Genomic DNA, 43,032 nt, shown 5'->3' with positions numbered 1-43,032 from the left:
GCTACCGATGTATTGTTGAACGCGAAATGTACAGCAAAGATCAACACGCCCTAGTAAGCCGTTTTTAAAAGTGTTCCACATTATGGAAGCGGTATTGCTGGTGGCGATCACGCTCGCGACCTTGTTTGCGATGGTCGAAGAGTTCATGCATGTCTTCGCTGAGCGCCGTGTACAACTGACCGACATTCTATTGATGTTCATCTATTTAGAAGTGTTGGCGATGGTTCAACAGTTTGTGATGAACGGTAAGATCCCAGTGCGATACCCAATCTATATCGCGATGATGGCGATTGCTCGTTACATCACTTTGGGTATGAAAGAGCTCGATGCAGTATTGATCGTTTGGTTATCTTTAGCGGCATTTATCTTAGCTGCTGCAACACTCTTGATTCGTGTTGGGCATCATTATTGGCCGTATGTAGACCTTCGAACCAAGCAGCCAGATGAGTAACACTTTGAACGTTAAGGTTTTATAAATGAAGCCCAGCGATATCGTTGGGTTTTTAATTGGGTTAGTTGAACAAAAAAACATCAATTTATCCAAATAACGCTTTACAAGCAGGCTAAGATCACCAAGAATGGCGTCGCTCTGTTTTCAGGGTTATTAAATGAAACATCCAGTTGTAAAGTAAAACCCTTAGTATTGCTTCATTGTTATTCTCAGTGTTTCCCTTAGCTTCATAGATACATTAAATAATTCAAGCTTTCAGCGCATCGCACTTTTGGCGATTAATTTTTTATTTTTATATAAGGGACACATCATGTCTAACAAAACAAACGGCGTAGTAAAATGGTTTAACGAAGAGAAAGGTTTCGGTTTCCTAACTCAAGACAACGGCGGCGCTGACGTATTCGTTCACTTCCGTGCTATCGCATCTGAAGGTTTCAAGACTCTTAAAGAAGGCCAACAAGTGTCTTTCGAAGTAGAGCAAGGCCAAAAAGGTCTTCAAGCTGCAAACGTTGTAGCTCTATAAGATTTTAAGTCGGCGCAGGTTGCATTAGCAACTTGCGTCACTTTCTCCCTTAAATCTTTCCCCTCTAGTTCCACCTGTAATACCCCCTCAAAATATTCTAAAATCCTTTGCTACATCCGCTTCTCTGTTCTATCCCTTGCTCCAAACAAATCTCCTGCGTAACAACCTGCTCACTTACTCATCCTGATTGGCATTATTGTATCCATAAAAAAAGCCCCTAAAACTAGGAGCTTATCTTGATCTAATCAACACTGATTCAGCTAATGGCTTATTCACAGCGTGTTACTGACAAACTGTTATTCAATATTCTGGATCTGCTCACGCATCTGTTCGATAAGAACCTTAAGCTCTACGCCTGATGCTGTGATGTCTGTGCTGATAGACTTAGACGCTAGCGTGTTTGACTCACGGTTGAACTCTTGCATCATGAAGTCAAGCTTACGGCCACAAGCACCACCCTTCTTCAATACGACATTTGCTTCTTTCACGTGAGAGTCTAAACGGTCTAGCTCTTCTGCTACGTCTGACTTCTGCGCAAGTAGGATAAGTTCTTGCTCAACACGAGAACCTTCAAGTTCAATTTTAGCATCTTCAAATTTGGTAAGAAGGCGCTCACGTTGCCATTCTAGGATCTCAGGCATGCGTGTGCGAACTTTAACCACTTCTTCAGTGATCGCATCTAAGCGCTGTACGATTAGCGCCTTCATGTTCTCGCCTTCACGAGCACGAGCATCAATGAACTCTGCGATGGCATCGTTGAATGCTTCCAGTAGATCTTTGTTGATGGCATCCATGTCTTGCTCTGGCGTTTCCATCACGCCAGGCCAGTTCATAACTTGGAATGGGTTCAGACGGCTGTCTTCACCTGTCATGGTCATTACTTGGTTAGCGGCGTTGATTACTTGCTGAGCCAAACCTTCGTTAATGCTTAGCTCGCCTTTCGCTGCTGGGTTTGCTTCAAAACGTAGGTTACATTCAACCTTGCCGCGCGCTAGACGCTTGCGGAAACGCTCACGCAAGATTGGTTCTAAACCACGGAACTGTTCAGGCATACGGAAGTAAGTTTCTAGGTAGCGCTGGTTTACACTACGGATTTCCCATACTGCTGTACCCCAATCGCCTTTTACTTCTTTGCGTGCATACGCGGTCATACTATAAATCATCGAATTTTCCTGTCTTTTATCATTCTGAAAATAACGCGCACGCATAGTATCACGATATGGTGTGCTCCCGAAGCTTGTCGCCTTTCATGATGGATAGCTTTGCATGATAAACTGCTATATAATCTTGCCCCAATCAAAACTGTCTCACCCCTTTCTTAGGTGATGCACTCTTTCGATAGTAAATCACTTCAGACTGTTAATAAGGTAGATACCAATGCGTCCAAATGACCGCGCTGTAGATCAAATTCGTCCAATTAAAATTACTCGTAACTACACAGCTTATGCTGAAGGTTCTGTATTAGTTGAGTTCGGCAACACTAAAGTTCTATGTAATGCGACGGTAGAAGAAAACGTACCGCGTTGGTTAAAAGGCCAAGGAAAGGGTTGGGTAACCGCTGAATACGGCATGCTGCCACGTGCAACGCACACTCGTAACCGTCGTGAAGCGGCGAGCGGTAAGCAAGGTGGTCGTACGATGGAAATCCAACGTCTGATCGCGCGTAGCCTACGTGCTGTTGTTGACCTGAAAGTAATGGGTGAAATCATGATCACTGTCGATTGTGATGTTATCCAAGCAGACGGCGGTACACGTACTGCTTCTATCTCAGGTGCAAGCGTTGCAATGGCTGATGCTATCAACAGCTTACTAGCAAGCGGTAAACTGAAAAAGAACCCAATGAAAGGCCACGTAGCGGCAGTTTCAGTGGGCATCGTTGGTGCACAAGCACTGTGTGACCTTGAGTACGTTGAAGACTCAGCAGCAGATACCGATATGAACGTTGTAATGACGGAAGACGGTAAGATGATTGAGATTCAAGGCACCGCAGAAGGCGAACCGTTCAGCCACGAAGAGCTGATGCAGCTTTTAGCCTTGGCGAATAAGGGTATTGCCGATATCGTCGAAGCGCAGAAAGCTGCGTTGGCCGACTAATTATTTTTAATAGCTCCCAAATGGGGGCTATTTTTTTATTTTCGTCATATATAACTCTACACCTGTGTTAGCTGCAATTTTTCACCCTAATCACATAGGTTCCCTATGCTCATAGGGCTGAAAAACTTTGCTGCCTTGTTGTAGAGCTATCTATTTAGAAAATACATCATCGTTAACTTTCGAAGTAATCGGAAGTTAGGAATTGGAAAGTAAATTAATTTAGAGGATGAGCATGAAAGCATATCAACGTGAATTTATTGAATTTGCACTAGAGAAAGAAGTACTTAAGTTTGGTGAGTTTACTTTAAAGTCTGGCCGTAAGAGCCCTTACTTCTTCAATGCTGGATTGTTTAATACAGGTCGTGACCTAGCACGCTTAGGTCGCTTCTACGCAGCAGCATTGGCTGATTCTGGCATTGAGTTTGATGTGTTATTTGGCCCTGCATACAAGGGTATCCCAATTGCAACGACGACAGCGGTTGCACTGGCAGATCACCACGATGTGGACACGCCTTACTGTTTCAACCGTAAAGAAGCGAAAAACCACGGTGAAGGTGGCAACCTAGTGGGTAGCGAACTTGAAGGTCGCATCATGTTAGTTGATGACGTGATCACTGCTGGTACTGCGATTCGTGAGTCGATGGAAATCATCCAAGCAAACGGCGCTGATTTAGCGGGTGTTCTGGTTGCGATTGACCGCCAAGAGAAGGGCAAAGGCGAGTTGTCTGCGATTCAAGAAGTAGAGCGTGACTTCGGTTGTGCAATTATCTCAATCGTTAGCCTGACTGACCTTGTGACTTTCCTTGAAGAGAAAGGCACAGATGCAGCACATCTAGACGCAGTAAAGGCGTACCGCGCTCAATACGGAATCTAATCCCTGAAGCGTCGAACCTTACGGTTTAGCGCTCTAAGTTTAGAATCGAAAAATCAAAAAGGCCCGAGAGAGATAACTCTTTCGGGCCTTTTACTTTTCTATTAAAGCGAACTATTTTCTTATCTAAAGATAGGCGCTCTATTTGTAACGAATGCCGCGTTCAGCTTCTGGGTCTTCCATAGTTTTGAAACGCTTGTGTAGCCACATCCACTGCTCTGGTGCGCGTAAGATAATCTTCTCAAGATAGCTATTCATGTAAGCGGCTGCCGCTTTCTCATCTTTTTGCGGGTAGTTATCTTCGATGGACTCATCGGCCATGATTTCATATTTGCCGTTGTCGTTTCTAAAGCCAGATCCTGGAACAATCGCGCATCGGCTAGTGTAAGCCAGAATACTAGTACCAGTCGTCGTACACGCATCAGGCACGGCGAAGAAAGGCACAAATACAGATTTATTACGACCGTAATCATGATCAGGAAGGTAGAAAAGGATCTCACCCTGACGCAAGATTCGGATCATGCGCTTCACATCTTTACGGTGAATTAGGCGATTGCCGTTTTGGGTGCGACCGCGGTATTGAATGAACTCATAAGCAGGGTTGTTGTGTGGACGATACACACCTAAGCCAGGGATACCGAGCACAGCCATCGCTCGTGCGGTGATCTCTAGGTTCAAGGCATGCACACAGCAGAGAAGAACCCCTTTGCCATTGGCTTTGTGCGTACGCAGCATTTGGGTGTCTTTATCTACTAAGATTCGCTTAAAGCGCCACGTTGGCCAGAACCAAGTAATGCCGGTTTCGATCAGCGCCATGCCCGTATTCTTAAAGTTCTCGCTGACCATAGCCGCGACTTCATCTGCTGGCTTATCTGGGAAGGCGAGTTCTAAATTGCGAGTGGCGACTGCGACGCGTTTTTTACCATAACGAGCGCCCAAAGTGCCCAATGAGCGTCCTAACAGTAATAATAGGCGGTAAGGTAGAACGTTAACAATAAGCGCCAATAACCCAAAACCAAACCATACACCCCAATATTTAGGGTGAAGTAGAGCTAGAGTAAAAGGCGGCTTAGTAATCACGTGTTGTGCTGTGCCGTTTGCTGAAGAAGTTTTCGTCGTCATAACCATCACTTAAGATTTGATTGCCACTTAATTTGATTGCCACTTAATTTGATTGCTACTTAATCTGAGCGCTTAGCAGTGCCCAATAAGCATCAAAGTTTTCTGTTGGTTGATATTTGAAGTCTGAGCGAACAAATCGATTCAAGCTGCCTTCAACTTGACCGAGCAGCTGAGCAGCTAAGATTTTCTCATCAACCGGGAATGATTTCCCTTCACGAAGTTTTCTTTCACGCAGGATTTGGCGAAGTTGCGTCTCAATGCGTTCGAAAAGTTGGTTGATGCGATCACGCAGTCGTTCATTTTCAAACATTAGAGCATGACCAGACAAAATTCGAGTTAGGCCAGGGTTACGTTCTGAGAAAACTAAGATAAGTTGTAGCACTAGGCGTATGCGCTCTAGCGTGTCTTTCTCTTCATCCAGAATACGGTTGATTCGAGACATCAACGCTTCTTCAATGAACTCGATTAGGCCTTCAAACATGCGAGCTTTGCTTGGGAAGTGGCGGTATAACGCAGCCTCAGAAACACCCACTTGCTTGGCCAACTTTACCGTTGTGATACGAGAAGCACCTTCGGTCGATTCCAACATTTGTGCGAGAGCTTGTAGGATTTCTTCACGACGGTTTGATTTTCGAGCACCAGCCATCTATTTACTTCCTTTCCTAAAGATGAGGATTGAGTGAAGAAGGATTATAAACACCAATCAATTCTGTTTCCTAGTTTTGTGAGCCCTAGGTCAACAGAATCGAGAGGTGTCAGCAGATTGTCAGAGCAAATTTGTGCGTTTATGCACCAATAAGCTGTTGGATCTGATCGAGGATCTGGAAACCAAGTGTGTCTTTGCTATCCAGTGGCAGAGATTTATCACCGTCTTTCCAATAAAGGTGCAATTCATTACTGCTGCTATTGAAGCCTTGGCCTTCGACAGAAACGTCATTGGCGCAAATCATGTCGAGGTTCTTTCTTTCTAACTTACCGCGCGCGTATTTTTCAACATCTTGAGTTTCAGCTGCGAAGCCGACAGTAAATGGGCGACCTTCGGTCATTGAAGCGACAGAAGCGACGATGTCTGGGTTCTTAACCATTTGAATGGTCATATCGTCTTTACCATCGACCTTCTTAAGCTTTTGGTCTGCAATGGTCTCTGGGCGGTAATCGGCAACCGCGGCACAGCTGATGAAAATATCATGTTGTGCGACGTGATCAGTAACGGCATCAAACATCTGTTGAGCGCTGTCGACATCGATACGATTAACCTTATTTGGTGTCGCGAGTGATACAGGACCGCTGATTAGAGTTACTGTTGCGCCTTGTTTCGCTGCCGCTTCAGCCAGAGCATAGCCCATCTTGCCCGAGCTGTGGTTGGTAATGTAACGCACAGGGTCAATGGCTTCACGAGTTGGACCCGCCGTGATTAACACAGAGCGACCAGCAAGAGGTTTAGGTTGGAAGAAGTCTTCACAGCGGTGCACGAGCTGCATAGGCTCTAGCATGCGACCCATTCCCACATCACCACACGCTTGTTCGCCAGCCGCCGGTCCCCAAATCTCACAACCACGACGTTTTAGTGTTGCGATGTTCTCTTGAGTGGCAGGGTGGCTGTACATCTGTTGGTTCATTGCCGGAGATACCGCAACTGGCGCATCGGTTGCTAGAACCAAAGTGGTCAGTAGGTCGTTACCCATGCCAGCTGTCATGCGCGCAATCAGATCAGCGGTTGCTGGCGCTAGTAATACCAAATCAGCCCATTTTGCGAGCTCAATGTGCCCCATGGAAGCCTCAGCAGCAGGATCAAGCAAACTATCAGACACTGGCCTTCCAGAGACGGCTTGCATGGTGAGAGGAGTAATGAACTCCTTGGCTGCATTTGTCATCACGACTTGTACTTGTGCTCCACGTTCAATTAAGCGTCGAGTCAGTTCGGCACATTTATACGCAGCGATACCACCACTAATGCCAAGTAGGATTTTTTTTCCAGCTAGGCCTTGTTGGTCAGCGTTACTCAGTTGATTAACCAATGTTTGCATGATTCTGTTCCTTAATTTCTCTGCGACTTACGATATCAGAACAAAGGATAAGTGCCTAGAAGCAGAACTCGAACAGAGTTGACGCTCATCAAGTTGGTGTTATCAAACTTATCAATTACACGATTTTGTTAGTGTCTCGTTTCCTTTGACCTCTATCGAAGGATCTCTTATTACGATCTCATTAAGGTGATGGGTTGTGTTCATGACCAATGATTGTCTTTATATGCCAATAGATAAAATACCTGCCGAATCGATGCCGAGAGAAAAGTTGTTAAATAGAGGGCCTGATTCCTTGAGTGATGCGGAACTGCTCGCGATATTCCTGCGAACAGGGACACAAGGAATGAACGTCTTGGAACTCGCAGACAAGTTGATCAAAGACTTTGGCTCGCTCCGCCATCTCTTTTCAGCAACGCAGGAAGAGTTTTGTGCTCATAAAGGGATGGGGCAGGCCAAGTATGTTCAATTGCAAGCTGTGTTAGAGATGACGCAGCGTTATCTAGCAGAGACTTTATCTCGTGGAGATGCGCTTACTAGCCCAAGTCATACTAAGCTTTATCTCTCGAGCATGTTGCGCGATCGCCAGCGAGAAGCCTTCTATATATTGTTCCTCGATAACCAAAATAGGGTAATAAAGGGTGAGGTGATGTTTGAAGGAACCATCGATGCCGCATCGGTTTACCCGAGGGAAGTGGTTAAACGGTCACTTCATCACAATGCGGCGGCATTAATTTTGGCTCACAACCATCCTTCGGGTGTTGCAGAACCAAGCCAAGCCGATAGGCGGATTACACGTCGATTAACCGATGCACTGGCGCTGGTGGACATACGAATACTCGACCATTTTGTGGTTGGAGATGGCGAAGTTGTCTCTTTTGCAGAACGTGGATGGATTTGAATCACATTTTAGGTTGTTAGTTGCGTTAAATCTGCTATTATTCCGCCCACATTTTTAGACCTAAAATCAGCTCTGATTACTCAAGCAAGCTGCGCTGCACAAAAAAAGATCACGAAATCCGTAAAAAGGATCTGTTCGGGTCTTGAGCAATGCGTGTCAAGTTAGTATAATGCGCGACCTTTGATAGCCTTGTATGGATTTTCCATAACGGTTTTTACCTTCTATTTTAATTGATAGAGAGGTTCGGCCACCAAGGTTGATATCGAGCTGAAACGATTGGAGAAGACATTCATGTCCCGAGTATGCCAAGTAACTGGTAAGCGTCCAGTAACGGGTAACAACCGTTCACACGCACGCAATGCTACTAAGCGCCGTTTTCTGCCGAACCTACAAACTCATCGTTTCTGGGTAGAGAGCGAAAAACGTTTTGTTAAACTACGTCTAACTGCTAAAGGCATGCGTATCATTGATAAGAAAGGCATCGATGCTGTTCTTGTTGATATCCGTGCACGTGGCGAAAACGTTTAAGAGGAATTAAGCAATGGCTAAAGGCATTCGTGAGAAAATTCGTCTAGTATCTTCTGCAGGTACTGGTCACTTCTACACAACTGATAAGAACAAGCGTAACATGCCAGGCAAATTTGAGATCAAAAAGTTTGATCCAGTAGTTCGCCAACACGTTATGTACAAAGAAGCTAAAATCAAGTAATTGATGCTTTTTTGCTCTTCTTCAGTAGAAGAAAGAATTGAAAAACCCAGTTTAATCGCTGGGTTTTTTTATATCTAAAATTTGAGTAACTCAATTGCTCTTGTTTGATGTAGCGCTTGATATAGCGCTTGATATAGCGCTTGATATAGCGCTTGATATAGCGTCTGATAGATAGAAAACTGCGCAACATAGCAAGTATTGCCACTTTCACGATATACTGAATGTTCAATAGGTTAGATGAGCAGAATCAGATGAGATATCGTGGACGCCGGTGGAACAACATACTCATGTTCAGTGTGATCGCTTTTATTGGCGTGTTAAACCTTCCAACATTGATCAAAGCGTACCTTATCGAGCCTGAACCGCAGGTTGATAGCCCTTATCCTTATCTCCTGAATCCAAAAGCAGAGCTTCAAGCGTTGCACTTTGCTAAGTGGTCTGTCATTCAACAAGACAATCAATGGGTTTACCAGTTCCAAGGTACGGACTTCCCTCAAGCCACCAATGCACAAGAGCTGTCACAACGTTGGAAAGAGCTTGTGGGCACGGAAGTCGACTCACAGACCTACACAGATCTTACGCCTCGGTTAAAGACACCGCACACCATCGAAGTATGGTATCAAGACCAAGAAGAGCCCCAGCGTATTACCTATTATCAATTGCCTGAGTTCTGGTTGTTAAAAAACTGGAATGATCAGTGGTTGGCGATGTCTATTGAAGAGAGCTACCTGTTTCCAAGTTTTAGCTCGAAACCTTCATTTAAATCAGACAAGCTATCTATATCAGACAAACCACCTAAATCGGACGACTAGATTATGCCTGAATTACCCGAAGTCGAAGTAAGCCGCATGGGGATCTCGCCTCATTTAGTTGGCGAGACCATTAAAACCCTTACCTTTCGCACGCCTAAGCTGCGTTGGGATATCCCACAAGAGCTCAAAGCATTAGAAGGGCAGGTGATTCGCTCTATCTCGCGTCGTGCTAAATACTTATTAATTGAAACGGATACTGGCACTGCCATTGTTCACCTTGGTATGTCGGGCTCACTGCGCGTATTAGACGCTGACTTCCCTGCTGCCAAACACGATCACGTGGATCTTAAGCTCACCAACGGCAAAGTACTGCGCTATAACGATCCGCGCCGCTTCGGTGCATGGTTATGGTCGGCGCCTGATGAGATTCATCCTGTGTTGCTTGGTTCTGGCCCTGAGCCGCTAACTGACGATTTCAACGCCGATTACATAGCCGAGAAGGCAGAGAAACGTAAAGTCGCCGTCAAGCAGTTCATCATGGACAACAAAGTGGTGGTCGGGGTAGGGAACATCTACGCCAATGAAGCACTGTTTTCTTCACGTATTAGCCCTTTGCGCCCAGCAAGTAAAGTGACAAAAGAAGAGTGGGTCTTGTTGACCCAAGAGATCAAACAAGTACTCGCTACCGCCATCAAAGAAGGCGGTACTACGCTTAAAGATTTCGCCCAAGTAGATGGCAAGCCGGGATATTTCGCTCAAGAGCTAAAAGTGTATGGCAAAGCAGGCGAAAAGTGCCCTACTTGTGAAGCTCTTATTCAAGAGTTAAAAATAGGGCAGAGGAACACGTTTTATTGCGAAGAGTGCCAAGTATAAAAAAACTGAACTTATGTTCACTTTTTTACGCTAGTAGATAGGCAGGCTAGTAGCTACAATTACACTAATGATATGAATTGAGAATAGTAGAATGAAATATTTAGTAACTGGCGTTGCCGGGTTTATTGGCTCTGCAGTGTCAGAACGACTATGTGCAGCTGGGCATGAGGTTATCGGTATTGATAACTTGAATGACTACTACGAAGTTTCTTTGAAACATGATCGCCTAAAGCGCATTGAGCATGAAAACCTGACCTTCATCGAGCTGGATCTTGCTGATAGAGAAGGCATGGCAACGCTGTTTGCTGAGCAAAAGTTTGACCGTGTCATTCACTTAGCGGCGCAAGCTGGCGTTCGTTACTCAATTGATAACCCGATGGCGTATGCCGATAGCAACCTTGTCGGTCACCTAGCTATTCTTGAAGGCTGTCGACATAACAAGGTAGAGCACCTAGTTTACGCTTCATCAAGCTCAGTTTATGGCTTGAACCAGAAAATGCCATTCCACACGGCAGACAGTGTTGATCACCCTATCTCGTTGTATGCTGCGACCAAGAAGTCGAATGAGCTAATGGCGCATACCTATTCTCATTTATACGATGTACCGACAACAGGTCTACGTTTCTTTACGGTTTACGGCCCTTGGAGTCGCCCAGACATGGCGATGTTCAAGTTTGCTAACTTAATTGTAGCGGGCAAAGAGATCGACATTTACAACAATGGCGACATGATGCGCGACTTCACTTATATCGATGATATTGTTGAAGGCATTATTCGTGTGCAAGATCGAGTTCCAGAAAAGCAGCCTGATTGGACAGTAGAGCAAGGCTCACCAGCAACCAGTTCAGCACCATACCGTGTGTTTAATATTGGTCATGGTAGCCCGGTTAAGTTAATGGACTACATCGAAGCATTAGAAGGCGCTCTTGGTGTTGAAGCGAAAAAGAACTTCATGCCAATGCAACCTGGTGATGTGTACGCAACTTATGCTGATACGGAAGACTTGTTTGAAGCGGTTGGCTACAAGCCTCAAGTAAAAATCCAAGAAGGCGCCAAAGCTTTCGCAGATTGGTATAAAGCTTATTACTCGCTGTAGTAATTGATAGCTTTGAATTAAAAATAGCGCTCAATGAGCGCTATTTTTGTTTTTCGGAGTAGATAAAGAGAATTATTTGGCTGTTTTTATTGTGATTTCGTTTGCTACTTTTTGAGGTACAAACTGGCTAATATCCCCTCCGTGTATAGCGACTTCACGAACAATGGTTGAAGAGAGGAAAGCATACTCTTCTGAAGGGGTCAGAAATACGCTTTCAAGGCCAGGTAGGAGCTTACGATACATGCTAGTGAGACCAAACTCGTACTCAAAGTCCATGGTTGTTCTTAGACCACGTACTAATACGTTTGCTTGCTGCTGTTTAGCAAAGTCGACTAGTAACCCTGAGAATCCCTCTACAGATACGTTAGGTAAGTGAGACACCGCATCACGTAACAACTCTACACGTTCATCTAACTCAAACATGGTTTTTTTACTTGGGCTCGCTGCTACTCCAACAGTGATATGGTCAAACATGCTAGCGGCACGAACAATGATATCAAGGTGGCCATTGGTCACCGGATCAAAAGTTCCTGGATAAATAACGTGTGTGCTCATTTTAGCTGTCCTTGCTTAATGTAGTGTTCGAATTCGGTGCTTTACTAGAGTTTAAGGCCTTATCGAGTTGCTGCTTTACCATATCGAGTGTGATGTCTTTCATCAGGTCATCGCCTTTAGCACGGGTTCCCCATGGAAGGTCTGCGACTGGTTTACCTTGTTGTGCTTCTACGTGCTGTTGATAAACACTCACTACGATATCGAGATCGTTGTAAGGTCCTGTTCTACGAGGGTCGCTGTGTGCGTACAAGCCGATTACAGGCGTTGACTGCGTAGTTGCCAAGTGGGCTGGGCCAGTATCAGGTGCCAATACCACCGTTGCATGTTTCAGTACGGCAGTCAGTTGCTTCAAGTTCGTTTTGCCAATCAAGTTGGTTACTGGTGACTGGCATAATTTTTCGATGTCGCTACCAAGGTTAACTTCTCTTGGTGCCGGAGAACCACATAACACCACTTGCATGCCTTGTTCGACAGCATAATCAGCAATAGCTGCATATCGCTCAGTTAACCAATTGCGTGAATCTTTGCTTGCAGCTGGGGAGATAACCAAGGTCGGCTTGTCTGCCATGGTGCTAATTGCGAGTTGTTCATCTTCAGGTGTTAAAGGGATATCCCATTGAGGCTTATCGAAGGGGGCACCAATGTAGCGAGCAAATTCGGCAAAGTTATCCAACACATGAAACTTATCTGAAATAGGTAGATGGTGGTTGGTAAAGAGTGACTGCATTTCACGAGTACGGTTTTTGCCAAATCCCACTTTGCACTTCGCCTTTATCCCCCAAGATAGCACGCTGGCTCTGAGTGCGGCTTGCATATGCAGAAGTGCATCAAATTTACGATCAGATAGCTGACGCCATAATTCACGCATTCCTTTGAAGCCTTGTTTCTTATCGAAAACAATCACCTCAATACCGGGTAGATCGCCGATCAGCATGGCTTCTATTTTGCCCGTTATCCAAGTGATTTTCGTTTCAGGCCACTGCTTCTGGATGGCTTGAACCACAGAAATAGCATGACAAACATCGCCAATCGCGGAGAGGCGAAGTATGCAAAGAGATTGAGGTGCAGTTGAGAACAGTGACATAAAGTGCCCGAAAAAAGTGAATAACATCAGAATTATGCAGATACTCGCATTAGTTGTAAAATAGCAATGACGAAAAGCGACCCAAAGGCCTCATAGATGGAAACGATTAGCACCAAGAACCAAACAATTTGGTACGACCCTGAACTTTTGGCTCAGGTACCAGAGGGCGATATTGCTCAGATTTTTGAGGCTGAATATTGGCAGCAACAAGACGCCATTTCAGGCAGTGCTCAAGGACGCGGTACCACATGGTTCATTCAGCTTGATGGAATACAGGCCGCATTGCGCCATTATCGCCGTGGCGGATTGTTTGGGAAGCTAGTCGAAGACCAATATCGTTTCTCTGATTGGGAGAGTACTCGCTGCGCTATGGAGCTTAATGTCCTAAAGATATTGGCAAACGCAGGTGTGAATGTACCGAAGCCTATTGCTGCTAGAGCCATTAAAAGCGGACTACTTTATCGAGCGGACTTAATGTCTGAACGAATTCCCAATGCCAAAGATCTGGTTGATGTCTTGGTCAATGGCCCGATAGATGCGGATGTTTATCGTCGAATTGGGCAAGAGGTACGCAAGATGCACGATGCTGGGGTTAATCATACCGATCTCAACATTCATAATATCTTGCTTGATGACTCGCAAAACGTGTGGATTATTGACTTTGATAAGTGTGGTCATCAAGCGGGTGATGACTGGAAAGAAGGCAACTTGAGTCGCTTAAAGCGCTCGTTCTTAAAAGAAGTGAACAAGCGCCAGATTCAATGGCAAGAGCAGGATTGGGAACTGTTATTGCAAGGCTACCAAGTGCTGTTAGTTAAGAGTGGTGACTAGCTAAGAAGGCCATTAATTAAGAATGAATGCCAAGGTTTTATCCAACGCTCCTCGGTTCTGCTCAACTACTTGATAAGCTGCTAAGCCTCTTTTTTTACGCAAGTTAGGTTGAGTGAATAGCTCTCTTAGCTGGCCTGCAATTTCATTACTGTTTTGACAAATAGTGACGGCTTGAGCTTCCAGCAGTTTGTCTGTGATCTCGCTGAAGTTAAAGTAGCTAGGACCATTGAGTAGAGGTAACTGCAAGGCCGCCGGTTCTAGAAGATTGTGGCCACCTACCTTATCGCCCACAAGGCTCCCTCCCATAAAGCACACATCAGATCCGCCGAGTAATACCAACATTTCTCCCATCGTATCCGCAATATACACTTCAACATCAGAGGTAATTGGTTGCTGACTCGTTCGAGTGATGGTGTTGAATTGGTGTTGTTTAGCCAGTCCCGTCACTTGATTAAATCTCTCTGGATGACGAGGCACAATCATCAGTAAGGTCTTAGGGTTGTCTTTAAGGAGCTGTTTATGAGCGTCTAAGATAAGTTCATCTTCGCCTTGATGAGTGCTGGCTGCTATCCACACACAGCGTTCAAAGCCAATTTGTTCACGTAACGCTTTGCCTTTTGATACTTGTTCAGCTGAAACGTCAATATCAAACTTGATCGACCCAGTCACATGCACAGATGCTTTATCTAACCCTAATCGTATAAAACGCTCAGCATCACTTGGGTATTGGCAAAGTACTTGAGAGAGGCTTTTGGCTAAGAGGTTAAAAACGGCTTGGAATTTAGCATAACGCTGGCACGAGCGTTCGGATAGGCGAGCATTGAGCACTGAAATCGGTATCCCTGCTTTAGCTACGCAATGTAGTGTGTTTGGCCATAATTCGGTTTCCATGATTAGCATCTGTTTAGGTTGAACTGCTTTCAAAAAACCCCGAACACACCAAGAAAAATCAATCGGCATGTAGCGGTGCTCGACCAAATCACCAAGCTTGTCTATCTGTTCAGCACCCGTGCTGGTTGTGGTGGTAACAATGATGGCTTGATTTGGATCTCGCAGCTTCAATTGTTTAATGACCGGTATTGCAGCAATAGATTCACCAACCGACACAGCATGAATCCAGATAGGATTCTTACCTTGAGTTTGCGGCGTGATGCCGAAATGTTCTTTCCAACGCTGACCAAAACTGGGTTTTCCTGGTTTGCTCTTATAAAGCCCATACAGCAGTAGCGGAGAGGCTAATGACAATATGAGAGTATAGATAAGTCGTATAAGCATAAGAACAGTGACACCAGAAGGTAAAATCAGTATCGAGAAGAGTATTTTCTTCAATCTCGAAAGTAAAGAGCGTTATAATTAAATGCTTAGTTGCAATTTCAAACGGACATGGTGAATTTTATCTCATCGCTTATGCAAACCGATCAAAGCTATCGTTTCTTGCTCTACGTCGAGCAAAACTATTCATTTGCTATTCTTCGCCCATTCTATGATTACGCGAAGCAACTCGGCCATGAGGTTAAGTGGTTGCTTGTTGGTGAAGATGCTTCTGAACATCTTTTACTGGATCAAGAGCAGAGCGTCTCTTTAGTTGAAGCTGTCTCCTTTAACCCTTCAGCTGTTTTAGTGCCCGGTGATCGCATTCCTGCGTTTATTCCAGGGTTGAAGGTGCAAGTGTTTCATGGTTTGAATGAGAGTAAACGAGGGAACTTATACCCTGAGCGTGGTCTATTTGATTTGTATTGCACTGAAGGCCATGAAAGAACAAGCTCGCTTGAACCGCTAGCTAAGCAGCGCGGCTATTTTCAAGTGAAAGAGACCGGATGGCTGAAGCTCGATAGCTTGTTGAATTATCAAGCTAGTGAGAAGCGTCATGAGAGACCTCAAATTCTGTTTGCTTCCACTTTTTCGCCAAGCTTATCGTGTGCGGAATTGGTTTATGAAGAGCTTAAGCGCCTAAGTCAACAAAGCCAGTGGCAATGGTTAGTGACTCTTCATCCTAAAATGAATCAAGAGACGAGAACGAAATATCAGGCATTGGAAGGGGATAATCTTCTCTTTTTCGATAATGACCGAGTGATTGAAATGCAGCATCGTGCTGATGTTATGGTGTGTGACAACTCATCGATATTTCAGGAATTCTTGTTGCTCAATAAGCCTGTTGTCACGGTAAATAATCGAGACCCTCAAGCAAGCTTTATTAATATTGCTCAGGCTGAACAATTAGAGTCGGCAATTCAACAAGCGATGCTACCTGATGAAGACAGAGATAAAGCCATCGCTCATTACGGCCCGTCAATAACGCCATATTTAGATGGGCAATCGTCGGCTAGAGTTCTTAACGCTATTACTGATGTACTAGAAAGCGGCTGGCAAGATAACAAGCCAAAAAATTGGATTCGTAACTTTAAAATCCGTAAATCATTAAACTATTGGAAATTCTAGGGCTGAATAATGAAAATCTTAGTTTGTGCATCGTATCTACATGCTTGGAATAGTATTCGCCCTGAAGCGGAAATATTTGTAGAACTTGCAAATCAAGGTCACTCCGTGACTGTGATGACCCAAGGTGAGTCTGAGTATGTCGACAGGCTTCGGAAAAGTGGCATCAAGGTTATCGATTGCTACCCCAAAAGAAAGATTTGCTTTGACACGATTAAGAGAATTAGAAGCGAACTAAAGAGTGGGGCATATGACATATGTTACGCCTTTAACTCAAAGACTATACCTAATGCCGCATTTGCATGCATTGGTCTCAAGGTGAAGCTGATTGCTTACCGAGGAACAACGGGTGGCTTGTATAGACATGATCCAAGTGCTTATCTGACGCAACTGCACCCTCGCGTAGATGGCGTAGTCTGTGTGTCGGAGGCAGTTCGACAGGATGTCATCAAGCGAGTTTGGAAAAACAGAGATAATGTCGTAACTATTTATAAGGGACATCAATTAGAGTGGTATCAAGTCGAACCAACGTCTAGAGAGTCGCTTGAGTTGAGTCAGACAGATGTTGTTGCCTTTTGCGCAGCGCACGTGCGCCCTAGCAAGGGAATATCTATCCTCCTTGAGGCGACTAAATATATTACAGTACCCAATTTTCATCTGGTTCTCGCGGGTAGTGGCTATGAGCCCCACTTCGACGAGATGAAAAATAGCCCGATCTCAGATAGAATTCACTATATTGGTCATCGAAAAGACATTCCATCGTTAATGGCCATGGCTGATATTCAGGTACAGCCATCCGTTAGTGGTGAGGGGCTACCTCGTACAATTATTGAAGCGATGGCTAATGGAACAGCATCCGTTGTTACCACTACAGGCGGAGCTCCAGAGCTTGTCGATGATGGAAAAACAGGTTTTATTGTTCCCACTGCTGATGCTCAGGCGCTAGGTGAAGCGATTAATAAAATCGCTCAGGATAAACAACAATGCTCAGATATGGGGCTTGCTGCTAAAGAGAGACTAGCACGCTACTTTAGCTCTAAAGTGACAGTGGCTGAACACTTAAAGTATTTTGAACGTTTACTAGGCCATTCAAACTAGCTCAATGAAAAAGGTATATTGATTCAATGAGAACATTATCAGCGTTAATTATTTGTAAAAACGAAGAAGACCGCATTCGACCTTGTTTCGAATCGCTAAAAGGTTTTGCTGATGAAATAATTGTTTATGATTCTGGTAGTACGGACAAAACAGTTGAAATAGCACGAGAATACACAGATAAAATCTGGGTTACAGAAGATTGGCCGGGAGATGGTTATCAAAAAGCTAGGGCTTTTGAGCAGGCTACGTGTGATTGGGCTTTAATAATCGATGCTGATGAGTACTTAGATGAAGAGATGAAATCAGAGATAACGCATCAATTAAGTGATCCAAAACTAGAAGAAGTTGCTTTTAAACTCCCTTGGGGCAATCTGATTCTAGGTAAACAAATGCGCTTTGGTCGTTCATCTAGAGCCCCTAAACGTCTTTTTAAGTGTGATGGAGCTTCGATCACTAAAGTGGTTGTGCATGCCAATGTAGAAACTGAAGGAAAAGTTTCTACTTTAAAGAAAGGCTTTTTGATGCATAACTCATTACGCGGCTTTGATCACCTTATGGAGAAAAGTCGTGTTTATGGTTGGGAAACCACGAAGAAGTACTACAGTAAAGGTAAACCGAGTTTGGGGATTCCGTTTGCAATCCTTCGTTCAGTTTGGACATTTTTTCTAATTTACATTATCCGGTTGGGATTTTTAGACGGTAGTCGTGGTCTATTGATGGCGATGAACTTTGCTCAATCCTCATTTAATAAATACGCAGGCCTGTGGTACTTAGAGCAAGAAGCTAAGCTGAAAAAAAATAAGCATTTAGATAAGAATTAGTAGAGATTTTAGTATGTTAAACAATAAGACAGTATTAATTACAGGTGGCACAGGTTCATTTGGTAAACAGTTTATTAAAACGATTTTAGAGCGCTATCAAGACGTAAAGAAAATCATCATATTTTCTCGTGATGAACTAAAACAGTTTGAAATTAAGCAAAACTATCCTCAAAAAGATTACCCACAATTACGTTTCTTCATCGGCGATGTACGTGATCGTAACCGTATGATTCAAGCCTGTGAAGGTGTTGATGTCATTATCCACGCCGCTGCTATCAAACAAGTAGACACTGCTGAGTACAACCCGACTGAATGTATTCGCACCAATATTGATGGCGCAGAGAATGTGATTAGTGCAGCTCTTGCGTGTGGTGTGAAAGATGTCGTTGCTCTCTCGACCGATAAGGCATGTGCACCAATTAACTTATATGGTGCTACGAAACTTGCATCGGATAAGCTATTTGCCGCTGCGAACAATATTAAAGGCTCAAAGGACATTCGTTTCAGTGTCGTACGTTACGGCAATGTTATGGGCTCTCGTGGTTCGGTTATTCCATTCTTTATGCAGAAAAAAGAAGAAGGTGTACTGCCAATTACACATGAAGAGATGACGCGTTTTAATATTTCTCTTCAAGATGGCGTGAATATGGTCATGTATGCACTTGAAAACCATTTGGGTGGTGAGATCTTTATTCCTAAGATCCCTTCGTACAAAATTCTAGACATCGCTGAAGCTATTGCGCCGGACATGGCAACGAAGGTTGTTGGCATTCGCCCAGGAGAAAAACTTCATGAAGAAATGATCACTGATACTGATTCTCTCAATACAATTGATTTGGGTCGTTATTACGCGATCCTTCCTTCTGTCTCTTTTACATACACAGAAGATGAGTACATGAATCATCATAAAGCTGAAAAAGTACCGTTTGGCTTTAAATACAACTCAGGCACCAATACTGAGTGGGAAACGATTGAAGGTCTACGCGACTTAATCAAAGAACATGTTGACCCTAAATTTACAGTGTGAGTAAAACAGTGATTCCATACGGCAAGCAAGATATCAGTCAACAAGACATTGATAGTGTAGTTGATGTTCTTAAATCTGATTTCCTAACTCAGGGACCACAAGTTCCTGCGTTTGAAAAAACGTTAACAGAACATACTGGTGCTCAGTATGCGTTAGCAGTGAATAGTGCAACCTCCGCTCTACATATTGCTTGTCTCGCTTTGGGTTTAGGCAAAGGAGATTGGCTTTGGACATCTCCTATTACTTTTGTAGCATCTGCAAACTGTGGTCTTTATTGCGGAGCTAAAGTTGACTTTGTTGATATTGATTCAGCAACTTATAACATGTGCCCTAAAAAGCTAGAGCAAAAGCTAATTACTGCTAAAGCTACTGGAACTCTACCTAAAGTCGTTGTTCCTGTTCACTTATGTGGTCAGCCTTGTGATATGGAATCCATTGCTAAGCTAGCCAAAGAATACGGCTTTAAAGTCATTGAAGATGCTTCTCATGCTATTGGTGGTCAATATCATGAACAACCAATCGGTAATTGTAAGTATTCTGATATTACAGTGTTCAGTTTTCACCCTGTAAAAATTGTCACAACGGCTGAAGGTGGTGCTGCATTAACGAACCAGAAAGAGCTAGCGGATAAAATGGCTCTCTTGCGCAGTCATGGTATTACACGAGATCCTGAAATGATGACGGAAACTTCTCACGGTGGCTGGTATTACCAACAGGTTGATTTAGGTTTTAACTACCGCATGACAGAACTTCAAGCGGCATTGGGTGTCACGCAAATGCAACGTCTTGATGAATTTGTTGCGGCGCGCCATGTGTTGTCTAAGCGTTATAATCAAATGTTATCTGAATTACCTTTAGTTCTTCCTTATCAACTGGAAAACACGTACTCAGGTCTCCATTTATTCGTAATTCGTTTGAAGTTAGATGAGATACCATTAACTCATAAACAAGTTTTTGACGCGCTGCGTGAAAATGGTATCGGCGTTAATTTGCATTACATTCCTGTTCATACGCAGCCATATTATCAGGCGATGGGGTATTCTGAAGGGAACTTCCCTGAGTCAGAACGCTACTATCAAGAAGCAATCTCACTGCCAATGTTCCACGGTATGACGGAAGAACAGCAAAATACCGTTGTTCGTGTAGTAACCGAAATTTTGACAGGTAAATAATGAACGTTGCTATTATTCCTGCACGTGGTGGCAGCAAGCGTATTCCTCGTAAAAATATTAAGCACTTTCATGGTAAGCCTATGATCGCTTACTCAATCGAAGCTGCACTTGCTTCGTATTGTTTTGATAAGGTTATTGTCTCTACTGATGATGCTGAGATAGCCGAGGTAGCGATAAAGTATGGCGCTGAAGTGCCATTTTTACGGCCTTCAAATATCTCCGATGATTATGCTACCACCATGGATGTGATGCACCATGCAATAACTTGGTGCGCTAATAATGGCTGGGATATTGGTGATGTTTGTTGTTTGTACGCCACTGCTCCGTTTGTTTTACCTGAAGATCTTCAGAAAGGCTACGAGCTACTTAGAGGAAATAGTGTGCAATTTACATTTAGTGCCACATCGTTTCCTTTTCCGATTCAGCGTGCGATTAAGCTTGATGAGCAAGGCTCTGTTTCGATGTTTTCGCCTGAAAACGAACAGGTAAGATCACAAGACTTGGAAGAAGCGTATCACGATGCTGGCCAGTTTTATTGGGGTCGTAAAGATGCTTTCCTGAATAAACTATCGGTGTTTTCCAGCCACTCTAAGGCCGTGATCTTGCCGAGAAAACGCGTTCAAGATATTGATACCCAAGAAGACTGGGAACTGGCTGAATCTCTTTTTTCAGCATTGAGGTTAGGATAAATAATGAAGGTTACCTTCCGAGTGGATGCGTCACTATTTATCGGTAGTGGCCACGTCATGCGCTGTTTGGTGCTTGCTGATATATTAAAAAACAAAGGTTTTTCTGTATGCTTTGCTTGTCTGCCTCAGCCAGGGGACATGATTACATATATCCGTGATAGAGGCTTTGACGTATTAGAGCTGACTCCCTCTTGTCTACAAATGACTCCCTCCCATAGTGCTGATTATAAAGCTTGGCTTCAACGTAGCGTTGAAGAAGATGCAAATGACTTTCTATCTAAAGTGGATTGTTCCGAGTGGGTGATTGTGGATCACTATGCGCTGGACCATGAATGGGAAAGTATCATTATAGGTAAGCTGTCATGCGCTATTTTATCGATTGATGACCTTAACCGTGAACACTGTAGTGATATTATTCTCGACCAAAACCTATGGCCGAACATTTCAAAAAGATATTCGGATTGTTCTGCTACCAAGCTCCTTGGTCCTGAATATGCTCTTTTAAGAGAGAGCTTTTCAACATTGCGGGATTCGCCTCGAGATTCAATATCCAATCAACTCTTAGTCTTTTTTGGTGGAACAGATCCTACAAATGAGTGCGAGAAATTTATTCTTGCAGCAAATGAGTTTAAGAGGCTCCCGTTTAATACTATTTTGATCACGGGGAGAATCAACCCTCGTTTTGATGCTTTGATAAAGCTTAATCAAAAGAGCAATGTTTCTATATACAAAAATTTAGAGAGTTTTGATTTATCTTTAAGTAATAGCAAATATGCAATTGGCGCCTCAGGAGTAAGTAACTGGGAGCGTTTTTGTCTCAGGGTTCCAGCCTCGATAGTTTCTGTAGCGGAGAATCAAGTAATACTTTCAAATTACTTGTCAGATTTAGGGTTTGTTGAATACTTGGGTGAAGGTATAACGACGAGTACAGATACTTATGCACTTGAGCTAGCGCGTTTATGTGAAAGGTGGGATGACATCAAACCTTTTAGTGATTTTGAAGTTGATGGCTTCGGTGCGAATAAGGTCGTTCAAACAATGGAGAGCTTTTGTCGTGAAACAAAGAGTGATTAAATTTAGGCAACTTGAAGAAAGTGATTTAGAAGAAATTCTCGCTTGGAGAAACTCTCCAGATGTTAGAAAAAATATGTACACCTCTCATGAAATCACTATGGACGAGCACAAGTCATGGTTTTCTAGCATGTGTAAGGATAGTTCAAAAGAATATTTTCTAGCAGAGTTAAATGGAGAGCCAGCAGGTGTTGTTGGATTTACTGATATAAATAGAATTCCTGGAATTGCTTCGTGGGCATTCTATGCCTCGCCTAATGCGGTAAGGGGTACAGGATCTTTGATGGAATATCGAGCGCTAGAGCATGCATTTACTGAATTAGATTTGCACAAATTACGCTGTGAGGTTTTAGGTTTTAATCAACCGGTGGTGAAGTTACATTCCAAATTTGGCTTTAAAGTTGAAGGTACTCATCGAGATGCTTTCTTCAATGGGACTGAATATCACGATGTAGTACATTTGGGTATCTTTTCACATGAGTGGAAAGGTATTAGAAACCTTATGAAAGATAAATTGAGAGTATACGAAGAGAATGAATAAAAACATATACATCGATAATCGAGAAATTGGTCCTAATTGTCCTCCATATATTATTGCTGAACTTTCTGCTAACCATAATGGTGATATAAACCGTGCCTTTCAGATTATGGAAGAAGCAAAAAAAGCAGGTGCTGATGCGATTAAACTTCAAACCTATACCCATGAAACTATCACTATGGATAGTGACTCGGAAGAGTTTCAAATTCATGGCGGCTTATGGGATGGCCAAACTCTGTATGAGTTGTATAAAGAAGCGCATATGCCTTGGGAATGGCATAAACCTTTGTTTGAAAAAGCAAAAGAGTTAGGTATTACAATCTTTAGCTCACCTTTTGACTTTACAGCTGTAGACCTATTAGAAGAACTTGATGCACCTGCTTACAAAATAGCATCTTTCGAAGTGGTTGATTTACCTTTGATCAAGCGTGTTGCTCAAACCGGTAAGCCGATGATCATTTCAACGGGCATGGCCAACGAGGAAGAGATTGCAGAAGCAGTAAAAACAGCGAGGGATAATGGATGTACTGAGCTAGTTGTACTGCATTGTGTAAGTGGGTATCCAGCGCCGGCTGAACAGTACAATTTAAAAACTATTGCAGATATAGCACAACGATTCGAAGTCTTGTCAGGCCTTTCTGATCACACGATTGACAATGCTACTGCGGTTGCCTCAGTGACTCTAGGTGCATGTTTGATAGAAAAGCATGTCACGATGGATCGAAACGGTGGTGGCGCAGATGATAGCTTTTCTCTTGAGCCTCATGAATTAGCTGCATTGTGTAAAGACACGAAAACGGCTTGGCAAGCGATGGGGCAAGTCAACTACGAAAGAACAGAAGCTGAAAAAGGTAATGTTAAGTTCCGCCGTTCTTTGTATGTCGTGAAAGATATTGTTAAAGGTGAATTATTGACGCCTGAAAATGTTCGTAGTATCCGACCTGGGTTTGGTTTAGCGCCAAGATACTACGAAGATGTTATAGGGAAAAAAGCTTTATCCAATATAGAAGCAGGAACCCCTTTAGCTTTTGGGTTATTTGAATAAAATATTATGTCATTTGAGATAGCTGGATAGAGATTCTCTCTCGAAGGCTATCTTTGTTTATTTCTAATTCACTTATGATATCTACAAAGTTAGAAACTTCACTATCAGGAATTAATTTATATATATTGCAATACTCTTCCATACCAATACCCGCTGAAGAGTTAATAGATATTATGTTAACAGTGTCTGTGCTAGATAGTAAATAAAGCTCTAAAGGCTGTTTATTCGATAAGAAAGTCACACCCTTTTCTTTGAAAGATAAATAATCTGATTCATTTTCTTTCGGATGTAATTTTAAAACTGGTTCAAACCCTTCACTTCTACTTTTCGATATTATTAAATCATAAATTTCATGAAAGAAACCGTTATCAATAAGCTTCCCCTTCAATATATTGAATGTTGGTTGCGTAGCGATGATGAGTGTCTTTTTATCTAAACTATAAGATTTGTCAAATCTAAAGCAGCTCTGAATATTTGAAGTGTACGTTTTGTTTTTTGATAGTACTAATTTTTTTCCCTTATGTAATACGGATCTAGGTAGTTTTTCTGGATGTATCGCATAGATATCACCACATTGCTCCTTCTCACCAAATACATAATACTTAGGGGCTTTATTTGATAGGTAACGTAATAATTGCTTTGGTTTAGAGTTTACTTTATGTTCAACATAATTCCCCATACCATCTTCAATCATAGAGTATGAACTTGACAGTAATCTGAATAATCTAGACATTTTATTGTTTTCATTATAAAGATAAAGTTTTTTTATTGTGTGGGAAAAATCTAGACTGCTATCGTATTCTTTTATTAACGATTTTAACGAATTCTTTATTTTGTTATTTATTGATAATTCGCGAAGTGAACAGAATAGAATATACCTCCCTAAAAAACCGTTTTTTTTAATATGCTTGACTAATAGTTTCCTACTAACCAATACGAGTTCTATGTTTTTAGGTAATACACTAGTATCTATAGATTTTGGGTTAATATCTTGATAATCATAAAAGAAAATTATTTTCGATATGGTGTCGCTATCTTTGTCTTGTGAATTGTATAGACTAAATAAAAGATGTCGAACAGTTGAGCAAATATACAAGTCCATTATTTATCATTTCCGTATTTTATTTTTTTTATTAGTGTAATAGATGTAAATAGATAAAGGAAGTATGTCCCTGGGTGAGATAAAGGGATATAACTTAATCCTGCTGAAAATATAAAGATCGGCATGAGGATGAGAAGTGGAGAGTAATTTGATTTAAAGTATTTGATGCCATACATAAATGGAACAAGTAATACGAATAAGTATAGTAATGCGCCAATAAAACCATATTTTACCGTCCTATCTATGATGCTATTATGGAAGTTCTTATTGTCGAAATCCGCTAGTGATTTTCTAACTTTCCCTTCCTTGTACATATTTTGTATTATTTCTAAGTGTTGTTTTTGTCCTAGTCCAGACCAGGATGGAGTGTCTTTTACTATGCTATAACCAACCATCCAGAGTTGAATCCTTATTCCCCATGATGTATCTAAGTTTCCTGACTTCAATAAATTGACTTCTTCTGCCGTTCGATTTACACGACTTTCTACAACTGGGTAACTCAAAATAATAACAGTAGATAATAATAATAAGCTTGATAGAGTTAATTTCCAACTTCTCTTCTTGAGGAATATGAGGAATATGATTGTCATGTAGGTAGCAATTAAAGCTAACCATGTTCCTCTAGTATCAACTAGTATTACATTGATAGTTAGTATAATAAAACAAAATGCAGATGAAAATGAAAGTAATCTACGCTTACTGATATAGCATAAGTATAGAGTTATAATTGATAAGAGACCTATAAAATTTGAGTAAGGGATAGGGTTTAAAGGAAGTTTCATTTTTCCTAGTTCCTCAAACTCGATGATATTTAAAGTTTGATAGGATATATATATTGAACTTAGTGTTGTTATGTAGATTAAATAACGATAACGAATGGATTTTGGGAAAGATATAGTTGAATATAGCAAGGTGCTAATAAGAACCCTTATCTCTGATGAACTGTAACCATTATCATAATATTTGAATGTAGCAAAAATCGTACATATTAGTATCAATAGGGTAATGTTGTTGTGTTCTATTTTTATATTATCAATCTTTGCTATGCTGCATAATATCTTTGTTACTAAAGATATTATGATCAAAGCGACCAAGATTTTATCGCCATTTTGGATGATAAAAAGGCCACTGACAGCCCAATAAATTGGCAGTAAGTGTATAAGTTGTATTATTTTTCGAAACATATTACTTGTAAGGATTCATACTAGTTTCAGGACGGGTCTTAAGCAGTCTTAAGATCCACATATATTGCTCTGGGTTTTTGCTCACGTAATTTTCAATACATTGGTTCATCATACGTGCGTCCTCTTCTTCGCTTCCTGTTGGGAAGGGTAGAGCAGGGTAGAAGTCCAAGGCGTATTGGCCTGTACTGCTATCGTATTGAGCAAACAAGGGCACAATTTTAGCTTTACTTAGTTTTGATAGGCGACCAAGGCCTGAGATAGTTGCTTTTTGAGTCGCGAAAAAGTCAACGAAGACACTGTGCTCACGGCCAAGATCTTCATCAGGGAGGTAGTAACCCAGGTACCCATCACGTACCGACTTGATGAAAGGTTTGATACCACCGCTGCGATCATAAACACGACCGCCGTATTGCACGCGCTGTCGGTGCATTAGCCAGTCACTGAGTTTGTTTTTTTGTGCTTTCGCCATCGCAGATACAGGTAAATTGCGTGAAGCTAATAATACCGCTGGGATATCGATAGCCCATGTGTGTGGCACCAGCAAGATCACATTCTCGCCACTGTCTATAATATCGGTTAGGTTGCTTAGGCCGTTTATCGCAGTGTTATTCTCTAGCCAAGTTTTACTCTTGAGTGTCAGTGAAGCAAATCCCATCAAAAATGAGATGGAAGTAACGTATGACTGATAGAGAGTTTCTTCGCGCTCTTCGATTGATTGCTCAGGGAAACACATCTCAAGGTTCACTCGAGCCCGGCGGTTAGCCTTATTCTTAATTTTTACAGCTTGCTTAGCCATAAACTTAGCTAATGCTAAACGAATGCTATTAGGTAAGAAGCAGACTAAAGACGATAACAAAACAGCAATCCAAGTTCCCCAGTATTTAGGTGCTAGAAAACCCCATTCAAACTCAGGATTGTAAGCTTTTGGATCAAAATCATTGCGTTGTGTGGTCATTCATTCACTACATTATTTAAATCAGAGAGTTAACTTAATATCGGTCACTCTGGGAATGATTATATTCGTTAGACATTCCCAATAATACACGCTAAAAGTAGGGTGTATTATTGGTCCTAATCTGAAATATAACGTTAAGCGTTTACGATCTTCATGTACTCAGCAACGCCATCGGCTACTGCTTTAAACTCGATATCGCAACCTGTACCGCGAAGCTTCGTTAGGTCTGCTTGAGTGAATTCTTGGTAAGCACCTTTTAAATGCTCAGGGAAAGGAATCGTTTCGATTTCGCCTTTACCATGGTGCTTGATAACTGCCTTGGCGACTTCTTCAAACGACTCAGCATTGCCAGTACCTAGATTAAAGAGGCCAGATACCCCATTTTCTAAGAACCACAAGTTTACAGCCGCAACATCACCTACATACACAAAATCACGCTTAAAGGTTTCGCTACCTGCGAACAATTTCGGGTTTTCACCGGAATTCATTTGGTTGTTTAGGTGGAAAGCGACAGAGGCCATGCTGCCTTTGTGTTGCTCGCGTGGACCATAAACATTGAAGTAACGAAACCCTACGATTTGCGAAAGCTTTTCGTTGTGTGCTGCTGCATCCGCGGTTAAGCGGCGAACGTAGTTATCAAATTGTTGTTTTGAATAGCCGTAGACATTCAATGCACCTTCGTACTCTCGTTCTTCAATGAAAGTGTCGGTTTCACCGTAAGTTGCAGCTGAAGAGGCATACAAGAAAGGAATTTCACGTTCAACACAGTAATGAAGTAGCTCTTTTGAGTATTCATAGTTGTTGAGCATCATGTATTTGCCATCCCACTCAGTGGTAGCAGAGCATGCTCCTTCATGGAAAACAGCTTCAATATGACCAAAATCATCACCGGCCATGACTTGAGTTAGGAAGTCATCACGATCCATGTAATCCGTGATGTCTAGGTCTACAAGGTTCTTAAATTTCTTACCATCTTTTAAGTTGTCGACGACTAGAATATCGTTGTGGCCCGCTTCATTAAGCGCCTTAATAATATTGCTGCCAATCATGCCAGCACCACCAGTTACGATAATCATAATTTCTAACTCTTTTGAATACAAAACTGTCACGAGTATAGCAAGGAATGGATAAAGCGGGCTAGTGGAATAATTCCCCAACCAGAGTATGATACGGCAAGCTAAGTTATAAATTATGTTGAGTTAATTACTCAAAACTATAGGTATTATCATGAAGATTGCAGTAGCCGGTACTGGGTATGTGGGTCTATCAAACGCAATGCTGTTAGCACAACATCATGAAGTAGTCGCGGTAGATATCATCGATGAAAAAGTGACAATGCTGAATAATAAGCAGTCACCGATTGTAGATAATGAGATTGAGCACTTTCTATCAAATAAGGCGCTGAATTTCAGGGCGACAACAGATAAAGCGGCTTACAAAGATGCTGAGTTTGTCATCATTGCTACACCAACCGATTATGATCCAAAAAATAATTACTTTGATACCAGCTCTGTAGAATCGGTCATTAAAGACGTCATGGATATCAATCCAAATGCTGTTATGGTGATCAAATCAACGGTCCCTGTTGGTTATACTGAGCGTGTTAAGCAAGAGCTGAACTGTGAAAACGTTATGTTCTCACCGGAGTTTTTGCGCGAAGGCAAAGCCCTGTACGATAACCTACACCCATCACGTATTATCGTTGGTGAATGTTCTGAACGCGCTAAAGTGTTTGCGAATCTTCTTGTGGAAGGTGCGGAAAAAGAAAACATCGACGTACTGTTTACTCACTCAACGGAAGCAGAAGCAGTAAAGTTATTCTCAAATACTTATCTAGCGATGCGAGTTTCTTATTTCAATGAGCTTGATTCTTACGCGGAAGCGCATGGCTTGGATTCTCGTCAGATCATCGAAGGTGTTGGCTTAGACCCTCGAATTGGCAATCATTACAACAACCCTTCATTTGGTTACGGTGGTTACTGCTTACCAAAAGACACCAAGCAACTATTAGCAAACTATCAAGATGTACCAAACAACATTGTGGGTGCGATTGTTGATGCAAACCGTACCCGCAAAGATTTTATTGCGGATTCAATTATTAAGCGCTCGCCTAAAATTGTCGGTATTTATCGTTTGATCATGAAGGCGGGCTCTGACAATTTCCGTGCTTCTTCCATCCAAGGGATCATGAAGCGTTTAAAAGCCAAAGGCATCGAAGTCGTCGTGTTTGAACCGGTATTGAAAGAAGAGCACTTCTTTAACTCGAAAGTCTATTCTGATCTTGCTGAGTTCAAAGCGGTGTCCGATGTGATTGTTTCTAATCGAATGGTAGAAGAGATCGCAGACGTTGCAGATAAGGTGTACACACGAGATCTGTTTGGCAGTGATTGATTCGGCTCTATTTTAGCTAATGCTAATTAGACCAGATGTTAACAGCTCGATCTATCCGTTTAGTGGCGATATACTGAACCCCTAAACGGATAGGGATACTAATAACTAATGAAAACACGTGACAAGATTGTTTACGCTGCTCTAGAGCTTTTTAATGAGCACGGTGAGCGTAGTATTACGACCAATCATATTGCTGAGCATATCGAGATTAGCCCTGGTAACCTCTACTACCATTTCCGCAACAAGCAAGAAATTGTCCGTGACATCTTTACTCTCTATTCGACAGAGTTACTTGAAAGGTTCACACCGATTCAAGGCCAACAAGAAAGCCTGACGTTACTAAAGACTTACTTAGATTCTATCTTCACTTTGATGTGGAAGTACCGATTTTTCTACGCAAACCTCCCTGAAGTTTTGTCTCGTGATGAGCAGCTTCACCTCGATTACATGGCTGTGCAAGAAAGGTTGCAAACTAACCTTGTCGATATTATGAGAGCTTTTGTTGAGTTGAACTTGTTGAAAGCGACAGACTCAGAGATGAAGTCGATGGTGACTTCTCTTCACTTGATTGCATCGGGTTGGTTGGCTTACCAATCAGCAATGTCTCCAAAAGCGCAAATAACGGAACAGGTGGTTCATCAAGGTATGCTGCAGATGATAGCTACCGTTAAACCGATTGCGACAGCGCAAGGTTTTGAACAGCTGACATTATTAGAAGATGGTGTAAGGGCGTTGAACTCAAATTAGAAAGATACGAGTAATGAAGATCGGGAAAGAGCAGATTCGAGTAGCGAGATACGAGTAAACGAAAAACAGGGTAGAGCGACGACGAGGCTAGCGTTTTTCATGTCACGTTTTACTCTAACCTTGTATCGGCTTTTAAGCTCTTCGCATCTCGGTTGTTTGAATCCCGTATCTGCTCTTTATCGAACCAACCAACTCTTTGGATTCTGAGCTTGGCTGTTTCTACGAATTTCAAAGTACAATGATGGGCGTGTTTGGCCGCCAGTGTCACCTGCAAGCGCGATGGCTTCACCCGCTTTAACCTTGTCACCTTCTTTCTTCAGTAGTGCTTGGTTAAAGCCATAGAGCGTCATATCACCTTTACCATGATCGAGAAGAACCACTAAACCATAGCCTCGCAGATACTCGGCAAATACCACCGTACCTGAGTAAACGGATTTAACCTGCTGACCGTACTTGGCGTTGATCACCATGCCTTTCCAGTTAATTTGCCCCGTTTGACGTGAACCGTAGTTATGTAGAACTTTATCTTTGATCGGCCAAGGTAGCTTACCTTTGCGTTTGGCTAAGCCATCCATAGGGACGGCGTTACGTCTTTCTCGAGCCGCTTTTTCTGCTTTCGCTATTTCAGCTTTTAGGCGAGTTTCATTGCGCTGAAGCTCTGCTAAGTAATTTTTGTCGCCAGAAATATTCTTCTTAATACTACCGACGGTTTTCTTACGTTGTGTTTGAGTCTGAGACAACTTGTCACGCTTGGTGGTTTGTTGTTTTAACAGTGTTGCGATTTGTTCTTGTTCAAGTTGGCGTTGCTTGTGGCTTTCTTCTAACTCAAGTTGTGTTTGTTCAATTGTTTTGATTGTTGCGGAGCGAGCTTTGGCAAGGTGTTGGTAGTAATGACTGATGCGATCTTCTTCCACACCTGTGTTGAGGATGTGAGAAGAAGCTTTAGCTCGACTTGTCATGTAGTATGTCTGAATCAGTTGCTCTAATTTATCGGTATGGACTTTTTTCTGAGCCGTAAGCGCTTTAATCTTGGTGTCTAAGTTAGCAATATTTGCATTAGCCGTATTGAGCTGCTTTTTACTGTCTAGAATCGCTTTTTCAAGTGAAGCGATGGATAGCTCTTGTTTCTTGAGGCTTGCTTGTAGGCTATCGAGTTTTTTCTGTTGTGAGGACAGGTTTTTTTGTTGGCGAGATATTTCACTCGATACGCCTTTCAGTTCCCCCTGAGAGGCGGCAAATGACGATGTAGATAAAAGAGCAGCGCAAAGGCTAGCAGATACTAGAAGAGTCCGGCTAATGGCTCGAATTTGTTTCATCATTATCGTCATTTAGTTGTATTCATCTGCTCTTAATTTTTCGAATTCCGCTGAATCGAATCCCGTATCTGCTCTTAAATCCCATCACCATGGATGAAGTTTTGCGAGCGACCGTTGAACCCTTGGTCCATATCTAAAGATGGTTTATCGGTTTTTGGTTTGCCTACAATTTTTGCAGGAACCCCAGCGACTGTTGTATGAGGTGGTACGGCTTGCAAAACCACAGAGCAAGAACCAATCTTCGCGCCTTCACCCACTTCAATATTGCCAAGGATTTTAGCGCCAGCACCAATCATTACGCCTTCTCGGATCTTAGGGTGACGATCGCCACCTTCTTTCCCCGTACCACCTAAAGTAACGTCTTGAAGAATCGATACATCATTTTCAACGACAGCGGTTTCACCAATCACAATACCTGTCGCGTGGTCGAGCATGATAGCTTTACCGATACGAGCTGCCGGGTGAATATCCACTTGGCAAGCAACTGAAATTTGGTTCTGTAGGTAAGTGGCAAGCGCAATACGACCTTGCTTCCACAACCAGTTAGCCACTCGGTAACCTTGAAGAGCGTGGTAGCCTTTTAGATAAAGCAGAGGCATCGAGTACATCTCAACCGCAGGGTCTCGATTTACCGTCGCGCAAATATCACAAGCGGCCGCATCAATAATCGATTGGTCCTGCTTGAATGCTTGTTCAACCACTTCACGCACTGCCATTGCTGGCATTGATGCTGTTTTTAGCTTATTTGCTAGGATGTAGCTAAGCGCAGCGCCTAAGCTTTCGTGGTTGATAATGGTGGCATGGTAAAAACTCGCAAGCATAGGTTCTTGCTCCGACTGCTGTCGAGCTTCCTTCACAATGCATTGCCAAACTTTTTGTTGTTCACAGTGTTTCATTTTACCATCCATCTTATCTATTTTATCCCACGACTGAATACGCGATGTTATCGCTCTGACTTCTTGTCTCGTGCAAGTAGATCTTGTGCTGCTAAGTGTGCATCTTTTCCTTGATACAACACTTGATAAATTTGTTCAACGATTGGCATCTCAACGCCCATGCGTTCTGATAATAACCAAACTTCTTTGGTGTTGCGATAACCTTCAACGACTTGGCCAATTTCTTCTTGTGCGGTATCTACATCTTTGCCTGCGCCAAGTGCCAAACCAAAGCGACGGTTGCGTGATTGGTTATCAGTACAGGTTAGTACTAGGTCGCCTAATCCAGCCATGCCCATGAAGGTTTCTGGCTGGGCACCAAGTGCTGCGCCCAAGCGGCTCATTTCAGCCAAGCCGCGAGTGATGAGTGCGGTACGTGCATTGGCACCAAACCCAATACCATCCGACATGCCTGCGCCAATTGCGATAACATTTTTCACTGCGCCGCCAAGTTGCATACCAATGAAATCTGAGTTTGCATACACGCGGAATGTTTTGCCGCAGTGGATTTTTTCTTGAAGCTCTTCTAAGAAAACTTCATCTGGTGAAGCTACAGAGATAGCCGTTGGCATACCCATCGCTAACTCTTTGGCGAAGGTAGGTCCGGATAGAACCGCTAACGAGTACCCATCACCAAGCACATCGTGTGCGACATCTTTGAGTAGGCGGCCAGTTTCTGGCTCTAACCCTTTCGTTGCCCAGCAGATACGAGAGTTCGTAGTTAAGTGAGGTTTAAGGCTATTTAAAACGATACCAAACACGTGGCTAGGAACGACAACGAGAAGGTCGCGACTTGCTGTTACCGCTTTCTCAAGGTCTGACTCGATGATTAGGCTTTCTGGGAAGTCGATATTGGGCAGAAATTCATTGTTAGCACGCTCAGATTCAAGGCGACTCATGTGAACAGGGTCATGTCCCCAAAGAACAACATTGGCACCGTTACGCGCTAGAGATATCGCTAAAGATGTCCCATAAGAACCTGCGCCAATGACAGTCATGGCAATTTCTTTGCCGTAAGCGCTGTCTTTACCGTAAGCGTCTGTCGTGTTAGTCGGACGAGTTGTGTCTGTCATGCTTCCACCTAAAAATAATGAGGGAAATCGAAGAGTTCTGGAAAAGCTTTCCACTAAAGTAAGAAGAGCTTTCAATCTTAGTACAGTGTAAAGAAAAAATGCACACCGCAGAAGTTGCGATGTGCATTTAAAAGCTAACTAGCGTTTGAATCGTTAGAGTTAAGTTCTACTTTGAGACTTAAGCCTGTTCGCCTTCAGCTTGCTGAGCTTGGTTTTGTAGGTAATTCATGAACAAAGCATCAAAGTTTACTGGTGCAAGGTTCAATTGTGGGAACGTACCTTTAACTACTAGGCTAGAAATTGTTTCACGAGCGTACGGGAATAGGATGTTCGGGCAGAATGCACCTAGGCAATGAGCCAGTTGACCAGCTTCCATTTCGCTTGCAGAGAAGATGCCGCCTTGTTGAACTTCACAAAGGAATGCCGTGTCTTCTGCGTTCTTAACCGTAACCGTTAGACGTAGGATCACTTCGTAAACGCCTTCGCCAAGCTCACGGCTTTGAGTGTCTAGGTCCAGTTTTACATCTGGGTTCCACTCTTTTTGAAACATATCTGGAGAGTTTGGCGCTTCGAAAGATACGTCTTTTAGGAAGATACGTTGGATTGCGAAGTTTTGTTGTGCGTCTTGTTGTGCTGCTTCAGCCATTTTCTTGTCCTTAAAAATTTATAATTAGGTTTTGTTCGTCATATCTACCAGACAAAACCTTAAAGTCATATTCGTGTAATCAGGTCAGCCGTTTCTTGCCTTTAACCTATTTTTTACCTTTAACCAAAGGTAGGTTAGCTTCGCTCCAAGCCACTAAGCCACTTTTCAGCACGCTTACGTTTTCGAAGCCTGCTTTAACCAGTAGGTTAGCGCTTTCTTGAGCGGTTTGACCTGTCTTGCATACTACGATGATTGGGTCTGCTTTGCGGCTTTCAAGGCTACCAAAGCTATTTGCTTTGATGTCTGACGGCAAAATGTGAACTGCGTCCGTAATATGGCCCTTTTTGAACTCATCCTTAGTACGAATATCAACCACAACACCATTTTCACGGTTAATCATGTGTGTGGTTTGCGCTGCCGTGATCTCTTTGTAGGCTGCGTTTGATGTCTTGATAACGTTCGCAATGATGGCAACAACCAAGCCGATCCATACGATGGCTAAAATCATATTCTCTTGAACAAATGGAACTAACTCTTGCATATCTTGAACTCTTATTCGTTATTGGGCGAAAAATTATAGGGTAGGAGTATAGCGAGGTTTAGGGTTCGGTGTATAGGGCGATTGACAAGACTTACAAGCTGAAATTAATTCACATTGGTTGCTTATTGAGATCAATGTCAGAGGGGGAAGAAGAAGCAAAAAATTTTGCTTCCTAAAGTTACATTAGGGATAATGTTTGGAATTATAAGCCTTCATTTTTATGCGTAGTGTGATTTCGCCCCAACATCAAAGGGCGGTAGCATGCTTGTTTTTCTGAGATGGCTATCAGTTTAAAGTGTTTGGAGTTAATTAAATGTTTGATGCTGCTAAAGAAAAATGTTTTTTTGAAATGGATAATACCATTCAAAATTTTGCTTGGGGTAGTAAGTCTTCGTTCAATCAGTTATTTGATATCGATAATTTTAATAATGAGCCGCAAGCAGAAATGTGGATGGGCGCTCACCCAAATGGATGCTCGAAAGTTAAAAGTGGCGATTCTACAGTATTATTGTCTCGCTTGATTGAATCTCATAAAGAGGAATTCTTATCTGCGCAGATAAGCGAGAGATTTGGAGAGTTGCCATATTTATTTAAAATTCTTGCGGCTGAAAATGCCCTGTCTGTTCAAGTTCATCCAAGCAAAGAGGAAGCTGAGCTTGGTTTCCAGAAAGAAGAGCAAGCTGAGGTTCCTCTTTCTGCTCCTTACCGAAATTATAGAGATTCAAATCATAAGCCTGAACTTGTATATGCGCTAACTCCTTATTTGGCTATGAATGGTTTTCGAGCAGTTCCTGAGATCATTTCACTATTTTCAAATGTTGGAATCCCACAGTTAAGTGAGATGCTTGAACTCCTAAATGCTAATCCTTCTTCTGAGGGGCTTCGTGAATTTTTTGTAGGTATCCTCTCGTTGGAAGGAGAAAACAAAGTTGAAGCAGTCGACTCGTTAATCTCTAAAGTTAAAGATAATGTAACCCAAGAACTGTCTTCACTAATTTTAACCCTGTCAGAGCAGTATCCCGGTGATATTGGGTTGTTTACCCCATTAATGCTTAATGTAATTACTTTAGAGCCTGGAGAGGCAATGTATTTAGATGCCAGAACGCCTCATGCTTATCTAAAGGGAACTGCATTAGAAGTTATGGCCAATTCTGATAATGTACTTAGAGCAGGTTTAACACCTAAACATATTGATGTTCAAGAGCTTGCTAGTTGTACTCTTTTTGAAGAGAAGCCATTTGATACGCTAAAGTTAGCACCTTCAGTTAATAACGGTGTTTTAACTTACCCAATTCCAGTTCCTGATTTCAGGTTCTCGGTTTATAAAAAACCAAATAATGAGCGTATTAAACCTGAAAGTGCCGAAATTTTGCTGCCGTTGGACGCTGAATTGACGTTAACTCATGACTCTGGTGAGGTTGTGACGTTGAAAAAAGGAAAGTCAGTTTTCATACCAGCTTATGTCGATGAGTATCGTATATCTTCGAAAGGAAATGTAGCTAAAGCTCACTGTTAACCCTGCGTATAACAACCAAATGTTAAGTGGTTTGGCGCTGGTTTGAAACTATTTATTCTTGTCCCCTTGCTTTACTACAAAATAGGGGGGACCAAAGTATTGATTATAAATTAAAGAAGAAAAATTATGTTTATACCTGTCATTATGGCTGGGGGTTCTGGCTCTCGTTTATGGCCCCTGTCGCGTTCAGCGTTCCCAAAGCAATTTTTAGCGCTAGATAATCACAATTCATTAACGATGTTGCAGTCCACCTTAGATCGAATTAGTGGTATGTCGGCTTCTGAAGCAATCATTATTTCTAATGAAGACCATCGTTTTGTGGTTGCTGAGCAGCTTCGTACTTTTGGTCAGGAAGCTCGTATTATATTGGAACCTGCAGGGCGAAATACTGCTCCGGCTATTGCATTGGCTGCAATGCAAGCGATAGCGCATGGCGATGATCCTGTGATGCTAGTTTTAGCCGCTGACCATATAGTGCAAGATACGGAAGCGTTCCAAGACTCAATTCGTAAAGCTCAAGTTGTCGCTGATGCTGGTAAGTTAGCAACCTTCGGTATAGTACCAACTGCACCAGAAACGGGTTATGGCTATATTAAGCGAGGCTCTCAAGAAGGCGATTCGGCTTACGTTGTAGAGCAATTTGTTGAAAAGCCTCAATTGGAAGTCGCGGAGCAATATGTAGCAAGTGGAGAGTACTACTGGAATAGCGGATGCTTTATGTTCAAAGCGAGTGTCTTTCTAGAAGAGCTTAAGAAATACTCACCAGAAATTCATGAGTGTTGTTCAAAAGCAACGAATGGCACAACAGAAGATATGGACTTCATTCGCGTCGATAAGAGCGAGTTCTTAAAGTGCCCAGATGATTCTGTTGATTATGCTGTAATGGAACGCACCGATAAGACTGTAGTTGTTCCTATGGATGCAGGCTGGAGTGACGTTGGCTCATGGTCAGCGTTATGGGAAGTTTCAGAGAAGGATAGCTCTGGAAACGTGATTCATGGAGATGCGATAACAGAGGACACTGAAGGGTGTTATATTTACGCTCCGAATAAGCTGGTAGCTTCGGTTGGAGTAAAAGACATCGTTGTCGTTGAAACTAAAGATGCAGTCTTGGTCGCACACAAAGATAATGTTCAACAAGTGAAGAAAATTGTTGAGCATTTAAAGGCTGAAAATCGGGCTGAATTCAGAGAGCATAGAGAGGTTTATCGTCCTTGGGGTAAATCTGATGCAATTGATGGCGGTGAGCGCTACAAGGTAAATCGTATTACCGTACAGCCAGGTAAAAAACAATCACTCCAAATGCACTATCATCGAGCTGAGCACTGGGTCGTAGTTTCAGGTACCGCCAAAGTAAGTAGCAATGGCAAAGAGCAAATTATCTCTGAAAATCAATCACTCTACATTCCAGTTGGTGTAAGCCATATGGTTGAAAATCCCGGTAAAATACCACTCGAGCTTATAGAAATACAATCAGGTTCATACCTAAACGAAGACGACGTAGTACGTTTAGAGGAAAGTAAATAATGACAAAGTTAACATGCTTCAAAGCTTATGATATTCGCGGTCAACTAGGTTCAGAACTCGATAATGACATCGCGTACCGAATCGGCCGAGCTTACGGTCAGTTTTTAAAAAGTGAAAGTGTAGATGAAAAAACCATTGTTGTTGGAGGAGATGTTCGTCTTACGAGTGAAGAACTGAAACTCTCTTTAGCTAACGGTTTGATGGAGGCGGGTGTTCACGTTCTAGATATTGGCTTATCAGGTACGGAAGAAATCTATTTTGCTACCTTTCATCTAGGTGTTGATGGTGGTGTAGAGGTTACAGCTAGTCACAACCCTATGGATTACAATGGTATGAAGCTTGTTCGTGAAGGAGCAAGACCAATTAGTGGTGATACCGGGTTACGAGATATTCAAACGTTAGCGGAAAACAATGACTTCATTGACGTTCCTGTTAAAGGAACCTACAAGCAAATTAATGTTTTGAAAGAGTACACCGATCATTTGATGGGATATATTACGCCAGCTAATATCAAACCGATGAAACTGGTGATCAACTCTGGTAATGGCGCTGCAGGGCACGTGATTGATGCTCTTGAAGAGCGTTTTCAAGCACTGAATATTCCACTGGAACTTATCAAAGTTCACCATGAGGAAAACGGTAACTTCCCTAACGGTATCCCAAATCCATTATTGCCAGAATGCCGTGCAGATACAGCAAATGCCGTAAAAGAACATAAGGCTGATATGGGGATCGCCTTTGATGGTGATTTTGACCGTTGTTTCTTATTTGATGAAAATGGCGATTTTATCGAAGGCTACTATATTGTAGGTTTACTCGCAGAAGCGTTCTTACAAAAAGAAAAAGGCGCGAAAATTATTCATGATCCTCGCTTATCTTGGAACACTATTGACGTTGTCTCCAAAGCGGACGGTGTTCCTGTAATGTCGAAAACCGGTCATGCCTTTATCAAAGAGCGAATGCGTAAAGAGGATGCCATTTACGGTGGAGAGATGAGTGCGCATCACTACTTCCGTGATTTCGCATATTGTGATTCCGGTATGATTCCTTGGCTGCTAGTAACCGAGCTGTTGTCAGTTAAAAGCATGAAGCTTTCAGAAACGGTTTCAGAGCGTATCAGCGCATACCCTTCATCTGGTGAAATTAACTCCAAGCTAGATAATCCACAAGAATCAATTGCTAAGGTTTTAGAGTCATATAAGCCTGATGCTTTAGTTTTTGATGAGACGGATGGAATTAGTTTAGAGTTCGCTGATTGGCGCTTTAATTTACGTTCTTCAAATACTGAGCCGGTGGTTAGGTTGAACGTGGAATCACGTGGGAATATAGCCTTAATGGAAGAGAAAACACAATCAATTCTATCTATTTTATGTGGTAGATAAAACTACCTTTTTCCGGAGAGGGGGCTCCCTCTTCGGTGAGTCATTGAATTATAAGGTCTAACTAAATGAAAAGAGTGTTACTTCCTCTTTGGGCGTACAGGTACTTCATACTTTCTTCAATCCGTACTGAGTTTCGCTCTCGTTTTGCTCGAAGTAAACTTGGTGGTTTATGGATGGTATTGAACCCATTAGCAATGGTACTTGTCTATGCGCTGATTCTATCACAAATCATGACGGCTAAATTGCCGGAAGTCTCTACACAATACGCATATCCAATTTATATTCTTTCTGGTGTCATTGGTTGGACATTGTTTGCGGAAGTCTTGGGTCGCTGTCTTACTGTCTTTATTGATAACGGGAACCTATTGAAGAAGATGTCTTTCCCAAAGCTTGCACTTCCACTAGTTGTTGTAGGGAGTGGACTGGTTAACTTTTTTTTGATGTTCGTTACTATGTTTGCTGTATTTGGCTTTTTAGGCCACCTGCCTTTTCACGCACTTCACTGGATGCCTTTGCTTGTTCTTATCACTTTGGGGCTAGCCGTAGGTATTGGACTATTTTTTGGTGTCTTGAACGTATTTATGCGAGATGTAGGACAGGTTCTAAATGTCGTACTGCAATTTTGGTTCTGGCTTACCCCTATTGTATACATGTTATCTATCGTCCCTGAGAAGTATCATTGGTTAATGATGTTAAACCCAATGACTGGAGTCGTTATGGGCTACCACAACGTGTTGCTTTATGACAAAACTCCGGAGCTTAGCTTACTTGTATATCCGAGTGTTTTTGCTGCCATTAGCCTAGTTTTAGCAATGGTTCTGTTCAAAAAAGCGAGTGAAGAAATGGCGGATGTATTATGAGCAGCGTGTTAGAAGTTAAAAACGTTGGAAAATCATTTAAAGAATACAATTCAGAATTCCAACGAATATCATCATGGTTTGGATTAAATCCGAAACCTGTCCAAGAACATCAAATTCTTAGAAACATTAATTTCTCGTTGGCTGCCGGCGAGGCAGTTGGAATTGTTGGGCAAAACGGTGCGGGCAAAAGCACTCTTCTAAAAATGATAACAGGTACTCTAAAGCCCTCAATGGGCAGTATTCATGTCGTAGGACGGATTTCAGCGATTCTAGAGTTAGGTATGGGGTTTCACCCTGATTTGACCGGGAGACAAAATGTTTATCACTCTGCTGGTTTAATGGGATATAGCCAAGAACAAATCGATGCTGTAATCGATGAGCTAGAAGCCTTTGCTGAAATAGGGGAATATTTTGACCAACCGGTTCGTACATACTCTAGTGGTATGCAAATGCGTGTCGCTTTTGGTGTTGTCACTGCATATCGACCTGAAATCCTTATTGTAGATGAAGCGCTTTCAGTTGGAGATGCTTATTTTCAACACAAAAGCTTAAGCCGCATTAAAGAGTTTCAAGAGCAAGGAACAACACTATTGCTTGTTTCTCATGATAGAAGTGCGATTCAAGCTATTTGTGACCGAGCGATTCTTCTAGAGCAAGGGATGGTTATTAGGGACGGTAATCCTGAAGAAGTAATGGACTTTTATAATGCTCTTATAGCAGAAAAGGAAAATAGTAGGATATCGCAAGTAAAAACTGAATCAGGTCTTATTCAAACATCTTCTGGTACCGGTGAAGCTAACCTTATAGATGTTGGCTTATATAATGAAAATGACCAAAAAGTAGAATATGTATTTGTAGATCAACCAGTAACTATTAGAGTAAAAGTAAAAGCTAATGAGGATATTCCAAAGTTGGTTGTTGGCTTTATGATAAAAGATCGCTTGGGGCAAACGGTTTATGGAACTAACACACATCACCATGATAAAATTATTCATGATATCAATTCTGGGAGTTCACTAGAATATCTATTTTCATTAAATATGAAGCTAGGCCCGGGTTCATACTCGATTGCGGTTGCATTAGCAGGAGGTGAATCTCATGTTGAAAAAAACTATGAGTGGCGAGACCTTGCTGTAGTTTTTCATGTTGTTAATAATAATAAAGAAATTTTTGCCGGAAGTACTTGGTTGCAAACGGGAATAAATATTAAAGGGATAAATAAATTATGATAGTTAAAATCACTAACAGGTTCTTATCTCTATTTGATGTTGTAATACTTAGAAATAGTTCAATTAACTCTAGGTTGCATAGTTTAAATTGTCAGATTGACGAATTATCAAACTTAAAGAAAAAGTTGGAAAATGATAAAATAGAAAAATTAGAGATAAAAAAGGAAATAATAGGCTTACAAGGTGTCATTTCAAAAGCGACCCCAAACTTCGATGATGATAGAGTTCGAAAATCAGAAATAACAAGAGATCTAATAGATTTACAAGAGAAGCAAATAAAACACCGAACGTATACTAAGTGGTCTATTATCGATGCAATAAGCAGAGATGGTAATATCTCAGGCGTAAAACTTGCTTGCCCTATATGTAAGGAAGTAGCGACGTATGATAACCCCTTAGAAAGTCATTGTATTTTTGGTGGCGGTATTTTGAAACGGCATCTTTGTAAGCATTGTGGGGTGATTTTTGGGCCTCAGAAAATGTTAGAGCTATCAGATGCAGAGTTGGATGAGGAATATAAGTGGCACTATGAAGTTTACTCGGAAGGAGACTCGACTGAACAGGAAAAAAGAGCTTTTTATTCACTAAATCCCACCAAATCAGGAGTTTATTTAAACTATGGTGCTGGCGAGTGGTCTCGTTCAATTATTGAGTTAAGGGAAGAAGGATGGAATGTGTATGGCTATGAGCCACATGCAATATCTTCGAATGAACACATAATTGGAGATTTTGATTCGTTACAAAAACTAGATTTTGATGGTGTATTTTCAAACAATGTTATTGAGCACTTTAAAGATCCAGTAAAGGAGCTATTAAAAATAAAATCTCTACTTAAAAATGAAGGGCTAATGTCCCACGCAAGCCCTTGTTTTGAGTATTTGTATGAATTTACGCGTTTTCACCTTTTTTTCTATACTGGAGATTCGATGGAATATATAGCCAGAAAAACTGGTATGGAAATATATGAATTTATTGTTGATGGTGAATTTATGAATGTCGTTTTAAAACCGAATTAAAAAGAGAAGGAAACTTAAAGAATGAATTTTATTTCCTACGCTCAGAACTTTGAAGATGTCATGCTTTGGCGAGCACTTAAACATGTAGAAAATGGGTTCTATATTGATATTGGTGCAAATGATCCAACAGAACACTCTGTAACCAAGTCTATGTATGATCGTGGTTGGCGTGGTCTTAATTGTGAGCCTGTGCAATATTGGTTTGAAAAACTTGAAGAAAATCGAGTCGATGATCTTAACTTGCAGATTGCAATTGGTGCAACTAACGAAGAGCTAGAGTTTTTTGAAGTTGTAAATACAGGTCTCTCAACCTTAGATAGATCTATAGCTGAACAGCACTCAATGGAGTATGGCTTTGATCTGATTAGGTATACAGTGCCTGTCGAAAGCCTTACCTCCATTTGTAATAGAACAAATTTTGGAGAAGTTCACTTCTTAAAAATTGATGTTGAAGGAGCTGAAAAGTCAGTTTTACAAGGTATTGATTTTAAGATAATTCGACCTTGGATTGTTGTTGTTGAAGCTACAAAACCAATGTCTCAAGATGTTGACTATGAGCAATGGGAATATCTTATTACTTCAAAAGATTATCACTTCGTATACTTTGATGGGCTCAATCGTTTTTATGTCGCAAATGAACATACAGAGCTTGATTGTCACTTTGATAGACCTCCAAACGTATTTGATGGTTTTGTTCGCTATAGTGAAACAGAAGTAATTAAAGCTGAAGCCAAAGTGAGTGAAGCTGAAGTCAAAGTAAGTGAAGCTGAAGCCAAAGTAAGTGAAGCTGAAGCCAAAGTAAGTGAAGCTGAAGCCAAAGTAAGTGAAT

45 protein-coding genes are annotated in these 43,032 nt (G+C 42.0%); 29 read left to right on the top strand and 16 right to left on the bottom strand.

What is annotated here, in order from left to right; all coding sequences use genetic code 11:
• Positions 1-82 precede the first annotated feature (82 nt).
• Positions 83-451, top strand: coding sequence for a phosphate-starvation-inducible protein PsiE (locus tag ACED45_RS10890; RefSeq protein WP_004735652.1), 369 nt, complete (start codon positions 83-85; stop codon positions 449-451).
• A 310-nt stretch (positions 452-761) separates the two neighbouring features.
• On the top strand, positions 762-974 hold the full coding sequence (cspE, locus tag ACED45_RS10885) for a transcription antiterminator/RNA stability regulator CspE (protein WP_004735656.1): 213 nt from the start codon (positions 762-764) through the stop codon (positions 972-974).
• A gap of 296 nt (positions 975-1,270) precedes the next feature.
• Here cspE and ACED45_RS10880 read toward each other — a convergent pair whose 3' ends face one another.
• Positions 1,271-2,137, bottom strand: a complete 867-nt coding sequence (locus tag ACED45_RS10880; RefSeq protein ID WP_114634198.1) for a YicC/YloC family endoribonuclease — start codon at positions 2,135-2,137, stop codon at positions 1,271-1,273.
• 214 nt (positions 2,138-2,351) lie between these two features.
• Between ACED45_RS10880 and rph the strand changes: the two genes are divergently transcribed.
• Positions 2,352-3,068: a ribonuclease PH gene (rph, locus tag ACED45_RS10875; RefSeq protein ID WP_009847983.1), complete on the top strand. Its 717-nt coding sequence runs from the start codon at positions 2,352-2,354 to the stop codon at positions 3,066-3,068.
• Between the two features lie 232 nt (positions 3,069-3,300).
• Entirely contained in the window at positions 3,301-3,942 is a 642-nt protein-coding gene (gene pyrE, locus ACED45_RS10870; RefSeq protein ID WP_371714013.1) for an orotate phosphoribosyltransferase, read from the top strand.
• Between the two features lie 138 nt (positions 3,943-4,080).
• Here the strand turns inward: pyrE and lpxL are convergent, their stop codons facing one another.
• The 3 genes from lpxL to coaBC form a co-directional block, all read right to left on the bottom strand.
• Entirely contained in the window at positions 4,081-5,061 is a 981-nt protein-coding gene (gene lpxL / locus ACED45_RS10865) for an LpxL/LpxP family Kdo(2)-lipid IV(A) lauroyl/palmitoleoyl acyltransferase (protein WP_371714012.1), read from the bottom strand.
• A gap of 55 nt (positions 5,062-5,116) precedes the next feature.
• Positions 5,117-5,707: a nucleoid occlusion factor SlmA gene (gene slmA / locus ACED45_RS10860; RefSeq protein WP_017063086.1), complete on the bottom strand. Its 591-nt coding sequence runs from the start codon at positions 5,705-5,707 to the stop codon at positions 5,117-5,119.
• 139 nt (positions 5,708-5,846) lie between these two features.
• Positions 5,847-7,088, bottom strand: coding sequence for a bifunctional phosphopantothenoylcysteine decarboxylase/phosphopantothenate--cysteine ligase CoaBC (gene coaBC / locus ACED45_RS10855; protein WP_371714011.1), 1,242 nt, complete (start codon positions 7,086-7,088; stop codon positions 5,847-5,849).
• A 223-nt stretch (positions 7,089-7,311) separates the two neighbouring features.
• Between coaBC and radC the strand changes: the two genes are divergently transcribed.
• The 6 genes from radC to ACED45_RS10825 all read left to right on the top strand — a co-directional run bounded on the left by radC (position 7,312) and on the right by ACED45_RS10825 (position 11,416).
• Positions 7,312-7,986: a RadC family protein gene (gene radC, locus ACED45_RS10850; protein ID WP_371714015.1), complete on the top strand. Its 675-nt coding sequence runs from the start codon at positions 7,312-7,314 to the stop codon at positions 7,984-7,986.
• Positions 7,987-8,277: 291 nt separating this feature from the next.
• Positions 8,278-8,514 carry a 50S ribosomal protein L28 gene (gene rpmB, locus ACED45_RS10845; RefSeq protein WP_004728407.1) on the top strand — a complete coding sequence of 79 codons (237 nt, stop codon included), beginning with the start codon at positions 8,278-8,280 and terminating at the stop codon, positions 8,512-8,514.
• Between the two features lie 13 nt (positions 8,515-8,527).
• Positions 8,528-8,695, top strand: coding sequence for a 50S ribosomal protein L33 (rpmG, locus tag ACED45_RS10840; RefSeq protein ID WP_002535344.1), 168 nt, complete (start codon positions 8,528-8,530; stop codon positions 8,693-8,695).
• A 251-nt stretch (positions 8,696-8,946) separates the two neighbouring features.
• Positions 8,947-9,507, top strand: a complete 561-nt coding sequence (locus ACED45_RS10835) for a hypothetical protein (RefSeq protein ID WP_123287370.1) — start codon at positions 8,947-8,949, stop codon at positions 9,505-9,507.
• A 3-nt stretch (positions 9,508-9,510) separates the two neighbouring features.
• Positions 9,511-10,320 (top strand): bifunctional DNA-formamidopyrimidine glycosylase/DNA-(apurinic or apyrimidinic site) lyase, encoded by an 810-nt coding sequence (gene mutM / locus ACED45_RS10830; protein ID WP_371714010.1) that lies wholly within the window; start codon positions 9,511-9,513, stop codon positions 10,318-10,320.
• Between the two features lie 91 nt (positions 10,321-10,411).
• On the top strand, positions 10,412-11,416 hold the full coding sequence (locus tag ACED45_RS10825) for an NAD-dependent epimerase (RefSeq protein ID WP_136984101.1): 1,005 nt from the start codon (positions 10,412-10,414) through the stop codon (positions 11,414-11,416).
• Positions 11,417-11,488: 72 nt separating this feature from the next.
• On the opposite strand, the gene coaD is transcribed toward ACED45_RS10825, so the two are convergent.
• Positions 11,489-11,971, bottom strand: a complete 483-nt coding sequence (coaD, locus tag ACED45_RS10820) for a pantetheine-phosphate adenylyltransferase (protein ID WP_371714009.1) — start codon at positions 11,969-11,971, stop codon at positions 11,489-11,491.
• Position 11,972: 1 nt separating this feature from the next.
• A complete protein-coding gene (locus ACED45_RS10815; RefSeq protein ID WP_017063093.1) occupies positions 11,973-13,055 on the bottom strand; it encodes a glycosyltransferase family 9 protein in 1,083 nt (360 codons plus the stop codon).
• Positions 13,056-13,151: 96 nt separating this feature from the next.
• Here ACED45_RS10815 and ACED45_RS10810 point away from each other — a divergent pair, with 96 nt between their 5' ends.
• Positions 13,152-13,886, top strand: coding sequence for a 3-deoxy-D-manno-octulosonic acid kinase (locus ACED45_RS10810; RefSeq protein ID WP_371714008.1), 735 nt, complete (start codon positions 13,152-13,154; stop codon positions 13,884-13,886).
• Between the two features lie 12 nt (positions 13,887-13,898).
• Here ACED45_RS10810 and waaA read toward each other — a convergent pair whose 3' ends face one another.
• Positions 13,899-15,161, bottom strand: a complete 1,263-nt coding sequence (gene waaA, locus ACED45_RS10805; RefSeq protein WP_371714007.1) for a lipid IV(A) 3-deoxy-D-manno-octulosonic acid transferase — start codon at positions 15,159-15,161, stop codon at positions 13,899-13,901.
• Between the two features lie 132 nt (positions 15,162-15,293).
• Here waaA and ACED45_RS10800 point away from each other — a divergent pair, with 132 nt between their 5' ends.
• The 9 genes from ACED45_RS10800 to pseI are packed head-to-tail and all read left to right on the top strand — an operon-like array spanning position 15,294 to position 23,783.
• Positions 15,294-16,325 (top strand): CDP-glycerol glycerophosphotransferase family protein, encoded by a 1,032-nt coding sequence (locus ACED45_RS10800; protein WP_371714006.1) that lies wholly within the window; start codon positions 15,294-15,296, stop codon positions 16,323-16,325.
• Between the two features lie 9 nt (positions 16,326-16,334).
• A complete protein-coding gene (locus ACED45_RS10795; protein WP_102271206.1) occupies positions 16,335-17,420 on the top strand; it encodes a glycosyltransferase family 4 protein in 1,086 nt (361 codons plus the stop codon).
• Positions 17,421-17,446: 26 nt separating this feature from the next.
• Complete coding sequence (locus tag ACED45_RS10790) at positions 17,447-18,241, top strand: glycosyltransferase family 2 protein (RefSeq protein ID WP_371714005.1); 795 nt, start codon at positions 17,447-17,449, stop codon at positions 18,239-18,241.
• A 13-nt stretch (positions 18,242-18,254) separates the two neighbouring features.
• Positions 18,255-19,268, top strand: a complete 1,014-nt coding sequence (gene pseB, locus ACED45_RS10785) for a UDP-N-acetylglucosamine 4,6-dehydratase (inverting) (protein ID WP_371714004.1) — start codon at positions 18,255-18,257, stop codon at positions 19,266-19,268.
• The gene (gene pseC, locus ACED45_RS10780) at positions 19,265-20,440 is read left to right on the top strand and encodes a UDP-4-amino-4,6-dideoxy-N-acetyl-beta-L-altrosamine transaminase (RefSeq protein ID WP_136984586.1); all 1,176 of its coding nucleotides are present in this window, start codon (positions 19,265-19,267) and stop codon (positions 20,438-20,440) included. The genes pseB and pseC overlap by 4 nt, the downstream gene beginning before the upstream one ends.
• Positions 20,440-21,129 (top strand): pseudaminic acid cytidylyltransferase, encoded by a 690-nt coding sequence (pseF, locus tag ACED45_RS10775; protein ID WP_371714003.1) that lies wholly within the window; start codon positions 20,440-20,442, stop codon positions 21,127-21,129. The genes pseC and pseF overlap by 1 nt, the downstream gene beginning before the upstream one ends.
• A gap of 3 nt (positions 21,130-21,132) precedes the next feature.
• On the top strand, positions 21,133-22,203 hold the full coding sequence (gene pseG, locus ACED45_RS10770; protein ID WP_371714002.1) for a UDP-2,4-diacetamido-2,4,6-trideoxy-beta-L-altropyranose hydrolase: 1,071 nt from the start codon (positions 21,133-21,135) through the stop codon (positions 22,201-22,203).
• Entirely contained in the window at positions 22,184-22,741 is a 558-nt protein-coding gene (gene pseH, locus ACED45_RS10765; RefSeq protein ID WP_371714001.1) for a UDP-4-amino-4,6-dideoxy-N-acetyl-beta-L-altrosamine N-acetyltransferase, read from the top strand. The genes pseG and pseH overlap by 20 nt, the downstream gene beginning before the upstream one ends.
• Complete coding sequence (pseI, locus tag ACED45_RS10760; protein ID WP_371714000.1) at positions 22,734-23,783, top strand: pseudaminic acid synthase; 1,050 nt, start codon at positions 22,734-22,736, stop codon at positions 23,781-23,783. The genes pseH and pseI overlap by 8 nt, the downstream gene beginning before the upstream one ends.
• 4 nt (positions 23,784-23,787) lie before the next feature.
• Here pseI and ACED45_RS10755 read toward each other — a convergent pair whose 3' ends face one another.
• The 4 genes from ACED45_RS10755 to rfaD all read right to left on the bottom strand — a co-directional run bounded on the left by ACED45_RS10755 (position 23,788) and on the right by rfaD (position 28,100).
• On the bottom strand, positions 23,788-24,885 hold the full coding sequence (locus ACED45_RS10755) for a hypothetical protein (RefSeq protein ID WP_371713999.1): 1,098 nt from the start codon (positions 24,883-24,885) through the stop codon (positions 23,788-23,790).
• Complete coding sequence (locus ACED45_RS10750) at positions 24,885-25,667, bottom strand: O-antigen ligase family protein (protein WP_371713998.1); 783 nt, start codon at positions 25,665-25,667, stop codon at positions 24,885-24,887. Before ACED45_RS10750 ends, ACED45_RS10755 begins: the two co-directional genes overlap by 1 nt.
• A 403-nt stretch (positions 25,668-26,070) precedes the next feature.
• Complete coding sequence (lpxM, locus tag ACED45_RS10745; protein ID WP_371713997.1) at positions 26,071-27,024, bottom strand: lauroyl-Kdo(2)-lipid IV(A) myristoyltransferase; 954 nt, start codon at positions 27,022-27,024, stop codon at positions 26,071-26,073.
• Between the two features lie 134 nt (positions 27,025-27,158).
• Positions 27,159-28,100, bottom strand: coding sequence for an ADP-glyceromanno-heptose 6-epimerase (gene rfaD, locus ACED45_RS10740; protein WP_371713996.1), 942 nt, complete (start codon positions 28,098-28,100; stop codon positions 27,159-27,161).
• 151 nt (positions 28,101-28,251) lie between these two features.
• Between rfaD and ACED45_RS10735 the strand changes: the two genes are divergently transcribed.
• Both ACED45_RS10735 and ACED45_RS10730 read left to right on the top strand, forming a co-directional pair.
• Positions 28,252-29,415: a nucleotide sugar dehydrogenase gene (locus ACED45_RS10735; protein WP_371713995.1), complete on the top strand. Its 1,164-nt coding sequence runs from the start codon at positions 28,252-28,254 to the stop codon at positions 29,413-29,415.
• Between the two features lie 108 nt (positions 29,416-29,523).
• Positions 29,524-30,162: a TetR/AcrR family transcriptional regulator gene (locus ACED45_RS10730; RefSeq protein ID WP_371713994.1), complete on the top strand. Its 639-nt coding sequence runs from the start codon at positions 29,524-29,526 to the stop codon at positions 30,160-30,162.
• A gap of 176 nt (positions 30,163-30,338) precedes the next feature.
• Here ACED45_RS10730 and ACED45_RS10725 read toward each other — a convergent pair whose 3' ends face one another.
• The 5 genes from ACED45_RS10725 to ACED45_RS10705 form a co-directional block, all read right to left on the bottom strand.
• Positions 30,339-31,490, bottom strand: coding sequence for a murein hydrolase activator EnvC family protein (locus ACED45_RS10725; protein ID WP_371713993.1), 1,152 nt, complete (start codon positions 31,488-31,490; stop codon positions 30,339-30,341).
• 62 nt (positions 31,491-31,552) lie between these two features.
• Positions 31,553-32,374, bottom strand: coding sequence for a serine O-acetyltransferase (cysE, locus tag ACED45_RS10720; RefSeq protein ID WP_009847961.1), 822 nt, complete (start codon positions 32,372-32,374; stop codon positions 31,553-31,555).
• Positions 32,375-32,421: 47 nt separating this feature from the next.
• Positions 32,422-33,486 (bottom strand): NAD(P)H-dependent glycerol-3-phosphate dehydrogenase, encoded by a 1,065-nt coding sequence (gene gpsA / locus ACED45_RS10715; protein WP_371713991.1) that lies wholly within the window; start codon positions 33,484-33,486, stop codon positions 32,422-32,424.
• Positions 33,487-33,664: 178 nt separating this feature from the next.
• A complete protein-coding gene (gene secB / locus ACED45_RS10710) occupies positions 33,665-34,132 on the bottom strand; it encodes a protein-export chaperone SecB (RefSeq protein WP_009847959.1) in 468 nt (155 codons plus the stop codon).
• A 106-nt stretch (positions 34,133-34,238) separates the two neighbouring features.
• Positions 34,239-34,673: a rhodanese-like domain-containing protein gene (locus ACED45_RS10705; protein ID WP_048612491.1), complete on the bottom strand. Its 435-nt coding sequence runs from the start codon at positions 34,671-34,673 to the stop codon at positions 34,239-34,241.
• Between the two features lie 313 nt (positions 34,674-34,986).
• Here ACED45_RS10705 and manA point away from each other — a divergent pair, with 313 nt between their 5' ends.
• The 7 genes from manA to ACED45_RS10670 all read left to right on the top strand — a co-directional run.
• Entirely contained in the window at positions 34,987-36,189 is a 1,203-nt protein-coding gene (gene manA / locus ACED45_RS10700; protein ID WP_371713990.1) for a mannose-6-phosphate isomerase, class I, read from the top strand.
• A 126-nt stretch (positions 36,190-36,315) separates the two neighbouring features.
• Positions 36,316-37,716, top strand: a complete 1,401-nt coding sequence (locus ACED45_RS10695; protein WP_371713989.1) for a mannose-1-phosphate guanylyltransferase/mannose-6-phosphate isomerase — start codon at positions 36,316-36,318, stop codon at positions 37,714-37,716.
• The gene (gene cpsG, locus ACED45_RS10690) at positions 37,716-39,098 is read left to right on the top strand and encodes a phosphomannomutase CpsG (RefSeq protein ID WP_371713988.1); all 1,383 of its coding nucleotides are present in this window, start codon (positions 37,716-37,718) and stop codon (positions 39,096-39,098) included. Before ACED45_RS10695 ends, cpsG begins: the two co-directional genes overlap by 1 nt.
• A 65-nt stretch (positions 39,099-39,163) precedes the next feature.
• The gene (locus ACED45_RS10685) at positions 39,164-39,958 is read left to right on the top strand and encodes an ABC transporter permease (RefSeq protein WP_371713987.1); all 795 of its coding nucleotides are present in this window, start codon (positions 39,164-39,166) and stop codon (positions 39,956-39,958) included.
• On the top strand, positions 39,955-41,187 hold the full coding sequence (locus tag ACED45_RS10680) for an ABC transporter ATP-binding protein (protein ID WP_371713986.1): 1,233 nt from the start codon (positions 39,955-39,957) through the stop codon (positions 41,185-41,187). The genes ACED45_RS10685 and ACED45_RS10680 overlap by 4 nt, the downstream gene beginning before the upstream one ends.
• The gene (locus ACED45_RS10675; RefSeq protein ID WP_371713985.1) at positions 41,184-42,203 is read left to right on the top strand and encodes a class I SAM-dependent methyltransferase; all 1,020 of its coding nucleotides are present in this window, start codon (positions 41,184-41,186) and stop codon (positions 42,201-42,203) included. The genes ACED45_RS10680 and ACED45_RS10675 overlap by 4 nt, the downstream gene beginning before the upstream one ends.
• Positions 42,204-42,224: 21 nt before the next feature.
• Positions 42,225-43,032 (top strand): FkbM family methyltransferase (locus ACED45_RS10670; RefSeq protein WP_371713984.1); only part of this gene is annotated, 808 nt, incomplete at its 3' end.

It is taken from the genome of Vibrio crassostreae (assembly GCF_041439375.1).
In the GTDB taxonomy this organism is placed as follows: Bacteria; Pseudomonadota; Gammaproteobacteria; order Enterobacterales; family Vibrionaceae; genus Vibrio; species Vibrio crassostreae_D.
Note: the sequence above shows the minus strand (reverse complement) of the source record. Positions and strands in the feature narration are given on the sequence as shown.

Bases quoted from the DNA above. Each gene is read 5' to 3' on its own strand.
- ACED45_RS10790 (WP_371714005.1), top strand. From the start codon at position 17,447: ATGAGAACATTATCAGCGTTAATTATTTGTAAAAACGAAGAAGACCGC.
- lpxL (WP_371714012.1), bottom strand. From the start codon at position 5,061: ATGACGACGAAAACTTCTTCAGCAAACGGCACAGCACAACACGTGATT.
- ACED45_RS10735 (WP_371713995.1), top strand. From the start codon at position 28,252: ATGAAGATTGCAGTAGCCGGTACTGGGTATGTGGGTCTATCAAACGCA.
- coaD (WP_371714009.1), bottom strand. From the start codon at position 11,971: ATGAGCACACACGTTATTTATCCAGGAACTTTTGATCCGGTGACCAAT.
- pseB (WP_371714004.1), top strand. From the start codon at position 18,255: ATGTTAAACAATAAGACAGTATTAATTACAGGTGGCACAGGTTCATTT.
- gpsA (WP_371713991.1), bottom strand. From the start codon at position 33,486: ATGACAGACACAACTCGTCCGACTAACACGACAGACGCTTACGGTAAA.
- ACED45_RS10705 (WP_048612491.1), bottom strand. From the start codon at position 34,673: ATGCAAGAGTTAGTTCCATTTGTTCAAGAGAATATGATTTTAGCCATC.
- ACED45_RS10880 (WP_114634198.1), bottom strand. From the start codon at position 2,137: ATGATTTATAGTATGACCGCGTATGCACGCAAAGAAGTAAAAGGCGAT.
- pseF (WP_371714003.1), top strand. From the start codon at position 20,440: ATGAACGTTGCTATTATTCCTGCACGTGGTGGCAGCAAGCGTATTCCT.
- ACED45_RS10825 (WP_136984101.1), top strand. From the start codon at position 10,412: ATGAAATATTTAGTAACTGGCGTTGCCGGGTTTATTGGCTCTGCAGTG.
- ACED45_RS10730 (WP_371713994.1), top strand. From the start codon at position 29,524: ATGAAAACACGTGACAAGATTGTTTACGCTGCTCTAGAGCTTTTTAAT.
- manA (WP_371713990.1), top strand. From the start codon at position 34,987: ATGTTTGATGCTGCTAAAGAAAAATGTTTTTTTGAAATGGATAATACC.
- rph (WP_009847983.1), top strand. From the start codon at position 2,352: ATGCGTCCAAATGACCGCGCTGTAGATCAAATTCGTCCAATTAAAATT.
- coaBC (WP_371714011.1), bottom strand. From the start codon at position 7,088: ATGCAAACATTGGTTAATCAACTGAGTAACGCTGACCAACAAGGCCTA.
- radC (WP_371714015.1), top strand. From the start codon at position 7,312: ATGCCAATAGATAAAATACCTGCCGAATCGATGCCGAGAGAAAAGTTG.
- lpxM (WP_371713997.1), bottom strand. From the start codon at position 27,024: ATGACCACACAACGCAATGATTTTGATCCAAAAGCTTACAATCCTGAG.
- secB (WP_009847959.1), bottom strand. From the start codon at position 34,132: ATGGCTGAAGCAGCACAACAAGACGCACAACAAAACTTCGCAATCCAA.
- pyrE (WP_371714013.1), top strand. From the start codon at position 3,301: ATGAAAGCATATCAACGTGAATTTATTGAATTTGCACTAGAGAAAGAA.
- cysE (WP_009847961.1), bottom strand. From the start codon at position 32,374: ATGAAACACTGTGAACAACAAAAAGTTTGGCAATGCATTGTGAAGGAA.
- ACED45_RS10725 (WP_371713993.1), bottom strand. From the start codon at position 31,490: ATGACGATAATGATGAAACAAATTCGAGCCATTAGCCGGACTCTTCTA.
- ACED45_RS10890 (WP_004735652.1), top strand. From the start codon at position 83: ATGGAAGCGGTATTGCTGGTGGCGATCACGCTCGCGACCTTGTTTGCG.
- waaA (WP_371714007.1), bottom strand. From the start codon at position 15,161: ATGCTTATACGACTTATCTATACTCTCATATTGTCATTAGCCTCTCCG.
- ACED45_RS10800 (WP_371714006.1), top strand. From the start codon at position 15,294: ATGCAAACCGATCAAAGCTATCGTTTCTTGCTCTACGTCGAGCAAAAC.
- ACED45_RS10795 (WP_102271206.1), top strand. From the start codon at position 16,335: ATGAAAATCTTAGTTTGTGCATCGTATCTACATGCTTGGAATAGTATT.
- rpmG (WP_002535344.1), top strand. From the start codon at position 8,528: ATGGCTAAAGGCATTCGTGAGAAAATTCGTCTAGTATCTTCTGCAGGT.
- rpmB (WP_004728407.1), top strand. From the start codon at position 8,278: ATGTCCCGAGTATGCCAAGTAACTGGTAAGCGTCCAGTAACGGGTAAC.
- ACED45_RS10695 (WP_371713989.1), top strand. From the start codon at position 36,316: ATGTTTATACCTGTCATTATGGCTGGGGGTTCTGGCTCTCGTTTATGG.
- ACED45_RS10680 (WP_371713986.1), top strand. From the start codon at position 39,955: ATGAGCAGCGTGTTAGAAGTTAAAAACGTTGGAAAATCATTTAAAGAA.
- mutM (WP_371714010.1), top strand. From the start codon at position 9,511: ATGCCTGAATTACCCGAAGTCGAAGTAAGCCGCATGGGGATCTCGCCT.
- ACED45_RS10675 (WP_371713985.1), top strand. From the start codon at position 41,184: ATGATAGTTAAAATCACTAACAGGTTCTTATCTCTATTTGATGTTGTA.
- pseG (WP_371714002.1), top strand. From the start codon at position 21,133: ATGAAGGTTACCTTCCGAGTGGATGCGTCACTATTTATCGGTAGTGGC.
- pseI (WP_371714000.1), top strand. From the start codon at position 22,734: ATGAATAAAAACATATACATCGATAATCGAGAAATTGGTCCTAATTGT.
- ACED45_RS10815 (WP_017063093.1), bottom strand. From the start codon at position 13,055: ATGTCACTGTTCTCAACTGCACCTCAATCTCTTTGCATACTTCGCCTC.
- ACED45_RS10685 (WP_371713987.1), top strand. From the start codon at position 39,164: ATGAAAAGAGTGTTACTTCCTCTTTGGGCGTACAGGTACTTCATACTT.
- ACED45_RS10750 (WP_371713998.1), bottom strand. From the start codon at position 25,667: ATGAAACTTCCTTTAAACCCTATCCCTTACTCAAATTTTATAGGTCTC.
- rfaD (WP_371713996.1), bottom strand. From the start codon at position 28,100: ATGATTATCGTAACTGGTGGTGCTGGCATGATTGGCAGCAATATTATT.
- cpsG (WP_371713988.1), top strand. From the start codon at position 37,716: ATGACAAAGTTAACATGCTTCAAAGCTTATGATATTCGCGGTCAACTA.
- ACED45_RS10755 (WP_371713999.1), bottom strand. From the start codon at position 24,885: ATGGACTTGTATATTTGCTCAACTGTTCGACATCTTTTATTTAGTCTA.
- slmA (WP_017063086.1), bottom strand. From the start codon at position 5,707: ATGGCTGGTGCTCGAAAATCAAACCGTCGTGAAGAAATCCTACAAGCT.
- ACED45_RS10835 (WP_123287370.1), top strand. From the start codon at position 8,947: ATGAGATATCGTGGACGCCGGTGGAACAACATACTCATGTTCAGTGTG.
- ACED45_RS10810 (WP_371714008.1), top strand. From the start codon at position 13,152: ATGGAAACGATTAGCACCAAGAACCAAACAATTTGGTACGACCCTGAA.
- cspE (WP_004735656.1), top strand. From the start codon at position 762: ATGTCTAACAAAACAAACGGCGTAGTAAAATGGTTTAACGAAGAGAAA.